This is a genomic window from Thermaurantimonas sp. (assembly GCF_046299575.1).
GTDB lineage: Bacteria > Bacteroidota > Bacteroidia > Flavobacteriales > Schleiferiaceae > Thermaurantimonas.
The window spans coordinates 173,014-230,684 of the sequence record NZ_JBKBHX010000004.1; the positions used below are offsets into that span (position 1 = coordinate 173,014).

A 57,671-nucleotide genomic window follows, 5' to 3' on the forward strand; every position below is an offset into this window, starting at 1 on the left:
GCTCAGCCACTAATACGCCATCCATACCAGGCATATTTATATCGAGCAGTAAAACGTCAGGCTCATGCTTTAGTACACTGCTTAATACCTCATCACCACTATCGCAATAGCCGGCAATTTCAATATCATTTTCTTCTTCCAATACTTTTTGAAGAGCATTGATAAAAAGTCTTTGATCTTCAGCTATGAGGACGCGAATCATGCGACGGAAATTTTCTTTATCGGAATAGTAATCGATATGGCTGTTCCTCTGCCTGGTTTCGAATCTATTTCCATCGAGCCATTGACTTTTGAAATTCGATTCTCTACATTTATAATTCCAATGCCTTTACCTCTTTTATTCCATTCAAAACCGCTTCCATTATCTTCGAAGAGGATGTGAATTTCATCCTTTAAATACGTGATGAATAGCTGAATAAACGTGGCTTTCGCGTGTTTGAGGGTGTTAGAAGTAAACTCTTGAATGATTCGGTAGATATGAGTTTCCAGATCTCTATCCAGACGAGGAAAATCATCAGGCGTAAATTCTACCTCGATTTGAATTATCCCGGATTTCGATATCTGAGCGCAGAATTCTTCAACGGCAGCTTTCAGTCCATATCGCTGTACAATACCTGTTGACAAATTGTGTGAAATTCGACGAATTTCATCTGCCACTTCTCTGACCGATGATGCGATTGACTGAAGTTCCTGGCTTAAACGGTCGTCAAAAGACAACTTTTTAGACAGCATTTGTAATTGAAGTTTGATGTTTCCCATCATACTGCCCATACGATCGTGCAATTCGGTTGCTAAGTGTTCCCGCTCCATGTCTTGACCGCGCAGCAGAGCATTCGCCGTTTCCAATTCGTGGTCTTTCAGAAGCTTATTTATTCTCTCGTCGTAGAGCATCAGTTCTTTTTTGTTGAGTTTTATTTTCTGATACACCACTACTGAACCGCCTATGAGAACGGTAGCTATTAATAAGCTAAGAGCCAGGTATTGCTTTTTTCTCCGCTGTTCGATTGATATCTTATTTTTAGCGTCTTGTAGCTCTAGAGATTTAATTCGTGTTTCGTATTTCGATTCCATTTCAGCGAGAGCCTTCAGCCGGGTTTCGTTCAGCAGCGAGTCTTTGTAATAGGCCGCAAGCTTGTAGGTTCGCAGTGCTTCTGGAAACTGCCCGAGGTGTTCATAAGTTACTGATTGCCTTTCATAAACTTCCGAAAGCATTCCAAAGTGATTGATTGCTTTTGCAATTTCGAGCTTTTTACCTTGATAAAACAAGGCTGATGCATATCTTCCTTCATCAAAACTAATTTTTTCCAAAATGCCATAAATATTGGCAAGGAGTTCTTGAACTTCACTTTTATCTGTCAAGAGAAAATGTGTTTTTAAAAATTTTTCGATTGTTTTTTTGGACTTTTCAAAGTCTTTGAGCTTGTAAAAACTAAAGGCAAGGTTGTACAAATCACTTAAATAGGATGTAGTGTCGCGCTCAGCGAGATAGAAGTCGACATTTTTTTCATAAATATTGATAGCATTTTTATAATCGCCTTTCATGAAATAAATAGCTGCTAAGTTGCTCAGGTAAATTTTGTGAATGGTTGTTTGTTTAACGGTATCTAGGTAAATAATAGCCTGTTGTATTGCCTCAAGGGCTTTGTCGTAGTTCTGTTGGTCTTGATGATAGATTGAAAGCAAATTGTAGTTGGTAGAGAGCAGGGTTTTGTTGTCTTGTTCCCGATTGAGTTCGATGGCTTTGTAGAGATACGTTAGCATCGACTCTGGCTTTTCCACTTGATAATAATAAGCTGCCAAAGCATTGTAATACAATGGCAAGGCTTCTTTTATGTGCTCGTCAGCTGCTAATTGAAGCAGTTTTCCGAGCGTATCTTTTTGACGAGTATCGGAAAAAGTAGGATCAACCGCAATAATGAAGCGCGCAGTCCATGAATCTCTTTGAGCCTCTGAAATTAAAACAAGAGAACTCAGAATTACACAGAGTAGCGCTTTTTTCATGGATCGGGTGATTCAGTCCAAATATAAAGAAATTTTTAATCATATTTTTTTTTCTTTTCTAAAAGTTTAATGGCTTCATTTTTAACAATCTGATGAGCATCTTCATCTAAAGAAAAATGGAACTCTGTTGAATACACTTTCGAAAAATCTTCAATATCGTATAGCTCACCCCTAAAGTAGCCTCTTTGACCCTCAAGAGTCGCTAAGCAAGCTATCGGAGCCGAGCAGCCACCCTCAAGCGTTTTTAGAAATGTTTTCTCGAGCGAAACGCAGAGTCCTGAATCTGAATGGTGCAATATATGAAGGGTTTGAAGGATTTTTTCATCTTCTTCCCGAGCCACTATTGCCAAGGCTCCCTGCCCGGGAGCGGGTAGGAAAGGTAATTCGTAGGTGTAATATCCTGTAATTTCAAGCCTTTGAAGACCCGCAGAGGCAAAGATGGCACCGTCCCAGACGTGTGTTTCCAGCTTCTGAAGTCGAGTCAACACATTTCCTCTCAAAGGCACAACTACATGCTGTGGATATTTATGAAGCCACTGAGCCTTGCGACGTACACTACCGGTTGCTATGGTACAAGTGACTTCAGATAAAGAAATCAGATCTATTGGCTTACGAGATACCAGAGTATCGGTATAGATCCCGCGTTTTGGAACTGCTGCTACTACAAGCCCTTTTGGCAGAGATGTGGGAACGTCCTTGAAGGAGTGGACAGCAATATCGATCTTCTTTTCCAATAAAGCCACATCGAGCGTTTTAGTGAAAATTCCCTGAATTCCCATTTCATAGAGAGGAGTTGTGAGATTTAAATCTCCTTCGCTTTTAACTGGAATAATTTCAGTCAGTATACCAATGTTTTGAAGAGATTTTGCAACAAATTCGGCTTGCCAAAGAGCTAATCGACTGTCGCGAGTACCTATTCGCAAAGTTTTATTCACTGAAAAAAATTTTGGACAAAAATCCGAAAAAGTACATCAATAGGCTGTCATTTTGATTGCTATAGATTTCTCTGAATATTTTCAGTAATGTGAAACTTAAGCATTGATGCAACTGAACATTGTGTTAAATCATTACAAAATATGCAGACTTTGGTTTTAATAGTAATCGACATTACGAGTAGAATTGATAAATGTCATAATGGTACCAAATGTCATCAAACTACCTTTGATTACCTGTAAAAGGAAGCGTAAAATGAGCTCAAGCGAAGACTATTTGTCAGATGAATCTTTCAGAGATCGAGTTGGATTTATCACCGAAGACGGCAAGAGAAAGTTTATTTATCCTAAAAAGCCTTCAGGTAAATTTTATAAATATCGCACCTGGCTCAGCTATGTGCTTTTAACGATTTTGTTCACAGGTCCTTTTTTGCGCATCAACGGCCAGCCGTTTTTGATGCTCAACATCCTTGAGCGCAAGTTTGTGATTTTAGGTCAGGTATTTTGGCCTCAAGACTTTCATTTAGTGGCACTTACATTTGTAACAGGCGTTGTATTTATCATACTATTTACAGTAGCCTATGGTCGACTTTTTTGTGGGTGGGTATGTCCGCAAACGATTTTTATGGAAATGCTTTTCCGAAAAATTGAGTATTGGATTGACGGCGACCGCGGACAGCAGCTTCGCCTCGCCTCCATGCCATGGAATGCAGAAAAAATCCGCAAACGCCTTCTTAAAAATGGAATTTTCTACTTGATATCCTTCATCATTGGCAATGTGTTTTTGATGTACATCATCGGTTCGGAAGCATGGATCAAACTGGTGACCGACGACCCATCGAAGCACATCGGTGGTCTTACGGCTATGATTATTTTCAGCGGTGTATTCTTCTTCGTATTTGCCTGGTTTAGAGAGCAAGCCTGTATCGTGGTTTGTCCGTATGGCCGATTGCAAGGCGTACTGCTTGATCGAAATTCCATCGTGATTGCTTACGACCGGTTAAGAGGTGAACCAAGAGCTAAGTTTCGAAAAAACGAGGATCGCTCATCAGCCGGCAAGGGCGACTGCATCGACTGCGGACAGTGTGTAGATGTGTGTCCAACGGGAATCGACATTCGCAATGGTACGCAGCTCGAATGTGTGAATTGCACCGCCTGCATAGATGCCTGCGATGCCGTAATGGACAAAATCAACAAACCCAGAGGCTTAATAAAATATGCTTCCGAAAATCAGATCGCTAACGGCGAAAAGTGGAGATTCACCGGCCGTCTGGCTTTTTACACCGTCGTACTGACTTTGCTACTTGGCCTGATGGGCTTCCTGATTTTCAACCGCGTAAAAGTTGAAGCCACCATTCTTCGAACTCCTGGACAACTCTACCAGGCTTATGAAGACGGCACCATCAGCAATGTATACAACTACCAGCTGATTAATAAAACCTCCATGCCCATAAAAGCCGAACTGCGCATGATAGAACCGACTGAAGCACGTATCATGCTTCCTGGAAAAGAAGACTTAACCTTTGAGCTTACAGTTCAAGACATTAAGAAAGGAGCCATGTTTGTATACATTCCAAAGGAAAAGCTCTCTTCAGGTAAAAATACCATAAAAATCGGAGTATTTAATGGAGACGAATTGCTTGACGAAGTAAAATTATCCTTTTATGCACCTATAAAAAAGTGATTGAGACATGAGACTTAATTGGGGTTGGTACATAGTGTTTGCTCTGGTAGGATTTGCTGCATTTGTAATATACCATGTGATCGGAATGATGCGTGAAAACACAGACTTAATTACAGAAAATTATTACAATGAAGAGTTGTTGTATCAAGAGCGAATGGAAGAAAAGCAGAGGGTCATCGACGAAAAAAGATTTCTGAATATTCGTTACGATGCCCAAAATGTATATATTCGATTACCTTTTGAAGCTTCTTTTGAAGCTGAAATCAATTTTATACATCCTGAACGAAAGATTTTCGACAGGTCATATACCACTACTGATACCTTAGTTGTACTGCCTCGCTCTGATTTAAAACCAGGAAAGTGGAATCTCAAATGTCTTGTGACTTACGAGGGCAAAAAGTACTTATTTGAAGAGATAATTTTCTTATGATTGGGGCAGGTTTTATATTGGGATTAGCCGGCTCACTGCACTGCGTGGGTATGTGCGGTCCTTTAGCTGTGGCAGTACCAAATATGTATGTCAGAAAGGTGAATAAATGGTTTAGTGCTTTTCTTTATCACTTAGGAAGAGCTTTTACTTATGCCATTTTTGGGTTGATATTTGGAGCTTTGGGCAAATCTTTTTCACTTGCTGGAATGCAGTCCTGGGTTTCTATCGCTGCCGGAGTGGTAATGATAGTCATGGGAATAATCCCATTTTTTCAGTCGGCCTTTGAAAAGTTTTTTACTAAAGTTTTTTATCGACTCAAAATTAATTCGTTACGAAGTAAATTACTGCAAAAGCCCAGAAATCCAATCTTCATCGTGTTGCTCGGAAGCCTTAATGGGCTTTTGCCATGTGGACTCGTTTATGTAGCCCTCGCCGGTGCACTTGGCACAGGAAATCCGATGATGGGAGCTGCTTTCATGTTTGTTTTTGGCTTAGGAACCTTGCCGGCCTTATATCTTCTAAGCGTGGGAGGGAGATATGCTATGTCATTAAAAGGTTTTAATGCCAGTAAGGTTATTTCTTCTATTACCATCATTGTGGGTTTGCTTTTTGTTTTAAGAGGAGCCGATCTGGGAATTCGATTTATCAGCCCTAAATACGAAGCACTTAAAGTCAAAGAGGCTGCCATTAAACCTGATGAAACACCGGGTGGCTGCTGTACAGCACCAAGAGAAAGCGATAGCGATGCTCACAGATGTCATTAAAGTGATAGACTTCGTTTTAAGTGCTATATTTTAAAAGTATTTTTGCCATTAGTTTCAAAATAATGAGGTTATAAATTTTGATGAATCCAGAAATATTGCAAAAAGTCGAGCAAGCATTATCTGAAGTCAGACCGTTTCTACAGACTGATGGAGGGGATGTTTCTTTAGTTGAAATCAGTGACGATTTGACTGTAAAAATTCGTCTTCATGGTACTTGTGTAGGATGTAATGTAAATCAAATTACCCTAAAAGCAGGTGTAGAAACTACCATCAAAAAGTACGTACCTGATGTTAAAGAAGTGATACAAGTGGCATAAATTCTTGGCAGATTTATTCTAAATATAGCGCATATCCACCGTACTTTACCTAGTATTACTGCATAAAATGGGAAATGTAAAAACGATAGAAAAAGCCACAGTTTTATTTGCCGGAGATTCAGGAGATGGCATTCAACTGGCCGGCATGCAATTTTCGATGACGACGGCCATAAAAGGAAATGACCTTAGTACATTTCCCGATTTTCCGGCTGAAATCAGGGCACCAGCAGGCACTGTATCAGGCGTTAGCGGATTCAAGATAAATTTCGGATCTACTGAAATATACACACCGGGCGGCCAGGTAGATACCCTGGTGGTGATGAATGCTGCTGCTTTGAGAAAAAATCTGCCACTACTTAAGCCTGGTGGATTAATCGTAGCAAACACTAATGGCTTCGATAAGCGCAGCCTTGAGCTCGCAAACATTCCACCGGATAAAAACCCTCTTACTGACGGAAGCCTTACCAGTTATAATCTCATTGAGGTAGAGTGCACGCGTCTTACTCGCGAAGCTTTAAAACACCTTGGCCTCAGCACCCGCGACATGGATCGCAGCCGAAACATGTTTATGCTTGGGCTTGTGTATTGGCTTTACACTCGCGACCTCGAGCCCACTATTAAATTTTTTCAACAGAAATTTTCTCAACAGCCTATTATACAAGAGGCTAACATCATTGCTTTAAGGGCGGGATATCACTTCGGCGAGACTATTGAAGCTACAGCCGAACGTTTTGTGGTTGAAAAAGCCCAACTTCCGGCAGGGAGCTATCGAAGCATTACAGGTAATGAAGCCATTGCTATAGGATTGGTAGCTGCTGCTCAAAAGGCTGGTTTAAAGCTCTTTTACGGCTCATACCCCATCACTCCTGCTTCCGACATATTACACCTGTTATCTGGATACAAAGCCTATGATGTGTACACATTACAGGCAGAAGACGAAATTGCAGCTATAGGCTCGGCAATTGGGGCCTCCTATGGTGGAAATCTGGCAGCTACAGGTACCTCAGGACCAGGAATGGCATTAAAAACGGAAGCTATTGGCTTAGCCGTAATGCTTGAAGTACCACTGGTAATTGTAAATGTTCAGCGCGGAGGCCCCTCTACAGGACTACCTACAAAAACAGAACAAGCCGATCTATTTCAAGCTATTCACGGCCGAAACGGCGAGGCACCTCTTCCAGTGTTAGCGGCTTCTACTCCTGCTGATTGTTTTGAAATGACTTTTGAAGCATGTCGCCTTGCTATCGAGCACATGACTCCTGTCATTCTCTTATCAGACGGCTACATAGCCAATGGGGCTGAACCCTGGCTTTATCCTTCAGCTGAGCAACTACCCGAAATCACTGTGAAACACCCCGCCCCGGAAAGCGAAGTTTTCATGCCTTATAAGCGCGATAATGACTTTGTAAGGGGTTGGGCAATACCCGGCACTCCGGGAATGATGCATCGAATCGGTGGACTGGAAAAAGAAGATATTACCGGAGCTGTTTCGTATGATCCTGATAATCACCAAAAAATGGTGAATATCCGCCTTCAAAAGATCTTAAACATCGCCAACTACCTACCCGATGCAAAACTTGATGAAGGTGAAGAGATTGGTGACTTGCTGATTATCGGCTGGGGATCAACCTACGGAGCTATCAAAGTAGCTGTTCAGAATTTGAGAAAGAAAGGGCATAGAGTCTCACAACTGCATTTAAAATATCTCTATCCTCTGCAGAAAAACGTTAGGAACCTTGTTAAAGGATTTTCAAATATTCTTATCCCAGAATTAAATATGGGGCAGTTAGCCTTTTATCTAAAAGCAGAATTAGGAATTAAACCCTTTGAATTACATAAGGTTAAAGGGCAGCCCTTTTTAGCAAAAGAAATAGAAGACGAAGCATTAAAAATTCTAACAAAAAATTTGGTAGAAACAAACTTGTAAACTTATCTTTGCAGCCCAATTTTGATACCGCGGGGTGGAGCAGTTGGTAGCTCGTCGGGCTCATAACCCGAAGGCCGCAGGTTCGAGTCCTGCCCCCGCTACCAGAAGATTGCCGCATCTTATCGCGGCTTTTTTAATTTATGCACTTCGTGTATATCCTCTACTCCCCTTCTGCCGATTCTTTCTACGTGGGGCAAACTGTCGACCTACCCGAGCGCTTTAGAAGACACAATGCCAGAATCGAACCCTCTACCAAAAGATTTGCCCCATGGCTCCTCCTCTGGTCAACACCTAAAAATACTCGTGAAGAAGCTGTCCGGCTTGAACTTAGGCTCAAAAATCTCAGCCGAAAGCGAAAAATCTCTTTTATGCTTCGCCATTCCGAAGGTATTTCGAGCCCAGACGAATTGAAGCTGCTGCTTCAATTGTCTGGGTGCTGACAAGACCTTCGGGCTTCGTCAGCATCCTGCCCCCGCTACCAGAAGATTGCCGCATCTTATCGCGGCTTTTTTAATTTATGCACTTCGTGTATATCCTCTACTCCCCTTCTGCCGATTCTTTCTACATATGGTAGACCGTTGATTTTTTCCGAGTTATTTATTCCTGCAATCACAGCATCGTAGAATTTTTTTCAACTTTTTGGGCGTGCCCTCTGACGAAGGCGCCTTGAGCGCCTTCGTCAGAGGTCGGTGTCCTACAGTGTCCGCTTCGCTTACGTGCTTCGCTGCGCTACGCACCGCGCTGGCGCGCGACTTCCGGCCACCTCACGCGTAAAGGTGCTTCGCACTTTAGAGGTCTAAAATCACTCGGATAAAACAGAACTTTTACGACATTACTTGTTGATAATTAGCCCTTTGCACAGCATAATCTGTACTTTTTTTAACGCTTAAAGCCTAAACTTTTGCGAATATATTCGCAAATTCTTTAAAGATTTTGCGAATACATTCGCAATTTTAGACACTTTTTACATATATACTTGATTTTGTGCGTGTTATGTATATTAAAAAAGTCTGTTTTTTTGATTTGATGTGTTTTTCAGCGGATTTCAGCTTTTTTGGAAATTTTTTATATTACAATGCTGAAATTTTTACTATTTGATTTACAGTCGCTTAGCTCACGATTTTATACATGCATTTCTTACAAAAATTCAAATATTGTGAATTTTGCGAATACATCCGCAAAATCTTTAAAGATTTTGCGGATGTATTCGTAGATTTTAGTGATTTGTAAGAAACGGAAAGAAGTTTTTTTGGTGTATAACTTTCATGATTTCAGGATTATACTGCTCCTGAAAGGCTGTGGGAATGCGCGCTGAAGATTTGCGGGCTGACCATTTGAATTCATAGGCCGAGATGACACCATCTGATTCTTCCACATAATCGACTTCCTGCCTGGCATGGTTGCGCCAGAAGTAAGAATTGGCAAACATGCGATGATTTTTCAGCAGCTTCATGCGTTCACTTACAAGGAAATTTTCCCACAGTGCGCCTACATCATTGCGCATGTCGATGGGTTGGAATTGCTTGATTACTGCGTTTCGGATGCCATTGTCGTAAAAGTAAATTTTCCGGGATTTTTTCAGCTCATTGCGAAGGTTGCGGCTGAATGGGTAAAGCCTGAAGATGATAAAGGCTTTTTCAAGTAAATCGATGTAATGTTCTACGGTTTCGTTGTCGAGACCACAGATTTGTCCTAACTCGTTGTATGAAACAGGACTGCCTATCTGGAAGGCAAGAGCCATGACAAGCCTTTCCATCCGGTCGGGCTTTTGGATGCGCTCCCAGGTGAGGATGTCGCGGTAGAGGTAGCTGTTGGCCAGTTCGAAGAGGATTTCCCGTTCGTTGCCGGGATTTGAAACCACTTCCGGGTAGTAGCCATAGAGCATCCGGTGGGTGAGCAGACGCTTCTCCTCGAGTGCTCCGTGATGGATTACGAGTTCTTCGTAGCTTAGGGGGGTCATCAGGTACTCCCATTTGCGGCCGGTTATGGGTTCATTTACCTGATTTGATAGGTCAAAGGAAGACGAACCTGTGGCTATGACTTTTGCGCCTTTGATGTGATCGACTACCATTTTGATGACCAGACCTATGTCTTTGATGCGCTGAGCTTCGTCGATGAATAGGATTTTTTTGTCACCGAGCAGGGTACGAAGCAAGGTTACGTTGGGTGCAGAGAGCAATTCGCGGGCATCGGCTTCGTCGCCGTTCAGACGGAGTACATCATCGCGGCCGTCGAGCAGGTTTTCGACCAAGGTCGTTTTACCCACCTGACGTGGCCCGAAGAGGATGATGGCTTTATGGTCGTCGAGTTTTTTTTCTATTTGCTCTTTTATAATCCTGTTAATCATATACTTATGAGGTGAAATCACATATACTTTCGCAAATTCTTTAAAGATTTTGCGAATGCATTCGCAAATTTATACTCTTTTTACTCATATTATTGATTTTGTGAGCATTATATCGATAAAAAAAGTCTTTTTTTTGGATTAATAGGTTTTTTGAGTGGATTTTGGCATTTTTTGAAAATTTTTTTATTTCAACGCATAAATTTTTACTATCTGTATTTCTGATTTTTAACTCACATTTTGTTGGATATTTTTCTTACATATTTCAAATTTTTTGACTTTTGCGAATGTATCCGCAAATTCTTTGATGATTTTGCGGATGTAATCGCAGATTTTAAATCAAAATCAGGGAATACAATGTTTATTACGCGGGAATCTGAGAGGGTCGCGTGAGGGATACGGCGGGCGCGCGACAGCGCGGTGCGAAAGCAGCACAACGTGCTGCTGAAGCACGGAAGCGAAGCGTATGCTGACGAAAACTTTTTGTTTTGTCAGCATCTTCGACCCCATTCGAGTAGCCCGACCCAGACAGAGCGCGCCTGAGCGCTCTTGTCTGGGGCACGCCCTGAAAAAAAATTAAAAAAAATTAATTCTGTGAAAGGTGCAAAGGCTCTGAGGGAGGGAAAATCTGTCTAACTATTCTTAATAGTCTGTTTGCCAATGACTTCAGGCTGGCTATGTATTCCTATCTTTGCGCCATCAGACGGCATATGGTAAAAATCGGTAACATAGAGCTTGGCGACTTTCCGATACTGCTGGCACCGATGGAGGATGTGAGTGATCCGCCGTTCAGAAAGGTGTGCAAAATGTATGGGGCCGACCTGATGTACACGGAATTTATCAGTTCGGAGGGCTTGATTCGCAATGCGATCAAGAGCCGGACTAAACTGGATATTTTTGATTACGAGCGGCCTATCGGCATTCAAATATTCGGTGGTGACGAAGAGGCTATGGCTATGGCTACCGAGATCGTCGATGCGACGGGGCCGGATCTGGTGGATATCAATTTCGGATGCCCTGTAAAGAAAGTAGTGTGTAAAGGCGCCGGCGCAGCCGTGCTAAAAGATATACCGCTGATGGAGCGCCTGACCAGAGCAGTGGTGAGAAGTACCTCGCTGCCAGTGACGGTGAAGACGCGGCTGGGCTGGGATGAATCGAGCAAAAACATCGAAGAAGTGGCTGAACGCCTTCAGGATGTGGGCATTAAGGCGCTGACCATCCACGGACGTACGCGCGTACAGATGTACAAGGGCGAGGCCGACTGGACACTCATCGCGCGGGTGAAAGAAAATCCGAGAATTCACATACCGATCTTCGGAAATGGGGACATAGACTCTCCGCAGAAGGCACTGGATTACAAAAACCGCTATGGTGTGGACGGCATCATGATCGGGCGGGCAGCGATTGGATATCCGTTCATTTTCAGAGAAGTAAAGCACTACATCGCCACGGGTGAATTATTGCCTCCACCCACAATCGAAGAGCGCGTAGATGCCTGCCTGCAGCACTTGGAATTCAGCCTTCGATGGAAGGGGCCAAGGCTGGGACTGATAGAGATGCGCAGTCATTATTCGAATTACTTCAAGGGGATACCCAACTTCAAACCCGTGAAAGTGCGCCTGCTCACCAGTGACTCTCAGGATGAAGTGCTGGAAATATTAAACGAAATACGACAACTGGAATTTGCATAATCTCAAATGAAGCAAGCTTTTATAATCGACGGAGTGCGTACGCCGATCGGAAAATTCGGCGGGGCGCTCGCCGATGTGCGCGCTGATGACCTGGCAGCGCATGTGATCGCAGAGGTATTGAAACGACAGCCATCCATACAACCCCATGAAATAGATGACGTGGTCATGGGCTGTGCCAATCAGGCCGGCGAGGACAACCGCAATGTGGCGCGCATGGCGCTGCTGCTGGCCGGATTGCCTGTGACCGTGCCCGGCGAAACCGTAAACAGGCTCTGCGCCAGTGGACTAGCGGCTGCCGTGCACGCCATGCGCGCCATTCGCGCGGGCGATGCCCAAGTGATGATAGCCGGTGGTGTAGAACATATGACCCGAGCACCTTATGTAATCAGCAAGCCATCAAAGGCCTATGGCACCGACAGCCAGATGTACGACAGTTCGTTTGGATGGCGATTCATCAACCCCCGGATGCAGCAGATGTATGGCACAGAGGCTATGGGTGAGACGGCTGAGAATCTGGTGGAGATGTACGGTATCTCGCGTGAAGACCAGGATCTCTTTGCCTACCGAAGCCAGATGAAAGCAGCTGAGGCTCAAAGAAATGGTCGATTGGCCAGGGAAATTGCACCAGTAGAAATCCCTCAGAAAATAGGAAACCCGATACGAGTGGACAAAGATGAATTTCTCAAACCGGATACGACGCCCGAAGTGTTGGCCGGGCTGAGACCTGCATTCCGAAAAAACGGAACGGTAACGGCCGGCAACGCATCAGGCCTGAATGATGGTGCTGCTGCTTTACTCATCGCCTCAGAAGAGTATGTGCGTGATCGCCAATTACATCCGCTGGCCCGAATGGTAAGCATGGGTGTGGCCGGCGTAGAACCACGCATCATGGGCATCGGACCTGTGAAAGCCTCAGAAATAGCCCTGAAGAAATCAGGCCTTACGCTCGATCAAATGGATATCATCGAAATAAATGAAGCTTTTGCTGCTCAGGTGCTTGCGTGTACTAGGCTGATGGGCCTTGCCGACGACGACCCTCGTATCAATCCAAACGGTGGGGCTATAGCACTTGGTCATCCTCTTGGCATGTCAGGTGCGCGAATTCTCTACTCAGCTGCGCTTCAACTTTCGCTCACTGGCAGTCGCTATGCCCTGGTGACCATGTGTATAGGCGTAGGACAGGGCTATGCCGTCATTCTGGAAAAGGCCTGATGCCAAAACCTGACGGCTTACATCCATGACAATACATCGATTACTTAAATTAGCAAAGTTCTTCTTTGTCTGGATGCTTTCGGATTGGGCATACACCCAATCTCTGCCAACGTGTAGTATTCATGCATCGATCGATCACAGGCAAAGTCAGCTGCATGTAAAAGCTGTGTGGAAAAACCTTCCTTCCGTCGATACCCTTTGGTTTTATTACATGCCACAAGCTCTGGCTGACGAAAAGTCTTACTACAGTCGTGAGCAGGACGAATATCAAAATCCAGGACTTTATTTTTTCAGGGAAAAAAGAGCTTTTCAACTACCTGAATTTAAGGAAGATCACAAACTTCTAAGGCATTCGACGTCAACAGAGGTCTTTGGCCTTTTAAGGGCGAATGATTCGGTTTCATTTACCTACACGATACCCCTGATCCGACATCCGTTTCCGGTATCAGCTCTTCTGCCGGGGGGCGATGTGCTGCTGCAGTTTTTTTATCCACAGTGGGCCGACCAAGGGCACATTACCCCTTTTAATGCACATCTATACCTGAATTTGCCACGTGCCCGATATTTTTTGGAGATAGATGCAGATGTGAGCTACACTTTAATAGCACCCGGACGGATAACTTCAGAATATCTCGATACTGCCGTACGCTGGAAGGTAGAAGCTGACAGTCTGCAACATATCAACCTAATATTGACGCATGAACTCATCCGTATGCCTTCGGTGAGAGGAAACGAGCATATCACTGTTTACGCAAGGCCAGAGCATTTATCTAAACTTTCCACAGCTGTGCAGGAAATAACAGGAATGTCAAAATATCTGGAAGATGAGTACCGATACCGCGATCTAACCCCCATTCAGGTCGTAGATGCATCGGGATTTGAAAACCGAATCTTTCCCAATGGATATTGGCTGCCTGTCAGGATGCCGGTAGTACCTGATTATCTGCCGGCTACCCTGGCAGGTGCGTATTTTGAGGGTTTTTGCGCACGCCATATTTATGGCAATCGCTGGAAATATCCGGTTTTTTACAGTTCGATAGCCGATTTTTTTAAATACGAATACATCCGAAAGCATCACCCTGAAATTCGCCTGGCCGGACCTCTGGCCAGCACGTGGTTAGGGTCACTTTTCGGCCTTCAGGACTTGCCTTACCATTATCAGAATCAGTTGATCTACCTCTTCACCGAGCGGCAGGGATTAGCACTACCCTTATCTGATGAGTATTCAAATGCTTCGCGTCTTCACCTCGATGGTGCTGGAGCAGCCAAGTATGTGACCTCACTGTTTCACCTGAAAGGATATCTTGGAGATTACAAATTTCGCAGATGGATTCATGAGGCACTTTCTACCGGTGCGGCAGCTTCACCGGAAACATTTCATCAACTGCTGTCTGACAGTCACCACAGATCACTCGAATGGTTTACAGTGGATATTTATCAGAAAAACAAGGTGTTGGACTATTCGATGTTGCACTCTCAAAGGTGTAACTATACGCAGGTGGTCACCGTTAAAAATCGTGGCTCTGTAGCGGCACCTATTCCTATTTCGGGAATTAAGGACGATAAAATCCTCATTACCCAGTGGTTTGAGGGGCACAGAGGTACAAAGAGAATTCCCATTCACACGGAGGAGTTTGAACGCATCATCATCGATGCACAACTCATAACACCTGAAATCAACCATCACAACAATCAGATCCGCACCAAAGGATTGTTTCGGCGATTCGAACCTGTAAGATTTCAATTTTACACCGGCCTGGAAGAGCCTCTGCGCAATCAGCTCTACTGGTTTCCGATGATCAACTACAATGCCTACGACCAGATATTGCTCGGCCTTTCGCTCTATAACAACGGACTGCTGCTCAAAAAGTATGAATACATGGTCAGTCCGCAGTTTTCGACCGGTACCGGCAAGCTCACAGGTGCAGCGAGTTTTACTGCCAACTATGGGCTACATAGCGGGCCTATTCACATGATTCGCGCCGGGATGTATTACAAATACTTTCATTACGACCGCAACCTGGCCTTCAGCCGCTGGTCACCTACCGTGCGCCTGTGGTGGCGTAAGTCAAATCCGCGCTCTAAGACTTTTCACATAACACGCTTGCGATATGTGGACGTAAAGCGGGAACTGCCGCCTGACTTTCAGGAGCTGCCTGTATCCATCACTAATGCAAGCTATGGTGTAGTAAGCCTGAACCACACATTGGAATACACATCCATACTGCATCCAGCTATTGTAAAGATAAATATCGAGAACGCCTCTGCTTTCACAAAAATATTCGGCGAGTGGGATCAGAGATGGATGCTTCCAAATAGGAAATGGCTGATTGCCCGTGTATTCTATGGTCGTTTTCTGAGGAATGACATCCCGGCAGCCAATGCTTTTTACAACTTTGGCATGTCGGGCACACTGGACTACAATTTTGACTATCTCTTCTATGGTCGAAGTGACAGCACAGGCATCTGGAGCCAGCAGATGTTTGTGACCGACGGAGGGTTTAGAGCAGCCACGGGATTGTTTGCCCAGCGATGGATGGCCACAGCCAATCTTAGCGTACCTGTTTGGAAATTTTTTGGTTTTTATGGAGATGCCGGATTCAGCGATGGAGTATTTGCCCATGGAGCAGGCATTAGATTGGCTTTTATCACCGATTTTTTAGAGCTGTATTTACCACTCTACACATCACACACCCGACCTTCAATGCCTCCAGGCTATGCGCCCACCATTCGTTTTCTCATCAACCCCGATTTCAACGCCATTCAGCAGCGGCTACGCCGGGGGTGGTTTTGAAATAACTTTCTTAAATTATTTCTCTGCAGGAATCACAATTCGCTGACCAGGGGCTATCAAATCTGACTTTAAGTGATTTTCAGCTTTAATTGCTTGTACACTTGTGCCAAATCGACGCGCTATTGATGTAAGTGTATCTCCTTTTCTTACAGTGTAATACATTTTTCGAGGACTTTTCTCCTGTTCAAAAGGAATTTTACTCATGTATGCCGCCCAAGGTTTTGGCTCGTTAAATTCATTAATTTTTGAAGAGATTTTTATAGGATAATTCTTGGGTACTACTTCTGTGCGCAAGGCAGGATTAAGCGATTGCGTTAGCCGAATGTCATTTCTCGACACAATCCATTGGCCAAGAGAAACATCGAAGCCATGCTTTACAACAGTGTAAGAAGAATTAAGTTGAAATTTATCTGCAGGTACAATTGACTGAAAATATAATATTAACAGATTAAAGACTTGCTTCCACATAGCCAAAGGGTTATCAGGGCTATTTTGTTGTAGTTGAGACTGAATATCCCAACGCAACAACCGCATCCAATGCTGAAGACACAATAAACTTTCGTAGAGATTAAAACGCTCGTCGATATAAGAATCTATCCGAAAACCACACATTAAACCCTGAAAAACCGAGAGTTTTGCAGCTCCAGCTTGTTCGATTTTATCCAAATAGTTTTCTTGCAAACCTGTAAGCAGCGCAGCCAATGCTAAAGCAGAATCACTCACTTCAGGGTAAAGAGCTTTGAAGTAGGATATTCCAAAAACCTGTCTTAAAGAGTGTTTACGCAAAAAATTTAAAACATGTTCGTTCTTAATAGCCTTTGCAATAGGTGTTACCTCTTTTACAAGATTGGATACTTCATAATAATTTTCTGGGATCGTTGAAGGCGGCTCAAAAGCGTAACGAAGTTCAATCCATTTATAAATGTCTTGAGAGGTTGATAAAAAACCAAAAGTTATATATAAAAATGAAAAAAAAAGAATTTTATTCTGCCTCCTTTTTCCTCTGAGGTCTTCTGAGTTTTTGCGATTTTTTGTATTGTATTGCATTGTCCAAATGTACCCTGTATTTTATTGCTGTTCCTACTACACTTATTCCTGCATTTATAAAAATAAGAGCTAGGGTACCCACTATAATCCAAAATTTGCTCTGGCCTTGCGATTTCAAGATTATAGCTTCTCCGAGTAGGCTAAGACCAAAACCATTCAACAAGAGACCAATTACAGCATGTATTAGCCATTTTTTGCGAAGCTTTTCTCTTATCATATCACGATTTTTTGTTAGTGAATGTATAAGTAAAACCTAAGCCAAGAATCTGTCTTATTTGTAAGCCTGGCGCATTGACTTTACCGTCGCCATTCGTGTCTTTTACCAAAACATCATCGTCGTAAATCATCTGAAGCTGAAAACTTACTGACAAGTATTTATACAACTTGAAAACAATAATATTGTCCCAGTTTACATCAATATTTTGAGGACGATCAAGATAATTTGAAAATAAATTAATTCTGGAAAAAATATCCACGTTGTTTTGAAGTTTTTTCTTGTAAATTAATTCAACGAATGCACCCATTTCCGTACGCATACCTCCTTTTGAGAATCGCGAAACATTAGGAATTTCTTTTTTAAAAAATTGATCTTTTTCAAAAAGAGAATCGTCGAGCACAACCGTTTGTTTAACTTGTATGGGAGAGATGTATATAGCCAAATCTTTAATACTTGTATTGGTGAGACCTAGTCCGTACGACAAATAGGCCGGAGCCATGAAGGTCGATATACGCACTGTATCTGCTGGATTGCGGAATCCATCGGCAAACTGCGTTCGAATATTGCCAAAAATCGAAGTATTCCACTTTGATTCCCCAATCGCGCGATCGAGTCTGGTAGTGAACTCAAGGCGATCGTCTGTTTTCACGGTGATATCCTGCTGGAAGTTGTACCCCAAATTCGCCTCAAGTAAATTAAACCAACTCCACCCATTAAAGGCCTTTACGGCTCTTTGGCGAAGTACTCCTGAGATGTTAAGGTTATTGTTTCCGCCGGCAGCCCAGTTTGTTAAAGTAGTTTGAGCAACTGCGAGATTGTATATGCCATCAATCGTCCACTGCTCGGTAGCATTTTCAGCTCTGCCTTTCTTTTCTAAACTTTTAAATGTGTCTTCTAAATTTTGAGAAAATGAAGTAACCTCGAGTAGAAGCAAAGCTCCCACCGTGAATACTCTACCCATACGAATTATTTGTTCTTAAATTTTTTAATAAATGACTTTGTGAAGTCACTCAAAACAAGCTTTCCACTAATTTCAGCACGTTGTAGGAGAAGATCGTCCCAATTTTCCGTATTCTGCCAAAATATTTTCTTAAGCTCAAAAAGGGCTTGTGGATTGTACTCGGTGAGCTGCATGGCTAACGCCATCGTTTTTTCTTCTAGCTCGGTTTGATCCTTTGCCAAATACTGATATATGCCTTTTTGATGTGCCCATTCAGCCGACTTCCAAACAGCCGGCTCGAGTGCCATTTCGCTGAATGCAGCCTTACCGGCTTTGCGCTCTATAGCTGGTCCTACCACAAAGGGACCTATACCAACCGCTAATTCTGATAGTTTAATGTGTGAATGTATAGTTCCAAAGGTGTAATCGCACGAACAAGCCAAGCCAATCCCACCGCCCACAGCCTTTCCATGGATACGCCCAATGACAATTTGTGGGGCCTTGCGCATGGCGTTGATCACATTTGCAAAACCAGAAAAGAAAGCTTTTCCTTGTTCTAAATTCTCTATTTGAATAAGTTCATCAAAACTTGCTCCTCCACAGAAGGCCTTGTCGCCACCGCTGCGCAATACAATGACCGATACATCAGCCATGCCAGAAAGCTTTTTAAAAGCATCGGCCACCTCTTTGAGCATGTTTGACGGGAGCGAATTTCCTGCCTGATGAAAAAACTCTACCTCGGCTATCCGCTCTTTAATCGTAGTTCGAACATAAGATTGCATGAGAGTTATTTTCCCTTGTTGGTTTTTTTAATAAAATCTTCAAGAGCCATAGCCATACTGGGGTGCTCTGGTGTAGGAGCAGGGATATCAAGGCGCAAACCTCTGTCTAGAATGGCTTTTTGTGTGGTGCTACCAAAGCCGGCTATTTTTTTGTCGTTTTGCACAAAATCGGGGAAGTTGTCAAAAAGCGACTGAATTCCCTGTGGTGAAAAGAACACAAGTACATCATAGGTTACGTCTCTGAGGTCTGATAGGTCGGCTGAGACTGTTTTGTAGAGTATTGCCCTCTTGTAGTTAATTTTAGCTCCATCGAGAATTGTAGGAATTTCAGGTTTCAAAATATCTGATGAAGGCAACAAAAACTTATCGTCTTTGTGCTTTTTCATCATTGGCAGTAAATCGCCGATTGAGTTTTTGCCGAAGTAAATCTTGCGCTTGCGATATACGACGTATTTCTGCAAGTAGAGTGCAATACTCTCAGTTAAGCAAAAATATTTTAGATCGTCAGGTATGGAATATCTGCACTCTTCAGCAATTCTGAAAAAGTGATCTACTGCATTTTTGCTAGTGAAGATTACCGAAGGATATTCAGCAAGGTTTACTTTAGACTTTCTAAACTCGGTTATATCTACGCCCTTCACCTCAATGAAAGGTCTAAAATCGACCTTAAGTTTATATTTTTCAGCTAAATCTTTAAAAGGTGAAGGTTCATTGCCGGGATCCGGCTGTGAAATGAGTATGCTCTTAATTTTCAAAGCCCTATGAAATTTTATACCTTCTTTACAACTTACCGCTCATCCAACCTGTAATCCAAAACACAGGAAGAATTTCGGCGCTGCAAAGGTACACCAAAATAAACAACGGTGACAAGCTTTCAAATTTGTACATGTACCAGGCTATTTTCCCAAGATTGTAGAGGTAAAGCGCTAAACCAACAAATAGCGTAATCCACAAAAAAACAAGGGATTGTTTTAATGTATAAAAGCTTATAAATAAAAAGGGTATTCCCAAAATCCCAATAAAAGAATTTCCTAGATCAAAATTTCTGTTTAAAAATTCAGAATCAGACCCCTGAATAAAAAAAGAAAGAACAAATTGTTGGATAAAACTTTTTGTGAGTAAAAAAACGCTTAAACCCAGCAATAATTTAAAAAAAACCAAATGGTTAAGGACTAATCCACCAGACTTGATTACAAAATTAAAAAAAAGCAAAATGGCTAAAGTCAGCACAAAAATGTAATTAATATACAGCGGAAAATAGTTAAAAAACTTCACATTCTCAAGTTCATCTTCTACCTTTTTTAGGTTAAATGTCCACAGAATTTTTAAATAAAAATGTACATTTTTTGCCCATATGTTCTTTTGTAAAACGAGCAAAAAAATGCATAATACTATCGTGTAAAAAAACCAATCTCCCTGTGCCTTGTTGACGATCTCCACGCCACAAAGGTACTTTCTTTTCGTCTTTATAGCCGGGTAGATTAACTTCACCGGCCAAAACCAACGGGATGAGAAAAATAGAAAACTACGTAATGGGTCAATGGATAGAGGGTGATGGTGTAGAATTCGTGGCCCGCAATGCCGTAACCGGTGAGGTGATCGGAGAGGTGTCTTCAGCCGGACTCGACTATGCTGAAATACTCGAATACGGTCGCAGAGTAGGTGGCCCCGCATTGAGGTCAATGACCTTTAGAGAGCGCGGTCAGATGCTGAAAAACCTTGCTCTATATCTTACCGAAAGAAAAGAAATCTTCTACGAGCTAAGCTATGCCACCGGTGCTACCAGAGCAGATTCGTGGATAGACATCGAAGGCGGTATCGGCAATCTGTTTTCATACGCCAGTCTTCGCCGTCAGTTCCCTGACAAGCCATACCATGTAGATGGGCAGACAGTCAATCTCTCTAAAGGTGGCACCTTCATTGGCCATCACATTATGGTGCCACGAAGAGGAGTAGCTGTGCACATCAATGCATTTAACTTTCCGGTGTGGGGAATGCTGGAGAAAATAGCTGTGAATCTCTTAGCTGGTGTGCCGGCTGTAGTGAAGCCCAGTGAATACACCAGCTACCTCACCGAATTAGTAGTGAGGCATATAGTGGAATCATCCATCTTGCCGGAAGGTTCACTGCAGTTGGTCACAGGGCTTGGTCGCGGCATTCTCGATCACGTGCACAATCAGGATGTAGTCACCTTCACCGGGTCGGCAGCGACAGGCAAGAAGCTAAAAGCTCTTCCGAACATCATTGAAGAATCCGTGCCTTTCAATCTCGAAGCTGATTCGCTGAATGCATCTGTTTTAGGCATGACTGTACAACCTGAGGATCCTGAATTTGACATTTTCATCAAGGAGATTCACAGGGAAATAACTGTAAAAGCCGGTCAAAAATGTACGGCCGTGCGCCGGATCATCGTGCCGGAACACTTGGTTGAGGCCGTAGAACGTGCCCTGGCCGAAAGACTCCGCAATACGCGCATCGGCAATCCCAGAGCAGAAGGTGTGCGAATGGGAGCCCTGGCTGCACACATTCAAGTCGATCGCCTAAAGAAAAACCTCGAAATCCTCGCCCGCGAGCAAGAAGTGGTCTTCGACGGCTCAAAAGAACTCGAACTCGTGGAAGCCGACCCCAGCCGTGGTGCCTTTGTGCAACCGATTATTTTCCGCAATTCAAATCCCTTCAAAAATACCTCTGTACACGAGGTAGAACCCTTCGGACCGGTATCGACCATCATGCCGTATAAAACGCTGGAAGAAGCTGTAGCCCTGGTGGGATTGGGAAAGGGATCGCTGGTGACCTCCATTATCACAAACGATGACCGGGAAGCAACCCGGTTTACACTGGAGGCAGCTCATCTGAATGGTCGGATTCTGGTGCTGAATCGCAGATGCGCTAAGGAAAGCACCGGACACGGCTCACCCATGCCCATGCTCACACACGGCGGTCCGGGGCGCGCCGGCGGTGGCGAAGAGATGGGCGGTGTGCGAGGTGTGATGCACTATCTGCAGCGCACAGCTATACAAGGCCACCCCGATACCATCACCGAAATTACCCAAATCTACCAGCCCGGTGCCAGCCGTCCTGAAGCTGAGCCGCACCTCTTCCGTCAGTACTTCGAAGACCTCAAAGTAGGAGATACTGTTTATACTCACAAGCATACTGTGACGGAGGCGGATATCGTAAACTTTGCCAACGTGAGTGGCGATAATTTCTACGCCCACATGGATGCCACATCGCTGGAGGGTACGCTCTTCGAACGAAGGGTGGCTCACGGCTACTTCATTCTCTCAAAAGCCGCCGGCCTCTTTGTCGATCCCAAAAAAGGCCCTGTGCTGCTGAACTACGGCATCGAAGAGTGCCGATTCACCAAGCCGGTTTATCCAGGTACCACCATCGGCGTAAAACTCACCGTGAAGGAAAAAATCAGCCAGGAAAAGCGCTCACCTGAAGACATAGCTCGAGGTATTGTGAAGTTTTATGTGGATGTGTATGACGAAACGGGCGAATCGGTAGCTGTAGCCACAATACTTACCATGGTAAAAAAGAGGAATCAGAACTGAATTCTGTGCGGGGAAATATTGCACTGATAAGGTTAAGATAAGCGAGGATTTCAGGACCATCAATCGTGTTATGCAATTCCCGCGTAAGGGATAGGAGCGGATATGAGCTGCAGCGGATGGGGATGTGGCACACAGGGCGAGGAGGCGACTGTAGAAGCCACCGCAGCCCGATGCGCCACCCACATACCGCAAGGCGAATATGAGCGGATAGCCCGACCCCTGACGAAGGCGCCTATGGCGCCTTCGTCAGGGGGTACGCCCAAATAAAACAAAAAATGCAAAATCAAAAAATTCAAAATTCAATAATGGGACATCTCCTTATACGCCATATGCAGTAAAACAGGTTGACGAGCGCCAATGCAAATTCGTGGCATGATAAAATTCATCGTATTCATCCTCCTAATTTTTGGATCAGTAGCAGGCCATGGTCAGCGATTTACCTTCGAATACATCGATGTAGGTCAGTCGGGTGGTATACTTCGAGGTAAAAAGGCCAATGCGCAGCAGGTGGCTATTACGGCTTCTGAAATTATCTACACGAATGAAAAGGGCAAGGAAACCCGATTTATGATTCATCGCCGGGACGAATTGTCATCAGGACATTCAGGTTTTATGGTTTCATGTGCGTGTACAGGCTCATTTTCTGAAATCAGGGAAGCCCACTTACTCTCGCTTGGCCGAAATAAAACACTTTTTATCTTTTTTAAGGAAAACGGTGATTTTATAGCCTTCGGCAATCACAAGTTTTACTACAATCCGCAAGCGGGCGAAGAATGAGCTGTGTCTGACCATCAATTTCTCCGGGCATTCAGCCAGCTGTATTCTCCTGATAATCTGGGTAATCGGGCCGGAGGTGTAGTGAGGCCTGTCGTATCGGTGAGTGCTGACATGAAGGCCACGAGAGCTTTCTTTTCTTTTTCGGTGAGCTTAAGAGGGTCAGGTGGTAGAGTTTGATTGGGCAGTTGGATGCCGATGCCGTGACCTCCGCCGAGATCATAGAAGCGAATCACCTCGTCAAGTGTCTGATATACACCGTTGTGCATGTAGGGGGCGGTCAGTGCGGCATTGCGGACGGTCATGGTTTTGAAGGCAAATTTGTGCGGCTCGGCATGAGCGAGGGTGTAGCGGCCTTCGTCGGGATCAACTGTTGCTTTTTGCCAAACAGCTTCGGACGGCACTCCGAGCACTTCAAACTCCGTCTCGCGAAAGAAGGGAGGCACAGAGCCATTAAATACAGGAGCAAAGTGGCAGGTAGCGCACTTAGCCTTACCCATAAAGACGTTAAAACCTTGAATTACATCTGCTGACACTTGTCCTCGGTCGGTCATATACAGGTCGAAGGGACTGTTAAGGCTTTTGAGGCTCATCATGTAGGCCTCCAACGCTGCAATGACCATGGGAAAGTCGATTACTTCACTGCCTAATGCTTTTTTGAACATCTGGCGGTATTCTTCGCTGCTGTTGAGCTGGCGAGTGAGTTCGAGAGCGTCCTTATTCATTTCATGGCGATTCAGCGTGACTTCGGTAAACTGCTGGCTGAGTGAGGTCAGGTGGCCGTCCCATTGAAAGGCGTTTTGATAGACGACGTTGAGCAGGGTAGGTGTGTTGCGTTTCAGAGGTTTTCCGTCGAGAGACATTGGAGTCTTTAGACCATCCGTAAAACCCTTGCCCGGCTGATGGCAGCTGGCACAGGAGCGGCTGTGATCGTCGCTGAGCACAGGGTCGTAAAAGAGGGTTTTTCCCAGAGCTACGAGGTCAGCATTGGGCTTTTTATTGGTTTTCTGGGGGAAAAATTCGTTGACCTTCAGGAAGTCATCGTAAAAAAGACCTTTGCTGAACGGGTTGACCACCGAGAGGCCAACGATGCGCTCTTCGGGAAAATCCGTTCCCAAGCTCTCTTGCATCCATGTTACTCCTCTGAATATTGGATCCGTACATTCCTTGATGAAGCGAGCCCGGTCGAGTGCATCAAAATTTTTTACTGAGTTAAGAATGATATCCCCGTTATTTACGGCATTTCGTACCATTACGTAACCTTCCCGATCGTCGTAGAGCAGGGTGTTGAAAAGCTCTGTCACTTCCCAGATGCCCCTGAGAGTATGTCTGGCTTCTTCTATGGCGTCGAGCGATACAGGGCAGTCGAAACCCGTAATTCCCAAGGTGGCTAACCTGACGGCAGCCATTCTAAGGCTGTGGAACACCAGCCAGTCGTAAAGGGTCTGAGATTGAATATACTGATGTGATTCTTTCAGATAAAACCGGAGTTTTTGAATCTTTTTCAAGATAAAGTCTTTGTTTTCGAGTACTTCGTCGCCGTACAGTTCTTCTTCAATCACCTGAAAGCCTTCAGGCTCGCTCACGGCGGCCATGGTTTTTTCGTATTCGACTTTCGGGAGATTGGGGCCGTTGATCCATTTAGCGTTGTAAGAATCGACTGTGGCGGAGATTACTTCCAGTTTTTTGTAGGTGTATCTTGATTTTTTGAATTGACGTATCAGAGCGGGGATTGCTTTGTTGTTTTTCATGCGAGCCACACCGGCTTCCAGGTCGGCAAGCTGACGATCGAGCAGAGTGAAGTGGTCATCGAGCCATTCTTTCAGAGGCTTGTCCACATTGGCATCCCAGGAATTAGTGGTGGTTGTGAAGGAATATAATACGATTATTAAAGATGCTATCACAAAGGAAAGTTGAATTTTTCTTTTCATAGATCATCTATCATTTTTTATATGAAAAAACAGGCCTTCGGCAAACCAAAGGCCTGTTTGATTGATGTTTATACAAATTACTGAATGAGTTGAATTTTGTGTACAGAGCCATCCTTCAGGCGGAGGAAATACATACCTGGTTTCAGACCATAGAGGTTGATGTGTGACATGTTTTCACGTACCATAATTACACGACCTGTGGCATCGAGTAGTTCGAAATCAACGATTTTATTGAAGTGAACGGCATTGAAGGTCGGATTGGGATGCATGCGGAAGGGTGCATCTGCACTTTCGATTTCCGGTATGTTGATGGTACCTTGATTTTTAAATCCTGTCACAGCGATGGTAGTAGCTCTCTGGAATGGATACACATTGCCCATAGAAGAAGTAGCCTGATCGTTGGCCAGCGAACCGCCTGTACCATCCGGGTGCTGGTTGTTGATAAAGAGCGTTGATCCATCAGGTGTGAAAACACCACCAGTAAATTCAGCATCACGGGTACCGGTCATCAGAAAGAGGAGGTTAGCCGGTGTAGGATTGGGGATATCGAGGTCAAGCAGGAAGGCCTTTGGAATTTCATAGGGGAATGAACCGAAGAAGTTGGGCACGATACGGCCAAGGCTTGTACCGATGTTGTCTTCCTGGAGGAGCAGATAACGCTTGTTGCCAAATTGTACGAATTCAATACCGTCCACAGAGTTGAATACAAAGCGGCTCTCTGCAGGTTTACCAGGTACCTCAGGGCCTCCAAGTAGATATGGCTTCACTGAGGGTTCATTGGTAAGGGCATCTTCGAGTACGAGTACTGCACCGAAAGGATGACGGCACACAGAGTCTGTGAAAGAAAAGAAATTGTTGTCAATCCAATGGCGAGGAATAGTAACACCGGCTCTGATGGAAGGACCCATAGGCTGGTTGTCGCGGCCGGTTTCGGCGAGATAGACCTTTCCGGTAGTAGGATCTACTTCCGTCCACTCAATGCGCTGGAAGGCCGTAGCACCCAGGCGTGTAGCGATGGCAGGTGCATTGATCAATGAGTCGATGTGGCGGGGAATTTGAATCCATTGACCTTTGTATGAGCCGGGATTTTGTTTGAAAACATAGAGGTTACCTTTTGTGTAATCTCCGGTAGAGTCAGCCACATATTTCCAGATGAAGGCACCGTGAGGAAGGTTAGAGGCCGGTACAAAGTCGTTACCATGAATCAGTGTGCGATTGTCAGGCATAGCAATCGTACCTTCAAACGACATGCGTCCGGCGTGGTAGAGTTTGCGAACAGCCTTCTTAGTGTTAGGATCGATCATGGTAAGCCAGCCGAAGTTTTGCCAAGCCTTAATCTTTTGACCTCCGAACTCTGGTACGTTAGTAGGAATAGTGTAGTTTCCTTGTCCATCATAACCATTAGTAGTAGCAGCCGTATCGTGCCAGTTTCGGATTTGGAAGTTTGAAGTGTAGTTGGCAAAAATCTCTTCACCAGTCAGTACCATGCCGTTTGGCAACAGGGCACCACCGCAGTTGGTCGTTGTCCATCCCACTGTAGAGAAGTCCACAGCCCAACATGTGTCGCCACCGGCAGTACGGGTTTGGTCAATGATCCAACCTTGCTGTGGATCCTTGATCACGGGTACCACCGACATAGCACCACCCCATCCGAGTTGTGGACGCTCATTTAAAATGGTACGTCTCTCGTGATTGATGACCAGCGTGCCTTTTGTGTTGGGATTTTGGGCATCAGGAATGTAGGCCATAAAATCGTGCTCACGTGGTGCAGGTACTGTAGCAGTGACTCCGTCAGCGCGGTTTACACGTACGAAATTTGACCCTTCGCGGAATACTACCTTCATCTGAAGAGATGAACCAACGCGTACCTGCACTGAACCAGCAGTATCCACATTGTTGAGGGGCGTAAAAGGTTGATAGCCTTGGGCTTTCATTTGAAAAAATGAAGCCATGATGCATGCACTAAGTACAACTTTTTTCATTTGGGTTTGAGGTTTTTATGCAATGCAAACCACCCCCACATCTGTTATGTAATTATGTAGGCTAATTGAAGTATTTGCGAAATAATTGTTACGAAGTTTAAGCTATTTTGAACTATGTTTTCAAATTTTACTACTTAAAATATCAAACGATCGGAGTATTTGATTTCATACCGGCCGTCATCTGTCTTAAACAGACATTTTTTAAAGTTCATTCCCAGAAGTGTTACTTCTTTGGTATCATTTACATCGACGCGATTTAGCACGCGCTTATTTTCAATTTTTACATATTCTGTCAGTGATACCATCTTGTAAGTATCGAATACATTCATTCCATATAAGAGCGTTGTTATTCGTACATTTTTATCGGAAGTGATGTTAGCAGCATTAGAACTTACCCTTCGTCCAATGACTCTTTTAATTGTGTAGCCGTATTCATCTGAATTTATAAATTTATTTAAAGATAAATCTTCTTGTTCACTTTGACTAAAGCCGTGGATTTTCTCAAATATTTTTTTGTTGGTATGATTGACAATGTAAAAACGCTGAAGAGGTAAGAAACCTCTATCAAAAACGGCGAATGCTATCTACTGAAAACTGGTTTACAAGAGATGGATAGTGATAAATATCGGCCGAAATCGTCACTTCCTTGCGAAGCCAGAATAAAAACCAGGTGTAACGAACATCCTGAGAGATGTTTTCGATCACATCGCCAGACTCGAGAAGCAGCGAATTATGCAATTCCTTCTTGGCCGGAGTAGTGAAGAAAAGTGTATTTCTTTCAGCAATTCCGAAGTAATAATTGATTTTGTTGTAGGTTAAAAATGATGATTTGTATTCCCGCTTTTCAGCAAATGCAGGTCTTTGATCAAGCACAAGTCCACGGTGATAACTACAAGAAGCCGAAAGAAGAAATAAAAATAAATACAGATTTTTCGCTATTTATTAAATTGAATTATACTGTCAAAAATAGCTAACAGTAAGCCCACTTAGAATTAAATTAACATTAAGAAACTTCTGTACTTTTTCAGAAAATTCCCTGGAGGCCTACAAATGTGACCAGGACTGTGGAATTTCGCTTTGTCTGACTTAGTGCTTTTTACTTAATTTCAATGAAAAATAAAAACTCATCAGCATCAGCCCAAAACTGGCCACGTATGGCATGGTGTAATGCACATCGTAAAGTGAACCACCGATGACCGGCCCGATCAGCCGTGCCAATGAACCCGAAGATTGCAGAATGCCAAGGTAAAAGCCCTGCTGCAGTGCACTCACTTCGGTGCTGAGCAGAGAGCTGAGCATAGGATTGATAAATGCATTTCCGAATCCTATAAGTGCGAGAGCTAGTAGTTCGAGCGGCACGAACCATTCGACGGGTATATACGGCATAGCCAAAAGACCGACAGCCATAAGCAGGTTACCAGTGGCAAGGAGAGACTTTTCACTGAAACGCGCAGTAAACTTGCCCAGGAGCGATCCCTGAATCACCACAGCTAAAGCTCCAATAAAGGCAAAAGTGTAGCCAACTTCAGCATCCGATAGCCTAAACTTCTCATGCCAGAGGATGGCCGCGGTAATCTGCATCATTGAAAAAGCTGTAATAAAAATAATGTTAATGATGAAAAACTGGTTGACCGCCGACTGCCGAAGCACTTTCACCATATTGCCAAATGGGTTCTGCCAAAGTGAAGAGGTGCTGTTTTTTGTAAGTAAACTTTCGGGCAGAATGAAATACGCCAGAAGAAAATTTGCGACTGAAAATATCGCTGCCGTGTAACCAACCCATTCGATGCCGAAGGAGTCTTTGAGCCATCCGCCCAAAGGCGGCCCGACAATAAATCCAAGACCAAAAGCAGCGCCGATCAGTCCAAAATTCTTAGCTTTTTTATCCGGAGTAGATACATCGCTGATAAAGGCCTGAGCAGCCGAGAGATTAGCTGCACCCAGCCCTGACAACAGTCTTGAAATCAATAAAACAGCGATTGAACCTGCATTGGCAAAGACAATGTATGCAACTACCATGATTACGATGCTAATCAGTATGACCGGCCGACGCCCGATTCGGTCGCTGAGCGAACCCCAGAAACCCGAAAACATAAATTGCATAAAGGAGTAGCTACTGGCAACTACACCAATCACTAACCCATTGGCCCCCAATTCTTTCGCGAAAATCGGCAAAATCGGGATGATAAGCCCGAAACCCATTAAATCGAGAAATACCGTGATAAACAATACAGTTAGAGCCCCTTTGGGATTGGCTCTGGAATCAACTCTGGGCATGTACCGTCTCTTTGGGGTCTTCTATTAAGAGATTCATCAGCTTCCGGTCGAGTATAAACCGACTGTTCTGCCGGGCAAAGTACGTATTCGGAAAGATTTGTCTTGCCTCGTTCACCAGCTGTGAAGAATCTTTATACCGAACAGATAAATGGCCAATAAGCAGGTATTTCGCACCAATCTGAAGAGCCGCTTTTGCTGCCTCCACAGCCGTGGAATGTCCGGTAAGTGGAGCAATCGCTGACTCCGATGAGCTGTAGGTAGCTTCGTGATAGAGTATATCTGCACTCCCTGCAAGCTCCGATAGGTTTTCCAAATATATGGTATCGGTACAATAGGCATATCGCAAAGCTCTTGGCAGGGGCAAGGTCAATTCTTCATTAGGTATCGTATGACCCTCATCGGAAGACCAGTCAAATCCTTTTTTGATGTTGGGGATATCACAAGCAGGAATCCGATATTCTTTGATTTTTATAGGATTTACATTTTTTAACGGAAACACCTCTTCAAACACAAACCCTTGGCAGTCAATCGTGTGCTTAAGTGGAAAGGTGTAAACATTTGCAAAGGCAGTGGAATGAAGCAGATATTTTTCCCCCATTTTAACCGGAATCCTGTGCAGCAGATAAGAAAAAGGCTGCTCACTGTGGCGATAGAAAAAGAAATCGACCAGCTCGACAATCTGCGGTGGGGCAAACAAAAAGAGCTCCTTCTGGCGCTTCATCAGGTCGAGACTGCTCAGAAGCCCTAACAAACCAAAACAATGATCGCCATGAGCATGGGAAATGAAGATGGCATCAAGCCTGGCAAATGAAAGTTTGTTTTTCCGGATTTGCATCTGAGTACCTTCCCCACAATCGATCAGAAAGCGTTTGTTGCCAATTTCCAACCATTGAGCCGTGGGGAAGAGATTTGACGTAGGAGTAGCACTCGAACTGCCGAGGATAATGATTTTGAGCGACATTAAGTGTTATTTCTTATCCATAAACATTCTTCGGAGCTTGAAGCTGCGATAACATTCCATCATTGAAACGATGAGGTCGTAATCGCTGGAGGAATAAATTTTTTCTTCGCTCATCTGACAGTAAAAGATGAGCATACGCAGCCCCTCTTGGTCTAATCCGGTGAGTTCGAGCAGGATTTCTCGATTTTTTTTAATGTCAAGGCGATCGATAAATTCATCTCGTTCCGCGAGACGATCGAGCTCTTCGAGTTGGCGATGGCGGGAACTGAACATTTGGTATAAATAATCAATCGGACTGGCCAGAGTAGCCCGGCTACGGCCCGGTGTGCGAATGTCTTTATCAGCAGGAAGCAGCGGTTGTTTTATTTCCATAGCCCTCGGATTATTGGTGGTAAGGCGATAGCCGGTCACATCTACCTGAGCAAGTTCAGTAGCTTTTTCAGTGAGCATTACTTTTACAATTTCAGCCCGATAGGTGTCGTCAATACAGAGGTAATGGTTTTTATAGCCCAGTCCCGTAATCCTGAGCGTGTCTCCCACTTGTGCATTTATCTGAAAATAACCATTAGATAGCGAAATGGTTCCTTTGCCGGAACGGGTGTTTAGAATGTGCAAGTTCTCAAGAGGCAGCGGTGTGCGGCTATCGTTGTAAATAAATCCGCGCACAGCAAATGTCTGGGCAAAACCCATCACACCAGTAAGAAGTGAAAAAATAAACAGCCACATTAGCCGGCATTTCAGATATTCGCATCTGAAATCGCCTTGAGCTCTGTAGTCGATTTTTCGATGGAGTTCCAAGAATTATCAATAATTACCTTTAATACAAACGAAAATTTCAACCATGTCAGACGATAAGAAGGTCATTTTTTCCATGAGTGGCGTCACTAAGACCTACTCATCTACCAACAAAACAGTGCTCAAAGATATTTATCTCAGTTTTTTTTACGGGGCTAAAATCGGTATTCTCGGTCTCAATGGCTCTGGAAAGAGTACTTTACTGAAAATCATAGCTGGCGTAGAGAAGAACTATCAGGGCAATGTGGTATGGTCTCCAGGTTATACGGTAGGCTATCTAGAACAAGAACCGCAGTTAGATCCCAACAAGACAGTTATCGAAGTCGTACGCGAGGGCGTGGCCGAAACCATGGCGCTGCTCGACGAATTCAACCGCATTAACGACCAGTTTGGCCTGCCAGAGGTATATGAAGACCCTGAAAAAATGGAGAAGCTTATGGCCCGCCAAGCCGAGCTACAAGATAAAATCGATGCGCTAAACGCCTGGGAAATTGACACTAAACTCGAACGCGCCATGGATGCCCTTCAGTGTCCGGAGCCTGATAAGCCTATTTCTGTGCTCTCTGGTGGTGAAAAACGCCGAGTAGCTCTCTGCCGTCTTTTACTCAAGCAGCCCGATGTGCTGCTGCTCGACGAGCCCACTAACCACCTCGATGCCGAGAGCGTGTTATGGCTCGAACACCACCTTCAACAATATCCGGGCACAGTTATCGCCGTAACGCACGACCGCTACTTTCTAGACAATGTAGCCGGCTGGATCCTGGAACTCGACCGTGGCGAAGGCATTCCCTGGAAGGGCAACTACTCCAGCTGGCTAGAGCAAAAGACCAAACGCCTTGAGCAGGAAGAAAAACAAGCCTCAAAGCGTCGCAAAACGCTGGAACGCGAGCTCGAATGGGTGCGAATGAACCCCAAAGGCCGCCAAGCTAAGGCAAAGGCTCGTCTAGCCAACTATGAAAAAATGCTGAACGAAGAGCAAAAAGAGAAAGAAGAAAAACTCGAAATCTATATACCGCCGGGGCCACGCTTAGGCACACAGGTGATCGAAGCCCGACACGTATCGAAAGCCTATGGCGATAAAATACTGTATGAAGATTTGAATTTTGCACTTCCGCCGGCAGGAATCGTTGGAATCATCGGGCCAAATGGTGCTGGTAAAACCACCATTTTCCGTATGATCATGGGACAGGAAAAACCCGATTCCGGTGAATTTATTATCGGCGACACAGTTAAGATCGCTTATGTGGACCAGTCGCACGAAAAAATGCACCCAGACAAGACCATTTTTGAAATCATGGCCGACGGCCAGGATGAATTTGACCTCGGAGGTCGACGGGTCAATACACGAGCTTATCTCGGCCGATTTAACTTTTCAGGTCAGGACCAAAATAAAAAGGTCGGCATGCTCTCAGGCGGAGAGCGAAACCGACTGCACCTGGCTATGGCACTAAAAGAAGGCGGCAATGTGCTGCTGCTCGACGAGCCCACCAACGATCTGGATGTCAATACCCTTCGAGCCCTTGAAGAAGCGCTTGAAAACTTTGCCGGTTGTGCCGTTATCATCTCGCACGACCGCTGGTTTCTCGATCGAGTGTGTACACATATCTTGGCTTTTGAGGGCGATGCCAAAGTGTATTACTTCGAAGGTTCCTTCTCAGAATACGAAGAAAACAAGCGCAAGCGACTGGGCGATACTACTCCAAAGCGATTCCGGTACAAAAAGTTGGTAAAAGAAGCATAATCCTGACTGGTAATGCATTTTAAAAAACCGCAACCTACAGATGTCCCGGCTTTTTACCAGGGATACATCGCCTCATTGCCCGACGGACACGTACTCAATCTGATGGAGCTCGGCAAAAAGCGCATGACTGACATGCTGAGCTCTATGGATCCAGAGGACTTTGAAACAACCTACCAAGCAGGAAAGTGGACACTGGCCCAAGTGATCCGACACGTAATTGATGCTGAAACGGTTTTCTTGTATCGTGCCCTTACCATGAGCCGCAGAGATAGCACAGAATTACCTTCCTTCGACGAAAATCACTGGGCTGACAGCACCGCCCTCAATGCTCAACTCTTATCGCCAAATGCCTTACTGAGAGATTACTTATTGATTCGCAACTTGAGCATCAACATCTTTAGCCGGATGACAAAAGAGGAACTCTTCTTCCGTGGCCGTGCCAATAACTTTGATACCTGTGCTAATGATATTGCTTTCATCATCACAGGTCATGAATATCACCACCTTAACATAATCGGCGAACGCTACTTAAAATTCTGAATATCATGGAAATCCGTAAACCCTTTAACCTGAATGCCTGGATTGCAGAAAACAAACATCTGCTCAAACCACCGGTGGCCAACAAAAACCTCTACCCCGAGGGAACGGACTACATCGTGATGGTGGTCGGAGGCCCCAATGCGCGCAAAGACTTCCACTACAACGAAACCGAAGAACTCTTTTACCAGCTTGAGGGAAACATCACCGTTCGCATCCAGCAAGACGGAAAACCGGTCGATATTCACCTGGGCCCCGGCGATATGTTTCTTCTGCCAGCGGGCGTACCACACTCACCCATGCGCACAGAGGGGTCAGTGGGTCTGGTCATTGAGCGCGTCAGAGTAGGTAAAGGCTACCAGGACGGTTTACTGTGGTTTTGCGAAAAATGCAACCACAAACTCCACGAAGTTTATTTTGAACTTCAGGACATTGAAAAAGACTTTCTGCCTCACTTCAGGGAATTTTATGGCTCTGAAGCTCTCCGCACCTGCGATGCCTGTGGTCATACGATGGAGGCTGATCCGAGATTTGTCTGAACATCAATCGTTTTTCTTCAGGAAGAAGGCCTTTGAGATACTTTAATGATTGACAAAGCGGGAGTCGTTAGCTTTTTTTACTTTTCATCCCATTCAAATTTATACGGGCTCTTAGAGGGTTTTGAAGGCTGGACGGTGTCCGTGGATTCTTCTTTTTGTTTATTAAAAAGCTGATTTCGAGAGCGAATGAGTTCGGCTTTAATGGGTGTGATTTTCGGCTGATCAGTAGTGCCCGATATGCGAATCCAGATGCGGGCACCGTTTTCGTCTTCTTCAAAGACCACATCGTTAAGCGAACGGCTGTGTTTTCGCTTCTGGTAGAGCACATCGCTCAAACTCAGGCCAACCTTGTAGTCGATCGCGTTTTCAAAACTATGTGTGCCTTCTAAAATCAAATTCAACGCATTTGAACGGATTTCAAACTGCGGGATTTGAATGAGCTGATTTTCAATCTTAAGTCTGTTGGTGAGTTCGTCAAACCGAATGTCTTTCAACTCATCCACATCGGCAAAGCGGCCGAGAGCTTCCATAGGTTCAAAATCGATCAGCCGGCCATTTTGCACCTTCAGTTCCATTTCTGCCGAAATCCGTCTTACATCAGGGTCGAGGTCAGCTGCGAGAGGAAGGCTAAACTGCACCGTGCCCGAGAGCTTTCCTTGTAAATTTTTATGAGTAAGTGTCTGCTGCTCGAAATTGTTAAATCCGATCATTAGCTGACTTAGGTCTATTCGGCGTAGTTGGGTTTTACCATTTATCGCATAGCCAACTGCCGTGCTATTTAAATTTCCTTCAAACTCCAAAGTGCCCCCGAAAAGATTCATGGTAAGAGGGCGAAATTCCAAGTTTTTATCTGGCTTTAGAACTTTAGCTTTAATATCCGTGCACTTTAACTGTTTTACAGTGTAGGTGCCGATTTCGATTTGCACATCTAATCGCGTGCGATCGAGGGCTGACAAGGGTGAAATGGAAGATGTGGTAGATGATTTCCAAAAATTTTCATCATATGCATCAATATCGAAAACACCTCTGATCTCAACAAAAGCTGTAGAGTCAACCAACCACTCGGCTAAACCTTTTATTTGCAGATCAGCATTTACATTTCGATCGTTTACCGCTAACCTCTGCTGAAAGTTAAATCCTTGTTTGTCGATCGAAAGATTTAACGCCGGTATTGATACGCTGTTGTTTTCTATTTTAAGGTTAAGGTGCTCCGAACGCAACAAACATTCAAATTTTTCGGGAAGAACAATGTTTTTTTTCTTTCCGGGAGTATCGTCCATGCGGTATCTGAACTGCACCTGGGCTGTTACAGCGCCTTGCCCGCTTACAGATTGACCAAAACCCGTCAATTTAGCTAAACCGTCTGGCTCACCCTTAACTGCCAAGTTTCCCTCAATGAGTGCAGATTTTTGTTTTTGAATGGCAAGTGTTCCTGACACTTCAGTGCTTGCGCTGCGACCAGCGAGTTCGCTAATATTAATTTCAAAAACATTATTTTCGTAATGAGCCGATCCTTTTGCTTTTAATTCGTCAATCTGTATATCGCTTTTTGCCCATAAGACTTTTTGAAAACTGCCATTGAAAGTAGAAGCAATTGACCATTTTTCCGCTGATCTTTTTGCATGAATAATTGCTGAAATATTATCTTTTTTTATTCTAAAGTCAGAAAGGTATTTATACAGTATTTTTTGTATTGATGGGTTGGAAAAAATCTTTTGATTTTTACACTCTATAAAAAATTCATCTTTCGAATTTTCTCTTGTGAAAATCAAGTCAAATTTTGACCTGTCAATTTCAGCATTCTCAAGTTTGAGTAAAATGAACTTTTGACCATTTATTATATCACAAGCAGCTGAGTGTGAAATTTTTTCTTCAAACGAAATGTCTGGTGTACGCACATAAATGTTTCGCGCATTCCAATGTCCTTTTATGCGCACGCTGTCTCTATAGCTCGTTGAAAGCTCTGATGAAAAAATTTGCTGCGAGGTAAATATTTTATCTCTGAAATTGCTAAAAGTAACTTGAAGATTGGTAAGATGTAATTTTTCAATATCAATAGGTGAAGAATTAGATGCTGTATCTGCTTTGAAAATGGTGAAATTATTTCTTCCATCTTCAAAAAATTTAATATGCGTGTAACCATTTTCGAGGCCGATTTCATTGATGTAATATCGACCATACACCACATCGAGCAATGAAAATTTTATGTACAAATTATCGACTTTTAATAGCAATTCAGGGTTTTCGACGGTCGATTCGGTACAGCGCACCTGCCTGAAGACCACAGCTAAGCGAGGGAAGTGTTTAAAACTTACATCTACTTTGTAAACTTCGATGGGTACAGCAAGGTGATCATTCAATTGGCGAATAACTTCTTGAATTACCTTGTCTTTTTGGTAATAAAAGTACAAGGACACTACACCTGTAAGCAGTATGAAGGCAATACCAATCCAAAAAACAGCTTTGAAAGCTTTTTTAATCCAATTCATTTCGCACAAAAGAAATGAATTGCGAAGGATTATAGCATTTTTAGATAAGCTATTTCTTTATCGGTCAAAAACCTGTAATGCCCTCTTGGTAAGTTTTTTTTGGTGAGGCCAGCAAACATGGTGCGATCAAGCGCTACGACTTGATAGCCAAGATGTTCGAAGATTCGGCGAACGATGCGATTGCGACCAATGTGCAACTTGATACCCACTTGATTGCGATCCTTGCCTTCGACGTATTCGATTTCATCCACGGGTGCTGGGCCATCGTCGAGCACCACGCCACGGCGAATTTTTTCCATATCGCCGGTTGAAACATTTTTGTCAAGTACTACGTGATAAAGCTTAGGTGCTCCGTGCGAAGGGTGTGTAAGTTTTTTGGCCAATTCGCCGTCATTCGTCAGTAATAGCAAGCCGGTAGTTTGGCGGTCGAGTCTGCCTACGGGGTAGATGCGCTCTTTACAAGCCCCAGCTACGAGTTCCATTACGTTTTTGCGTGCTTTTTCGTCTTTGGTCGTCGTGATATAACCCTTAGGTTTATTTAGCAAGATGTACACTTTTTTTTCGCCCTTTATGGTGCTTCCGCCATATTTCACCACATCTTTCTCAGGGTCAACGCGGACGCCCATTTCGGTTACTATTTTGCCATTGACCTCTACTAATCCCTGACGGATGAGTTCATCGGCTTCACGGCGTGAACAGATACCTGCGTTAGCAAGAAACTTATTGAGTCTTAGGCGATTATCTTTTGGCTCTGTAGTGTGCTGTTGTATTTCCTGCGGATTTTTATAGAATCTTTTGAACCCGCCCTTGAAGTTCGATGAGTGCTCGAAATTCTTTCCCCGACTTTTAAAATCTGAAGTGAATTCCTTTTTGCGGTAGTCTTGTTTCTTCTCCTGATAAGAACCTTTTCTTTGTAAGTTCGACATGGAGGAGGATTTTTTGTTGTTGTCTCTGTTGTTGGGTTTACCCTCCCGGGCCAAAGGCTTTCCAGAGCGTTCGCCTTTGTTTTTATCCCATGTATTCATAGTTAGTGATAATGAGCTGCAAAGGTAGAGAATTAAAAAGGCAATGAATGTAAGTAAAGTTTAATTCTAACGAAAATCATGAATGCTTTTCAGCATCCACACTCTTTTTGCACCATTAATGCGATGGAAAATTGAGAAGAGTTAAAAACTTCATTAGCAAGCGTGTAGATGCGAATTCCATAGTATGGCCAATGGCGCGGGTAGCCTCTACTGCCTTATTTCAGTACCGATACTTACGCTTTCAAAAATTTGGTAACCCACTAAACAACTTTCGTGAACTCTACATTGAGCCGGTAAGCTATTGCAATCTACGCTGTCGATTCTGTGCACTTGACCATTCGAAACCAAAGCGTCGCTTTGATCTTGTTGTATTTGAAGAGCTTTTAAATGAAATTTTAACAGATCGAAGGCTTACCGCACTGCAATGGATTCACTTACACAACGGAGGAGAGAGCACTTTGCATCCGCAATTAGATGAAATACTATATTTAATCGACGAGGCTAAGAAGAAAGCGGCAGAACTTAATAAACCTTTTCCTAAGGTAAGTCTGCTGTCTAACGGCACAGTGTACAGGCCCAAGCTGGCCGATGCACTTAAAAATACCCGGGCCTTGGACTTATTGCGCTTTAGCATGGATGGTGGTTCACCTGAGATGTATGAGTACATTCGAAATAGATCTCATTGGAAGACCTTTCGCGAAACGGTGCTTTCGTATATGCTGGCTGCGCGTTTGTCACAGCGGCCACCACAAGTAGAGTTTATTACTTTACTTGCCAATAACCAACTTCCTAAAACAGTTCATCATAACAAAGAATTCGCAGAGCTGCTGCAACTGGCTGATGACTATGAGGTGCGTTTTGCCCACGACTGGGGTGGCCAGCTCGGGCAAGAATTCGCTTCATTGCCCAATCCGCTGCCCCTGCACAAGCGCGGCTGTAGATTGCTACTTCACAGCTTAGTGCTTCTGGCAGATGGACATGCCACAGTGTGTTGTACCGACTTGAATGGCAAAGGAATCATTGGAAAATTTCCTGATGTATCACTGGCGGGACTATATCTAAGTGTCAAACGCATGTGGATGCTCGATAAAATTGCTAAAGGTCGAAATGCCGAAGTACCTCTTTGTGCTAAATGTGAAGGATTTTAAACCATTCAAAAATCAGAAAGGGCACCCGAAAAGGCGCCCTTTCCTCTTATTGCAGATTACCTCAAATAACCCAACCTGAACTTAAAACGATATGCCGACTTTAAAACCGTTGAAATTGATTGTCGTTCCCCGATTTATAAAAAAGCCGCCGTGCAGAAACCTCCATCGCGCTTGTACGCCAAGGCTTGTGAATCTAGAAGTACCAATTTCATCGAATGTGTAACCATTTAAATTAATAGTATACTCTGGAGCTATTACAAAATTTTCATTGAAAGCGAGATTGTAACGAAGGCCAACCGGAAAGCTAATAAATCCTTGATGTGATTTATCTTCTGAAAGTGGTGCAACGTCGGCAAGATTAAAATAGTCTAATCTGTAGCCAGCCATAGCCTGTAGCGGTAGCCGAACAATTTTACCAATATTTATTTTAAACAACTGCGAAAGATTGGCTCCCCAGTCTACATTGCCACCGCCTAAATAATACGTCAGATGTGTTTCAAGGAAAGAACCAGCTGACAAGTTGAGCTGTACTCCTGTAAAATTACCTATTTGAAGTAAACTATTTGGCATTATTTCCATGTTCATGTATGACAAATTAAGTGTCTTGTATATGTAATGTCCGTCAGGGATTATATCTCCTCTCGACCTTCTTGAGCTTTTATCAGATGTGCCACCTTGCACATTTCCCCCTGATCCATTTCCATCAATGATGACGACATCTCCACCTCTTCTGCGCTTTTTCTTTTTTCGAGGTTTTGCATCAGTGATGATGATGGTGTCGTCGGTATCTATTGGTTTGACTTTGCGTTCTTTTTGCTTGCGTTCGCGCACCTTTTTCTCTTTCGGGACTTTTGTGGTTTTTGTTTTCACTTTAGAAGTTTCGTTGGCACATGGGCTGCCTTTCGGTAAACCAGCAAGGTTGGCAGCAGCTTTCAGCGTCGAATAATAATCTGTGATTTCAAAGGTGGCTAAAGGAGTCTGTTCTGCAGGCTTTTCTTCTATCAGATCGTCTGTGCCCGAGAGTGCTGCTCTGCGATCGATGATGGTTACTTCCACCCTGCGGTTTTTGCGTCGACCCTCTTCGGTGCGGTTATCAGCTACCGGACGAGTTTCCCCATATCCGACAGCTTTGATCCGTTGTGGATTGATGCCCTTATTTACCAGATAGTCTTTTACGGCATTTACGCGTTCCTGAGAAAGGCGAAGGTTTTTTTCGTCGCTGCCAATGGAGTCGGTATGCCCTCCCAGCTCAATGTAAATGTCGTTTTTGGCCAGGATTTCGTACAAGGCATCGAGCGAGGTGCGCGATTGAGGTGTAAGGGTAGCTTTGCCGAGGTCGAAGTAGATGTCCTTCAGTTCAAAGCTTGCACCTACGGTGCTGCGCTGCACCTTGTAATTGCGTACGATATCGGGGATTACCACATCTTCGAGCAGCCAGCGGTCGCGGGAGTTTTCTACTTCAGCGGCCATAGCGCGCAGGTGCAATTCGCTTTGTGCAAGGGCTTTGAGCAGGGCTTCGTATTCTTCTTTTATGCGGTCACTTTCTGAAGCCATACGGGTATCGATTTCTTTCAGGCGCTCTTCGAGCAAAGCCCTTTGACGGCGAATGGCTTCAAGTTCATCACGAAGACGTTTTTTGAAGCTGTCGCGCGGGATAAGTCTGCGAATGTCTGATAAGTCAAGAGTGTCGGATAGGTAGAGAAATCCGCGGGTATTGATTTCTGCCAGATACTTTCTACCCAGAGTAAGTTGTGTAAAATACGCTCCACTGGCAGCATTGGTTGCTACGCGGGCTACTTCCCGACCGGTGCTTAGATCTGTGTACTTGATGTTCAGTAGAGCAGCTGAATCCCTTTCATGAAGCACAGCGCCCGTGATGTTTACGGTTTTTTCCGGTCTGAGCAGAATAGGTATGATCGTTCGGTAAATGTCGGTGTTTGTTTTTTTTGTGCTACTTCTTCGGAAGAAATAAGCCAGATTGCCTTCGGTAGTGATAGAGAAGTCGTATTCATCTAAAATTGTGTTGATGTAGGGACCCATATTGACGGGTGAGCTCCACTGAGTATAGCTGTCGTCGAGTCTCCGGGCCATGAAGATGTCATATCCGCCAAAACCACGGTGTCCGTTGGATGTGAAATAAAGTGTTTTGCCATCGGCACTGAGTTTGGGATACATTTCGTTGCCGGCAGTGTTGATGGTACTACCCAGATTTACAGGTACGCTCCAGCCAGCGGGAGTGAGTCGGCTCATATAAATATCCATCTTACCGGACCCGCCAGGGCGGTTGCTTACAAAAAGGATAGTCTGCCCGTCAGCTGCCATACAAGCCTGACCTTCGTAGGCTTTAGTATTGATAGCGGCCCCCAAATTGCACGGCTGGCTCCAGTCTCGGCCTTCGGCATTGCGCACGGAATAGTAAATGTCATCCTTGCCAAAACGGCCAGCGTGTTTGCCGCCCAGCAAGGCGACCTGAGCATCAGGCGATAAGCTCCACAGCACTTCGTCTTTTTGTGTGCTGAGAGCCTCTATCAGCTTCGGAGTGCTCCAGGTGCCATCTTCACGGCGGTCGCTATACCAGATGTCGTACCCACCGCTGCCCCCTGTGCGTTTGCGAGCCGCGAAATACATTCGCTTGCCATCGCGTGAGATTAGAGGCATTAGCTCAGCAACTGAAGTGTTAATGCTGTCGCCCAGGTTTACGGACTTTACTGGTTCATCGGCCCTTCGCAGCATGCTTAGCCACCAATCTGCCGTTTCCATGTTGGCTTTTGGGTCCTTTTGTTTGTAATTTTCTAAAGCGATAATGGCCTTATCAAAGTCGCGCATCATAAAGTAAGCTTTGGCCATATCAAAATATTTTGATGGCTTGAGCAATACTTCGTTTTCGTAAGCGTAAGCAGCTGAGCGGTAATCGCCCTTTTTCATGAATTTGTCTCCCGACTGGCTGTAAAGGGTGAAGCTAAAGCCAATTGCAAGAGCTAGAAATTGGGTTTTCATCTTTCTTTCAGATTGGGTTTGCTCTGCAAAAGGGCTAACTTTCAATAGATTTTGAACTACATCATTTGTGGTAATTTATAAGTCAATGTATGTAAGATGTGATTTTTGAGGGAGCAAAAGATTTTATTTTTTCTTTTCTCGCAAGGCAACTTTTAAATGCTCTATTCGAGAAGCACTTTGTTCCTCGCGTTCATTATTGCCAGGCGTATAAAATTTTTTTCCGATGAGCTGATCAGGTAAACATTCCTGGTCGGCTATATTGCCCTCATAATTGTGTGAATATTTGTATTCTTTGCCGTAGCCTAAGTCTTTCATCAATTGTGTAGGTGCATTTCTCAGATGAAATGGCACAGGAAGCTGACCCGACTGCGCCACTTCAGCCAGAGCAGCATCTATGGCTGCGTAGGCAGAATTGCTCTTGGGCGACTGCGCCAGATAAATGGTACACATTGACAGCGGAATTCGGGCCTCCGGCATCCCTATTTTTTCAACTGCTTCAAACGTAGAATTGGCCATTACCAAACCAGTAGGATTAGCAAGCCCGATATCTTCAGCAGCAAGGATGATCAACCTACGGGCGATGTACAGAGGGTCTTCACCTGCATCGAGCATTCGGGCCAAGTAATACACTGCTGCATTGGCATCACTGTTTCGCACGCTTTTAATGAAGGCTGATATCAAGTTGTAATGATCTTCACCCGCCTTGTCGTGATAGGGGGTTTTGCGCTGTAAGATTTCAAGGCAGCGCTCCGTTGTTAGCGTTTCGCCGGGCAATGCATTCATCGCCAGAATCTCGATTAAGCTCAGGAGCTTTCTTCCATCGCCGTCGGCCATGCGCACCAGCATCTCCGGATCAGATATTTTCAAACCAAGCGATGCAATTTTTTCGTCTTGCCCAAGTGCCCGGGCGAGCAATTTTTTCATGTGATCAGGCCCAAGTGCATGGAGCACATACACGTGCATGCGAGAGAGCAATGCTTTATTGATTTCAAACGATGGATTTTCTGTTGTAGCTCCAATGAGTACAATATGGCCGCGCTCCACAGCATGGAGCAATCCGTCTTGCTGAGTTTTGTTGAAGCGGTGAATTTCGTCAATGAAAAGGATAGGAGCACCTTTTGATAGTAAACCACTTTCTCGGGTTGCTCGATCCAGAATTTCGCGCACATCGCGAAGGCCGGCTGAAACAGCTGAGATGGAGAAAAAAGTGCGTTGACATGCTCGGGCAAGTATCTCTGCCAATGTCGTCTTGCCTGAACCTGGTGGCCCCCATAAAAGCATCGAAACCGGCTGACCGGTGCGAACCATGTATTCGATGGGCTTTCCTGGTGCAGTAAGATGCTCCTGACCCACAAATTCCTGAAGCGATTTCGGGCGCAGGCGTTCAGCCAATGGAGGGTTGTTCATTATTCTGGAATCGTATGGTCAAAGGTAAGAGTGAACGTAGTGCCCTTACCGAGCTCAGATGTAATGCTGATGCTACCCTTCATTGCATCGACGAGCTCTTTTATTAAAATTCGACCTATACCAGTTCCTTTTTCACCCATAGTTCCTACCGTGGTCGAATCACCATTTTTTTGAAAAAAAGTCCGGACGCGTTCTTCGCTCATGCCTACACCATTGTCGCTTACTGTAATTTGACTTTTGTTATCGGGAAGTTCTTTTACTTTAATAGTTAGGCTGCCGCCTATTGGCGTAAATTTCACTGCATTGACCAGAAGATTTCGGAGTACAACTTCCAAATAAAATTCATCGGCCAGAATAGTCTCGCCAGGTGAACAGTCTACAGTTATGTGTATTTTTTTGCTGGTTGCCTGAGGCTTAATCTGAGTTAAAACCCTCTCAATAAGTGCGTAAATATTAAAAAAAGACTTTCGAGGTCGGAGGTCTGAATTTTTTATTTGTGCAAATACAAGTAAATTCTGAAGGATTGAAAATGTATTGACAGCTGAGTTGTAGATTAAATCGATCGTTGAATTGTCAATATTTTCACCTTTTTCTTTATTAATTTCTAACAGGCCGATAACATTTGAAAGGCTGCCTTTTAAATCATGACCTATTATTGTGAGCAATTTGTTTTGATACTCGTTTTTTGCTTTAAGCTCTGAAGCGGCTTTTTCAAGTGCAGCATTGGCTTTTTTCAGATCGCTTGTCTGCCGATCTACCGCGTCTCTGAGCATCAGATTCTGCTGGCGGATGATGTTTTCTTTTTCTATTGCCTCTTTTAAAAGTTGGTTTTTTAGTTTTTTGCGCTCCTTCAGACCTTCATTGACTCGATCGGCCACCGCCAGAGATAGCAGCACCATATCGAAGCCCGAACCTATCTGTGAAGCATGCACGAAAAGCGGAATGTTGGGCAATACATTCATCCGTGCCATGATCGATACAATCACTCCAATCAGCAAAAACGAAAAGGCTATAACATAGAACACTGCAGGTCTGTAGCCCCTGAGCATCAGCACAATACCAGCCACAAGCATCAAAAAACATCCAATTGATCCGACCAACTGAACAAGAACATTCGCCAGAAGTTTCTCTCCAATAAAGGGCAAGAAAAAAACCGGAACATTTACCCAAAAAATTCCCCAAAGCACCCCGTTCCAGAACCGTGAAAAGGACTCAGGATGCAAAAATTTAATTGAAAACAACATAGTGAAAATACCCAGGCCGTAGATGATTGGCTCATTTTGATTGATGACAGGAAACCTGGGCCATAAATACCAGAACGTGTAACCGTTGAGATGTAGTGTAATAAGAGCCGTAGCTAATACATGCAAAATGTACCAAACGTAGATTCCGTCGCGGATGCTCAAATAAAAGAAAAGGTTGTAAAGCACAATTAGGACTACAAAACCAATGTAAATGCCTTGCAAAATAGCCTCTTTTGTGTTTTCATAGTTAAGTGACTTCCAGGTATATAGTGTAGCAGGGAACTGAACATTGTAAAAACTACGGACTCTAAAAAACATCTGGTATTGCCCTGGCGGAATGATAAATTTGAAATAATTTCCAAGAATTTCACGCTTTTCAAATTCAAAATTTGAGCCGGTAGTAAATTCTTTTACAACTACTCCATTGCGAACAAGGTAAAAACTTATGGTATCTAAAATCGGATATCCGATATGCAAAATGACATCCTCATTTGACTGGTTGTTGATATCAGCGTGAAACCAAACTGGATTTTGGTTAGTACCCAGATGAATATTATCCTTATTCCAGCGCTCAAATCGATCTATGTACAAGGGAAGGCTTTCTATCGTTAATGATTGGCTGCTATCGATGTATACATTCAAATATTTAGATATGGATTTTTCGAATAGACGATCAATTCCAGGCGATATATTTACTACTCTACTAGCAAAGGCCGATGCTATATAGAAAATGGAAAAAAAACATATGTAATAAACGCGCCTTCTATTCATAGCAGCGCTCAAAAAATATGGTATCGCGGTAAAAATAAAAATATATTTGTATTATGCTATGAATTTTTGAACAAAATGAAGGAATTATCTTTTCATCTTTTAGTGCTTCTTGTGTCTTTGAATGTTCAATGTCAAACCCAAAAAACGCAAAAAGTGACTTCAAACAACAATGAAAACTTCGAAATAAAACTGAGCGAGGAGGAGTGGAAAAAACGCCTTACACCCGAAGAATTTTACATTCTACGGCAGAAGGGAACGGAAAGACCCTTTACTGGTAAGTTTTACAAACACTTCGAGCCTGGCATTTATGTGTGTAAAGGTTGTGGAAATGAGCTTTTTTCGTCAGAGAGCAAATTCGACAGTCACTGTGGCTGGCCGAGCTACGACCGTACAATCAGCAGCCGAAGCATCGTAGAAAAGCCCGATTACTCCTATGGCATGATACGCACAGAGGTGCTGTGTGCAAAATGTGGAGGTCATCTCGGACATGTATTCGACGACGGGCCGACCGAAACAGGGCTACGCTATTGCATCAACTCAGTGGCTATTGACTTTAAAAAGAAATAGAAACTCAGCTGAATTGAAATACAATACTACATCACAGGCCCTACTGATTCCAAAATTTACGGCTGGAGAGCATCCTTCAGAACCAGCATTTAAAGAGCGATTCTGGAAGTTACCCCTCCTTATTGCCATAGCCATCGTATTTGTCTTTTGGCTCGACGATTATTTCTATCTCGATCTCTACAGATTCGGGTTGTTGCCCCGAACGTTTGAAGGTTTGATTGGTATTTTCATTACACCCTTCGTACACAGCAGTTTATCGCATCTGCTCAACAATCTTTTGCCTCTGTTTTTGCTATTACTTTCGATCAACTATTTTTATTCATCTATTTCGCGCAAAATCATTCTCTCCGGATACATCATTACTGGAATTCTGGTGTGGATAATCGCTCGCGACCATTACCACATAGGGGCAAGTGGACAAGTGTATGCTTTTGCTTCTTTTGTCTTTTTCAGTGGGTTAATTAAAGGCAAAGTCCATCTGCTGGCCATATCCTTGCTTGTGGCCTTCTTATACGGTGGATTGTTTTGGGGCATTTTTCCTATTCATCCGCACATTTCCTGGGAATCCCATTTAGCAGGTGGTTTTACAGGTTTTATCTTAGCTTTGTATTTTCGCCATCATGAACCCTACTATTCCTCACCTATTGAGGGCTTTTCCAAAAAAAAACCTACTTTCATCAAGCTGTTCCCAGAGGCTCCAGCTGAGTACGAAACCAGCATATCCGACATCAGATTCCGCCATATTACTTACTATTACACCAAACCGCTCAAGTAAATACATCTTTACGGCAGTTGCTTTACTAATTGTAAAACTTCTGGCCGGTCAGGGTGTTCTCTACGTAATGCACCCTCAGAAAGCTCCTCAACTGCGCATCAAACCTGGAATGGAGATTTCTGTCATTCAATATCGCGACAGCACCACAATCAGAGGTTTAGTCGGTCAGATCGATAGCCAGTACATAGATGTGAGTCAGTTTCACATTCCTTTGCGACTGGTCGATGAAATTCACTATCAAAATCAACTTCATCGCCTGTTTGGAGATGCTGTAATGGCTGCCGGGGTATTTGCACTGGTCATTCCACCGATTAACAATACGATAAATAACCTTCCGGCGTGGGATCGCGATTATCTGATAGCTGCTTTTATCGGTATTCCAGCCGGTATAGCCATTAAAAAATTGACCATTAAAAAGTTTAGGAAGAAAAAAGGTTTTTACTGGCAATACTATCACTTAGAGTGAGAGGCATAAAGCAGAGCACATACAGATTTTTCCATTTATTGATTTTTACAGCGGCCATAAGTAGCTGGAGCTGTTCCACCACGCGATATGTGCCTGAAGGACAAGCCCTTTTAAAGAAAAACACCATACTGATCAAGGATAAAGGAATAGAAGCCGCCGAACTGGAACCCATCCTAAAACAACAACCGAATACTCGCTTGCTCCTGCTTCCGCTTTCTTTGTATATATACAATTGGGGTGGTTTTTTCAAAAAAATAGGAGAGGCCCCTGTACTTTACAATGAATCCGAAGCCTATCGCTCAAGCCAACAGATGCAACTTTACCTTTTTAATAAAGGCTATTTTTCAGCTCAAGTCGTTCATGAAAAGAAATTTAAAAACAAGCGACAAAATAAAGTGGAAGTCTACTACCGTGTGACGCTCAACGAACCTTTTACCGTGTACGATTTCTCAATCAACAATGCGTCTGTGGCGATCGACTCCATGTTTGCAAATGTTGTGGGATATCCCACCATTAAGCCTGGCACTTTACTCGATTTCAACTATTTAGACCAGTTGAGGGAAAAAATTGCCAGAGACTTTCGAAACAATGGGTTTTACGACTTTACAAAAGAATTTATCACATTTGATATCGACACCATCACTACACCACCTCGGCAGGCATCGCTCAGGATGAACATTTTGCCCAAGCCGGTAAAAGATGGCGATTCGGTGCGCTATGTATCGCTGTATCCTTACAAAATCCAAAGCGTACAAATACATCTTACACCACGGCGTGCAGAGCTGCGTACTGCACCTATGGAGATCAAACATCGCGGGTACGATTTGTTTATTTATCAAGAAAATATCTTCCATCCAAGGGTTTTTACGGATGCCATTGAATTTCAACCCGGGCAGTACTATTCCGAAAACCGCGTGCGCGAAACCTTTAGACATTTAAACAACCTGAAGCTGTTTACAGGAACAGAAATCAATTTCAGACCTAAAGACCCTTTGAGCGACTTACTTACAGCAGAAGTAAGACTATCGCCCGAAAGCCGACAAGGAATCAGTCTTAGTGCCGAGGGCAGCATATCATCAGGACAGCGCGGTGTAAGTGGCAGTGTAAGCTGGCTCAACAGAAACACTTTTGGCAAAGGCGAAATCTTCTCTCTATCGCTTACCGGACTACTCGAAGTGCAACTGTCTCAAGGACAAACAGGTGGATTTAACACGTTGGAAATCGGTGCAGAGGCTGCCGTTACTTTTCCGAGATTTCTCTTGCCTTTTAACACCGAAGGTCTGCTGCCCAAAAGATTGGAACCTCGCAGTAAACTTTCCACAGGTATCATTCGCCAGCAGCGTTTTCAATTCGACCGCGTGGTGTACCGAGCTGGTCTAAATTACCAATGGAGAGAAACTTCTCAAAAAACACATCAAATCGATCTGTTGGAGCTGAACTACATCCGCCTATTTAAAATAGACCCCGATTTTGCCCAAAGTGCCTTTTTGCTGTTTGGCTTTCGCGACAATTTCATCGCTGCCTCACGATATGCCTACACATACAACAGCCAGAAACCCACCTATCAACCTAAAGCACTGTTTTTTAGAGGATTGATAGAATTGGCTGGGACCGGAATTCTCCCTCTGATCGATGCGCTCTTCGACCTTCCGACAGATGCCAACAACGTGAGCAAACTCTTTGGCGTAGCTTACGCTCAGTACGTAAAGTTTGAAGCTGACATTCGACGGTATTATTACTTCAACAAAAACAACAGCCTGGCTATTCGCCTCTTTGCCGGCTATACGCGCCCATATGGAAATTCGTTTGACACAACTTATGCATTTCAAGCTCCTTTTGAAAAGAGGTACTTCATCGGTGGAGCCAACGATCTGAGGGCATTTCGGGCTTTTTCGATCGGCCCAGGCACCTCGCCTGCTTCTCTACCCATCAATACGGCTCCCATCAAGCTCTTATCGTCCATCGAATACCGCTTTACCGTGTACAAAGCTTTTAAATCTGCTCTTTTCCTTGATGTGGGAAATATTTTCTACGAAAACCTGCCTATCAGAGGTACTGATAAAATGGTCAAAGACTTTCATCCGGACCAAATACTCACTACCCGAAATTTTTTAAGCGCACTTGCACTTGGTACTGGCCTTGGCTTGCGTTACGACTTCGACTTTTTCATTATTCGGGTAGATATAGGAATTCCTCTTTACAATCCGGCTTTTCAGTCCGGCAACCGCTGGATTTCGCCTACAGAAGTAAAATACTGGGTGTTTCAACCCGGTTTGGGATTTCCTTTTTAAAACTCTCAGGATGAAACAAATTTTTCGACTATTACTTAAATACATTCCCAGGCCTTGGCTTATCAGAGGCAGTTATTTAGCCAAGGATGTTTTGGCGCTTTTTATGTACGGCACCCGATACGAAGACCCCATCGATGGGCGCACATACCGCAGCTTGCTGCCATATGGCTATGGCGATCGGCAGCGGCCAAATGTGCTTGCTCCGGCATCGCTCAGCTTAGAGCGCCATCGCCTCATGTGGATCTACCTGAAGAAACAAACCGACTTTTTCACCGCTCGACTCAAGGTGCTTCACATTGCACCAGAACAATGCTTCTATGGGCGCTTTAAAAAAATGAAAAACCTCGACTACACTACAGCCGATCTCGAATCGCCTTTAGCAGATATGCATTTCGACCTGCACGACATTCCCCTGCCTGACAATACCTACGACGTGGTCTTTTGCAACCATGTGCTGGAACACGTAAACGACGACATTCGCTGCATGCAAGAAATCAGGCGCATCATGAAGCCAGGCAGCTGGGCCATCATGCAAGTGCCCCTCGATGTAAACCGTTCCGAAACTTTCAGCGACCCTACCATCACCGATCGCGCTGAGCGCGAACGCATCTTTGGTCAATACGACCACGTACGCGTGTATGGCACAGACTATCCCCACCGATTAGAACAAGCAGGTTTTAAGGTCGAAGTTTTTGATGTAAAAAAACACTTAACCCCCGACCAAATCGATCGATTTAGAATTCAGCCCAACGAACTGCTCTATATTGCACGAAAAATTTAACAATTGCAATTTGAAACATTTCTCATTTGTATAATTTTGCGCAAAATTTTTTATAATCGCTTGAAACTCTGTCATGAAGCTTGAGGATGAAATAAAACAAAAAACCTTTCCAAACGAATTTTCTAAGGCATCTATCAACATTCTGTTTACTTACAGCTATGTCTATGTAAACATTCAAAGGTTTTTGAAAAAATACGGACTAACTCCAGAGCAATACAACGTGCTGAGAATACTGCGAGGCCACTATCCTGAGCCGTGTACCATCAATACCATCCAAGACCGAATGCTCAACAAAACATCTAATGCATCGCGTTTGGTGGATAAACTGGTGGCTAAAAAGCTCGTTGATCGCCAGCAAAATGCCGCTGACCGCCGTCATGTGGATGTAGTTATTAACAAATCCGGAATTCAACTATTAGCAGAGCTCGATAAACCCGTGAGTGAACTGCACAAACAGATCGTCCACCTTACAGAATCCGAAGCTCGCTTCCTCAATCAACTGCTTGACAAACTCAGAGGGTAATTCATCGTATTTTTAACCCTCACATTGCGCAAGGAAACTACGAATGAAACAACTTGTCCTGGCCTTCGCTTTCTTTTGCTATGGTAACACCTTGGGTCAAATCGTCAGAATATCAGGTACCATTCATGGTCTCAATCCAAGATATGTAGTATTAATGGGCTATTACGGTGTGGAAGAATTTCCAATAGATTCGGCCTACGTTCAAATGCCAAATGGATCTTTTCAGCTCAGTACAGCTATACCATACATTGGCCTTTATAAGTTGCTGATTGAAAAAGGCCAAAATCGATCGCCAGATAAGTACATTGATTTAATCCTTAAGCCGAGTGATGATATTTATATAGAGACACATTATCCCTACATTACTGATTCTCTGTCGATTATAAAAGGTGAAGAGCAACAATATTTTGCGCGATTTACTAAACAGTACAATCAGGTCCAGTACAAAATTTTCTTGCTCGAAGATGTATTTAAAAAATATCCATCGAATGACCCTTTTGTGTCGGAAATAACCAAAAACTTGTCTAGGCTTCAATCAGAGAAAAAAAACGTCTTTCAGCGATATCGCGATGCGCGATTTCCAATAGCAAATCGTTACATATCCATGTTGCGGCAATGGGATGCCCGAGGAAGCGACTTTTCAAAAGGCTTTTATCAGGGCATTGACATCAGCGATACGCTTTGGGTGCGCAATCTGCTCCTCCACCAAAAAATTGGGCAGTATTACAACTACCTAATAAGTGAAAATTCAGCTCAAGATTTTAAAAATCTTAACAAAACCTTCATCGACCAGGTACTTGACCCTTTGAAATCGAACGAATTGCTTTGGAAAAACATCTTTCAGTATCTGGTCAATGCCTATAAAACAATGAATTATCCTGACGCACTTGAATATCTGAAGGAGAAGTATTTGACCGACGGCGTATGCGCCAATCCGTCTCAGTCACTTGATATTGACCAAATTTTACAAAGTATAAACGCTCTTAAAGAAGGTAGCAACTTGCCGGATGCCGCATTGAAAGCTCCCGATGGTTCTGATCAGATATTTCCCAAGGATATTGCGTCGAGTAAAGCTAACTTGCTCATTCTCTGGAGCAGCGGATGCAGTCATTGCCGTGAAAGCAAGCCTTTTTGGATAGATCTCTACAATCGCTACAAGTACAACGGTTTGACCATTACAGCTCTCCACCTCGAATCAGATGTGGGTCTCTGGAAAGAAAACATTAAAACATTGCCCTCCGGTTGGATACACCTACACGACTCAAATGGTTGGAACGGCTACGCGAGTGTATTAAAAATCTTCGGTACACCTGCCTATGTGCTCTACGATATAGATAAGAGACTCATTTTGAAAACGTACGATTTTAAAGAAGTAGAAGAAAAACTAAAAAGATTCTTTTGAATGGAAACTCTTTTAAACTACATCAATGGACAATGGGCATCCCCCATCAGTGGAAATTATATCGAAAACATTGAGCCTGCAACGGGGGCCGTGTACAGTCTGATACCTGACGGTGACCAGCGCGATATAGAAGCCGCTGTAAAGGCTGCCAAAGAGGCTTTTGCACAATGGTCAGCCACACCGGCAGTAGAGCGCAGTCGGATATTGATGAAAATCTCCAATCTCATAGCTGATCAGCTCGACGAGCTCGCCCTGGCCGAAAGCCGCGACAACGGCAAGCCTCTGAAATTGGCCAGAACAGTAGACATACCCAGAGCTCGCGACAACTTCGCTTTTTTTGCGACAGCCATTCTGCACACCTCTACCGATACGCACGACATGGGCGAAACGGGATTCAACTACACCCTTCGGCAACCTGTTGGAGTAGTTGGTTGCATCAGCCCATGGAATTTACCACTATACCTCTTCACCTGGAAGGTAGCACCTGCCTTAGCATCCGGATGTACCGTAGTGGCCAAGCCCAGTGAAGTAACCCCATACACTGCCTACCTATTGAGCAAAATCTGCCATGAAGCAGGTTTGCCCCCTGGAGTGCTCAACATAGTGCATGGCTATGGATACAAGGCTGGTCAGGCCATAGCAGAACATCCGGAAATAAAAGCTATATCCTTTACGGGAGGCACTGCCACAGGCAAGAAAATCGCTCAAGCAGCCGCTCCACATTTAAAAAAGCTATCCCTCGAGCTGGGAGGTAAAAATGCTACCATCATCATGGCCGACTGCGACTATCAGAAAGCTCTGAGCGCTGCAGTGAGAGCCTCCTTTAGCAATCAAGGACAAATATGCCTCTGTGGCTCTCGAATATTAATTCAACGACCTCTGTACGAAAAATTTAAAAATGACTTTTTAGACAAAGTGGTCTCTCTGCGCGTGGGCAATCCCTACGATGAAAATACACAAGTAGGAGCAGTAGTCTCAGAGCAACACATGCAAAAGGTATTATCTTACATTCAACTCGCCAAAGAAGAAGGCGGCAACATCTTGACAGGTGGCCATCAGGTTACGTTAGATGTACCTTATCAAAACGGCTACTACATTCAACCTACGGTAATTGACGGACTTTCACCTGCATGCCGCACTAATACCGAAGAAATTTTTGGCCCGGTGGTTACGCTTATGCCCTTCGACACAGAAGAAGAAGCCATTCAAATAGCGAATATTACTGAATATGGACTGGCCTGCAGCATTTTTACAACGAATCTCAACACAGCCCATCGCATGGCTCGCTCCATCGATGCCGGTGTGATCTGGATCAATACATGGCTGCTGCGCGATCTGCGCACACCCTTCGGCGGAATGAAAACAAGTGGACTGGGCCGCGAAGGCGGACGTTACGCCCTCGAATTCTTTACAGAACCTAAAAATGTATGCATCGCATACTGAATATCATTCTTTCACTCTCATAGTGTTCAATAATTTTGCTTAATCAATTTGATACACCGTGGACAAGCTCAATCTGAAACCTGTAGAAGTAGTATATGACATAAGCCTGGAAGAGTTTCACGAAAAGTACCTCTTGCCCGGGAAGCCAGTGATCCTCAAAAATTACACAAAAAACTGGAAAGCCGTTGATCGCTGGACCTACTCCTACTTGCGCGAAAAAGCAGGCCACATAAAAGTAAAACTCTACGGCAAATGGCTGGAAAACAATCCAACAGCCATCGAAATGCCGCCGGTAAAGGAAGTGCCCTTCGGAGAATACTTAGACATGCTCGAGCAAGGGGTACAGAGCGATTTGAGAATTTTTCTTTTCAACATCTTTAAACACGTGCCCGAGCTGCTCGAAGATTTTGAGTTTACCCCGATTACCACTAATTATCTCAAAGACTTCCCTTACATGTTCTTCGGTTGCGCCGGCTCCGATGTGCGCCTGCACTACGACATCGACCTCTCCAATGTCTTCATCACTCAATTCTGCGGCACAAAACGCATTGTACTTTTTGAACAGAGTCAAACCAAATTCCTGTACAAACTGCCCTTTACCACACACAGTGCGGCTGACCTAATGAATGTGGACTTCAGCAAGTATCCGGCACTGAAATACGCTGAAGGTTACGAATGCGAAATAAATCACGGCGACACCTTATTTATGCCAAGCGGCATCTGGCACTACATCCAGTACCTCGACGGTAGTTTTTCGTTGAGCCTCCGATCACTCTCGCCCACAATTCCAGGAAAAATTCAGGGCGCTTACAACGTTTTTGTAATTAGAAAATTAGACGAGCTTTTAAACAAGTATTACAAAAACTCATGGAGCGATTTCAAGCTCAGACGCGCAATACAAAAAGCCAACGAAATCGTGCGAGAAACTGAGCGCGAACGCAAACAGGTGTAAAAAACTCCCTGTAAATAGGACTTAAAACAGTTTTGAAAATTCACATGCATCTGGTTCACAAAACATTAGTTTCACTTTCTGTAAGTGAACCAGATTCCTTATGCATGCATAGAAAAATTGCGTACTTTTGGTTTCATAATAAAAATGATTTTTGGGATAAATGTCGGGTAATTTTACATCGATCGTCCAACGCATGAGAGAGCTATATGAAACCGGAAGAAACAATTGACTTTCAAATCAAATTTGCTTGGCAATATATAAGCCGATTTTACAACGATATTGCAGCCAAGTACAATACTACCTGGGCAAGTGGAAACGTACTATTGAATATCGATTTGCAAAATGGCACACCAGCCACTGCTCTTGGCCCTAAAATGGGCATGGAAGCTACCAGCCTCAGCCGAATCCTTAAAAATTTAGAAGCCAAAGGACTCATTACCAGAGAACCTCACCCTACTGATCGCAGGGTAGTAATCATAAAACTAACTCCTGAAGGCGTGGAAAAGCGAGAGGAGGCCCGTCAGGCCGTAAAAGCCTTCAACACACACATAATGAGCAAATTAACCCCTGAACAGCTCACCGCTTTCTTCCAGGTAATACAGACAATAGTACGCGAAATCGAAAGCCAAAACATTAAAATATATGCCCAGAAGGTCAAACTTTGACTCCCTGATTTTAAAAGGCGATGAGGGCTATGCTTACCTGAGTGAAAAATTGACCTCTGGCGAATACAGCGAGCTCTTTTTATTGATGGACACCAATACGTTGGACTATTGTCGCGACGATTTCTTTTACAAATTGAATGTTGATCTTCCCTTTCACGAAATCGAAGTCGAACCTGGCGAGCAGTGTAAAACCATCGAAATCGCTACACATCTCTGGAGTGAACTGGCTGAAAATCAGGCTGACCGTAAATCCCTGCTCATCAATCTCGGAGGGGGTTCCGTATCAGACCTTGGTGGATTTGTTGCATCTACCTACAAACGCGGTATTCCTTACATCAACGTTCCCACTACCCTGCTCTCGATGGTAGATGCAGCCTATGGCGGTAAAACCGGCATTGACTTCGGTGGAATAAAAAATTTGATTGGTACCTTCTACCCTCCTCAATTCATTCTAATCGACCCTGAATATACCGCCACGCTCGACGAACGCCAGTTTACCAGTGCTTTTGGCGAAATTTTTAAATACGGATTAGCCTTAGATGCTCAGCTATGGGAAGAAGTTAAAAGCAATTTTCCCCATGAACTTGATACACACCTCGAAGATTGGGTGGAAAGATGCCTAAAACTCAAGCAATCAATCGTTGTGAACGACCCATTAGACCAGGGTGAACGGCAAATTCTCAACGCTGGTCACACCATTGGCCACGCCATGGAAGCATTCCACCTAGACAAGCAAGACGAAATCTACCACGGCGAGGCTATAGCCTGGGGGCTCATTGCCGAACTATTCATTTCCTACAGGCTTAAAAATTTTGATTTAAACGAGCTCGAAAATTTTAAGAAGCTCGTACTCAAATACATTCAACGTCCCTCACTCAATACAGGAGACGTTGAAATCTTACTTGACTATATCTACATGGACAAGAAGACCTTGAACTCCATTATATACATGCCTCTGATTACAGCTCCCGGGCGCTATGAAATACAGCAACAGATCGACCCGGAGTTGATTTCGGAAGGATTAATCTACATGCTCTCCTGAGGCAGTTTGCTTTAGCACAGTATCGAGTACAACATCAGCTACCAAATTAGGCACTGTAACCACTAAGTCGGGCGTGCGTTCCATTTCGCGCTGTATGGCAAAGAGAGCATTGGGGTTTCGCGCCCAGCTTCTTCGAGCGATGCCATTGTTTACATCAAAGAACAGCATATTCTCCAAATTGCGGGCCGCTTGCTCCGAGCCATCGAGCAACATTCCGAATCCGCCGTTGATCACTTCTCCCCAACCGACGCCTCCGCCGTTGTGAATGCTCACCCATGTAGCACCGCGAAAGCTATCGCCTATCACATTGTGAATGGCCATATCAGCAGTAAAGGCTGAGCCGTCGTAGATGTTCGATGTCTCTCGATAAGGTGAGTCGGTGCCACTTACGTCGTGGTGGTCGCGACCGAGCACCACCGGCCCAATCTTGCCACAGCGAATGGCGTCGTTAAACGCTTTTGCTATCTCAATACGCCCTTCACTGTCGGCATACAGAATGCGTGCCTTGGAGCCCACGACCAGTTTGTTGTCCCAGGCTTGCTCTATCCAGCGTATGTTGTCGCGCAGCTGCATGCGAATTTCCTCTGGCGCTTTTTGATACAACTTTTTCAAAATAGATGAAGCAAGCACATCCGTATAGCGCAAGTCCTCGTCTTTGGCCGATGTGCACACCCATCGGAACGGACCGAAGCCGAAGTCGAAACACATTGGCCCCATGATGTCTTGCACATAGCTTGGGTACCGAAAGTGGATGCCATCAGGCGCCATAATATCGGCTCCCACTCTTGAGGCCATCAGCAGAAAGGCATTGCCATAGTCAAAGAAATATGTGCCTCTTGCTGTGTGTTGATTCACAAGGTCCACATGTCTGCGCAGCGACTCATTTACTACCTCGCGGAAGCGATCCGGATCGTCGGCCATCATTTGGTTTGCTTCCTCAAAGGTGAGTCCATAGGGATAGTAGCCTCCAGCGTAAGGATTGTGAAGCGAAGTCTGATCGCTGCCTATGTCCACGTAGATGCCTTCGTTCAAAAAAGCATCCCACACTTCTATTACATTTCCAAGGTATGCGAAGGAGGTATTCGACTTCCTGGCCAGCTCCTCCTTCACGCGCTTACAAAGCTGGTGAATATCTGTTACTACCTCATCCACCCAACCTTGCTGATAGCGGGTATAAAGCGGCTTGGGGTTCACTTCTGCAGTTACCGATACACAGCCGGCAATTTTAGCCGCTTTAGGCTGGGCCCCACTCATGCCGCCGAGACCTGCGGTCACAAACAAGCGGCCTGCCGCCGGATTTTCATCCTTTGGATACACTTTGCGCAAGGCATTGAGCACCGTAATGTATGTGCCGTGCACGATACCTTGTGAACCAATGTACATATACGAGCCTGCCGTCATTTGCCCATACTGTGTCACTCCCAGCGCATTGTATCGGTCATAATCGTCAGGTGTCGAATAGTTCGGTATCATCATCCCGTTGGTCACTACAACTCTTGGTGCGTCA

At 44.2% G+C, this 57,671-nt stretch carries 51 protein-coding genes and 1 tRNA gene (2 of these 52 only partly in view); 27 read left to right on the forward strand and 25 right to left on the reverse strand.

All coding sequences use genetic code 11. The features are described 5' to 3' along the window. The 3 genes in view from ACK4EX_RS07240 to hemC are tightly spaced (at most 35 nt apart) and all read right to left on the reverse strand, a layout consistent with a single transcriptional unit that may run on beyond the window. Positions 1-202, reverse strand: the 5' portion of a protein-coding gene (locus ACK4EX_RS07240) for a response regulator (RefSeq protein WP_409771248.1). Its footprint begins 416 nt before the window's first position; only the first 202 of its 618 coding nucleotides appear in the window; its start codon is at positions 200-202; its stop codon lies beyond the left edge, outside the window. Next, the gene (locus ACK4EX_RS07245; RefSeq protein WP_409771250.1) at positions 199-2,001 is read right to left on the reverse strand and encodes an ATP-binding protein; all 1,803 of its coding nucleotides are present in this window, start codon (positions 1,999-2,001) and stop codon (positions 199-201) included. Before ACK4EX_RS07245 ends, ACK4EX_RS07240 begins: the two co-directional genes overlap by 4 nt. 35 nt (positions 2,002-2,036) lie before the next feature. Continuing rightward, on the reverse strand, positions 2,037-2,936 hold the full coding sequence (gene hemC / locus ACK4EX_RS07250) for a hydroxymethylbilane synthase (protein WP_409771252.1): 900 nt from the start codon (positions 2,934-2,936) through the stop codon (positions 2,037-2,039). Between the two features lie 253 nt (positions 2,937-3,189). On the opposite strand from hemC, the gene ccoG reads away from it, so the two are divergent. From ccoG to ACK4EX_RS07285, 7 genes are all read left to right on the forward strand, one after another. Further along, a complete protein-coding gene (gene ccoG / locus ACK4EX_RS07255; protein ID WP_409771255.1) occupies positions 3,190-4,617 on the forward strand; it encodes a cytochrome c oxidase accessory protein CcoG in 1,428 nt (475 codons plus the stop codon). A gap of 7 nt (positions 4,618-4,624) precedes the next feature. Next, positions 4,625-5,047, forward strand: coding sequence for a FixH family protein (locus ACK4EX_RS07260; protein ID WP_409771258.1), 423 nt, complete (start codon positions 4,625-4,627; stop codon positions 5,045-5,047). After that, positions 5,044-5,811: a sulfite exporter TauE/SafE family protein gene (locus ACK4EX_RS07265; protein ID WP_409771259.1), complete on the forward strand. Its 768-nt coding sequence runs from the start codon at positions 5,044-5,046 to the stop codon at positions 5,809-5,811. The genes ACK4EX_RS07260 and ACK4EX_RS07265 overlap by 4 nt, the downstream gene beginning before the upstream one ends. A gap of 77 nt (positions 5,812-5,888) precedes the next feature. Further along, the gene (locus ACK4EX_RS07270) at positions 5,889-6,128 is read left to right on the forward strand and encodes a NifU family protein (RefSeq protein ID WP_371851060.1); all 240 of its coding nucleotides are present in this window, start codon (positions 5,889-5,891) and stop codon (positions 6,126-6,128) included. A gap of 67 nt (positions 6,129-6,195) precedes the next feature. Further along, positions 6,196-8,055 (forward strand): 2-oxoacid:acceptor oxidoreductase subunit alpha, encoded by a 1,860-nt coding sequence (locus ACK4EX_RS07275; RefSeq protein ID WP_409771262.1) that lies wholly within the window; start codon positions 6,196-6,198, stop codon positions 8,053-8,055. Between the two features lie 28 nt (positions 8,056-8,083). Further along, a tRNA-Met gene (locus tag ACK4EX_RS07280) sits at positions 8,084-8,159 on the forward strand. A gap of 36 nt (positions 8,160-8,195) precedes the next feature. Further along, positions 8,196-8,495 (forward strand): GIY-YIG nuclease family protein, encoded by a 300-nt coding sequence (locus ACK4EX_RS07285; protein WP_409771263.1) that lies wholly within the window; start codon positions 8,196-8,198, stop codon positions 8,493-8,495. Between the two features lie 776 nt (positions 8,496-9,271). Here ACK4EX_RS07285 and ACK4EX_RS07290 read toward each other — a convergent pair. Then, positions 9,272-10,402 carry an ATP-binding protein gene (locus ACK4EX_RS07290; RefSeq protein WP_409771265.1) on the reverse strand — a complete coding sequence of 377 codons (1,131 nt, stop codon included), beginning with the start codon at positions 10,400-10,402 and terminating at the stop codon, positions 9,272-9,274. 707 nt (positions 10,403-11,109) lie between these two features. On the opposite strand from ACK4EX_RS07290, the gene dusB reads away from it, so the two are divergent. From dusB to ACK4EX_RS07305, 3 genes are read left to right on the forward strand one after another with little or no spacing between them, the layout of a single operon-like run. After that, positions 11,110-12,090, forward strand: a complete 981-nt coding sequence (dusB, locus tag ACK4EX_RS07295) for a tRNA dihydrouridine synthase DusB (RefSeq protein ID WP_409771267.1) — start codon at positions 11,110-11,112, stop codon at positions 12,088-12,090. Positions 12,091-12,096: 6 nt separating this feature from the next. Beyond that, complete coding sequence (gene pcaF / locus ACK4EX_RS07300; protein WP_409771270.1) at positions 12,097-13,302, forward strand: 3-oxoadipyl-CoA thiolase; 1,206 nt, start codon at positions 12,097-12,099, stop codon at positions 13,300-13,302. A gap of 25 nt (positions 13,303-13,327) precedes the next feature. Continuing rightward, positions 13,328-16,096 carry a hypothetical protein gene (locus tag ACK4EX_RS07305; protein ID WP_409771272.1) on the forward strand — a complete coding sequence of 923 codons (2,769 nt, stop codon included), beginning with the start codon at positions 13,328-13,330 and terminating at the stop codon, positions 16,094-16,096. Positions 16,097-16,111: 15 nt separating this feature from the next. On the opposite strand, the gene ACK4EX_RS07310 is transcribed toward ACK4EX_RS07305, so the two are convergent. The 7 genes from ACK4EX_RS07310 to ACK4EX_RS07340 all read right to left on the reverse strand — a co-directional run bounded on the left by ACK4EX_RS07310 (position 16,112) and on the right by ACK4EX_RS07340 (position 20,580). Continuing rightward, complete coding sequence (locus ACK4EX_RS07310; RefSeq protein WP_409771273.1) at positions 16,112-16,819, reverse strand: LysM peptidoglycan-binding domain-containing protein; 708 nt, start codon at positions 16,817-16,819, stop codon at positions 16,112-16,114. Between the two features lie 259 nt (positions 16,820-17,078). After that, complete coding sequence (locus ACK4EX_RS07315) at positions 17,079-17,360, reverse strand: hypothetical protein (protein WP_409771275.1); 282 nt, start codon at positions 17,358-17,360, stop codon at positions 17,079-17,081. 1 nt (position 17,361) lies between these two features. Continuing rightward, positions 17,362-18,321 (reverse strand): DUF3078 domain-containing protein, encoded by a 960-nt coding sequence (locus ACK4EX_RS07320; protein ID WP_409771276.1) that lies wholly within the window; start codon positions 18,319-18,321, stop codon positions 17,362-17,364. Between the two features lie 5 nt (positions 18,322-18,326). Then, the gene (locus ACK4EX_RS07325) at positions 18,327-19,082 is read right to left on the reverse strand and encodes an enoyl-CoA hydratase/isomerase family protein (RefSeq protein WP_409771278.1); all 756 of its coding nucleotides are present in this window, start codon (positions 19,080-19,082) and stop codon (positions 18,327-18,329) included. 5 nt (positions 19,083-19,087) lie between these two features. Beyond that, the gene (locus ACK4EX_RS07330) at positions 19,088-19,837 is read right to left on the reverse strand and encodes a uroporphyrinogen-III synthase (protein WP_409771280.1); all 750 of its coding nucleotides are present in this window, start codon (positions 19,835-19,837) and stop codon (positions 19,088-19,090) included. Between the two features lie 25 nt (positions 19,838-19,862). Then, positions 19,863-20,459, reverse strand: coding sequence for a DUF4271 domain-containing protein (locus tag ACK4EX_RS07335; protein ID WP_409771382.1), 597 nt, complete (start codon positions 20,457-20,459; stop codon positions 19,863-19,865). After that, positions 20,389-20,580 carry a hypothetical protein gene (locus tag ACK4EX_RS07340; protein ID WP_409771384.1) on the reverse strand — a complete coding sequence of 64 codons (192 nt, stop codon included), beginning with the start codon at positions 20,578-20,580 and terminating at the stop codon, positions 20,389-20,391. Before ACK4EX_RS07340 ends, ACK4EX_RS07335 begins: the two co-directional genes overlap by 71 nt. A 10-nt stretch (positions 20,581-20,590) precedes the next feature. On the opposite strand from ACK4EX_RS07340, the gene paaZ reads away from it, so the two are divergent. Beyond that, positions 20,591-22,639 carry a phenylacetic acid degradation bifunctional protein PaaZ gene (paaZ, locus tag ACK4EX_RS07345; RefSeq protein WP_409771281.1) on the forward strand — a complete coding sequence of 683 codons (2,049 nt, stop codon included), beginning with the start codon at positions 20,591-20,593 and terminating at the stop codon, positions 22,637-22,639. A 68-nt stretch (positions 22,640-22,707) separates the two neighbouring features. On the opposite strand, the gene ACK4EX_RS07350 is transcribed toward paaZ, so the two are convergent. Then, complete coding sequence (locus ACK4EX_RS07350; RefSeq protein WP_409771283.1) at positions 22,708-22,902, reverse strand: hypothetical protein; 195 nt, start codon at positions 22,900-22,902, stop codon at positions 22,708-22,710. 109 nt (positions 22,903-23,011) lie between these two features. Here ACK4EX_RS07350 and ACK4EX_RS07355 point away from each other — a divergent pair, with 109 nt between their 5' ends. After that, positions 23,012-23,416 carry a hypothetical protein gene (locus ACK4EX_RS07355; RefSeq protein ID WP_409771286.1) on the forward strand — a complete coding sequence of 135 codons (405 nt, stop codon included), beginning with the start codon at positions 23,012-23,014 and terminating at the stop codon, positions 23,414-23,416. Between the two features lie 14 nt (positions 23,417-23,430). On the opposite strand, the gene ACK4EX_RS07360 is transcribed toward ACK4EX_RS07355, so the two are convergent. From ACK4EX_RS07360 to ACK4EX_RS07390, 7 genes are all read right to left on the reverse strand, one after another. Continuing rightward, positions 23,431-25,344: a cytochrome-c peroxidase gene (locus ACK4EX_RS07360; RefSeq protein ID WP_409771288.1), complete on the reverse strand. Its 1,914-nt coding sequence runs from the start codon at positions 25,342-25,344 to the stop codon at positions 23,431-23,433. A gap of 77 nt (positions 25,345-25,421) precedes the next feature. Beyond that, a complete protein-coding gene (locus tag ACK4EX_RS07365; RefSeq protein WP_409771289.1) occupies positions 25,422-27,326 on the reverse strand; it encodes an alkaline phosphatase PhoX in 1,905 nt (634 codons plus the stop codon). Between the two features lie 134 nt (positions 27,327-27,460). Beyond that, positions 27,461-27,655 (reverse strand): hypothetical protein, encoded by a 195-nt coding sequence (locus tag ACK4EX_RS07370; RefSeq protein WP_409771291.1) that lies wholly within the window; start codon positions 27,653-27,655, stop codon positions 27,461-27,463. Positions 27,656-27,890: 235 nt separating this feature from the next. Further along, positions 27,891-28,199, reverse strand: a complete 309-nt coding sequence (locus ACK4EX_RS07375) for a hypothetical protein (RefSeq protein WP_409771293.1) — start codon at positions 28,197-28,199, stop codon at positions 27,891-27,893. 213 nt (positions 28,200-28,412) lie between these two features. Next, entirely contained in the window at positions 28,413-29,603 is a 1,191-nt protein-coding gene (locus tag ACK4EX_RS07380) for an MFS transporter (protein WP_409771295.1), read from the reverse strand. Further along, positions 29,590-30,564, reverse strand: a complete 975-nt coding sequence (locus ACK4EX_RS07385; RefSeq protein WP_409771298.1) for a ribonuclease Z — start codon at positions 30,562-30,564, stop codon at positions 29,590-29,592. The genes ACK4EX_RS07380 and ACK4EX_RS07385 overlap by 14 nt, the downstream gene beginning before the upstream one ends. A 6-nt stretch (positions 30,565-30,570) precedes the next feature. Next, positions 30,571-31,362 (reverse strand): hypothetical protein, encoded by a 792-nt coding sequence (locus ACK4EX_RS07390; protein ID WP_409771300.1) that lies wholly within the window; start codon positions 31,360-31,362, stop codon positions 30,571-30,573. Positions 31,363-31,405: 43 nt separating this feature from the next. Here ACK4EX_RS07390 and ettA point away from each other — a divergent pair, with 43 nt between their 5' ends. From ettA to ACK4EX_RS07405, 3 genes are read left to right on the forward strand one after another with little or no spacing between them, the layout of a single operon-like run. Further along, positions 31,406-33,100: an energy-dependent translational throttle protein EttA gene (gene ettA, locus ACK4EX_RS07395; protein ID WP_409771303.1), complete on the forward strand. Its 1,695-nt coding sequence runs from the start codon at positions 31,406-31,408 to the stop codon at positions 33,098-33,100. Positions 33,101-33,112: 12 nt separating this feature from the next. Beyond that, entirely contained in the window at positions 33,113-33,640 is a 528-nt protein-coding gene (locus tag ACK4EX_RS07400; protein ID WP_409771305.1) for a DinB family protein, read from the forward strand. Positions 33,641-33,645: 5 nt separating this feature from the next. Then, positions 33,646-34,176, forward strand: coding sequence for a 3-hydroxyanthranilate 3,4-dioxygenase (locus ACK4EX_RS07405; RefSeq protein ID WP_409771307.1), 531 nt, complete (start codon positions 33,646-33,648; stop codon positions 34,174-34,176). Positions 34,177-34,253: 77 nt separating this feature from the next. Here the strand turns inward: ACK4EX_RS07405 and ACK4EX_RS07410 are convergent, their stop codons facing one another. Continuing rightward, entirely contained in the window at positions 34,254-36,665 is a 2,412-nt protein-coding gene (locus ACK4EX_RS07410; RefSeq protein ID WP_409771310.1) for an AsmA-like C-terminal region-containing protein, read from the reverse strand. A 29-nt stretch (positions 36,666-36,694) separates the two neighbouring features. Next, entirely contained in the window at positions 36,695-37,690 is a 996-nt protein-coding gene (locus ACK4EX_RS07415; RefSeq protein WP_409771312.1) for a pseudouridine synthase, read from the reverse strand. A 131-nt stretch (positions 37,691-37,821) separates the two neighbouring features. On the opposite strand from ACK4EX_RS07415, the gene ACK4EX_RS07420 reads away from it, so the two are divergent. After that, the gene (locus ACK4EX_RS07420; RefSeq protein ID WP_409771314.1) at positions 37,822-38,838 is read left to right on the forward strand and encodes a radical SAM protein; all 1,017 of its coding nucleotides are present in this window, start codon (positions 37,822-37,824) and stop codon (positions 38,836-38,838) included. 81 nt (positions 38,839-38,919) lie between these two features. Here the strand turns inward: ACK4EX_RS07420 and ACK4EX_RS07425 are convergent, their stop codons facing one another. The 3 genes from ACK4EX_RS07425 to ACK4EX_RS07435 all read right to left on the reverse strand — a co-directional run bounded on the left by ACK4EX_RS07425 (position 38,920) and on the right by ACK4EX_RS07435 (position 45,128). Next, complete coding sequence (locus ACK4EX_RS07425) at positions 38,920-41,835, reverse strand: OmpA family protein (protein ID WP_409771317.1); 2,916 nt, start codon at positions 41,833-41,835, stop codon at positions 38,920-38,922. Positions 41,836-41,958: 123 nt separating this feature from the next. Further along, complete coding sequence (locus ACK4EX_RS07430) at positions 41,959-43,242, reverse strand: replication-associated recombination protein A (RefSeq protein WP_409771320.1); 1,284 nt, start codon at positions 43,240-43,242, stop codon at positions 41,959-41,961. Then, positions 43,242-45,128 carry a 7TM diverse intracellular signaling domain-containing protein gene (locus ACK4EX_RS07435; RefSeq protein ID WP_409771322.1) on the reverse strand — a complete coding sequence of 629 codons (1,887 nt, stop codon included), beginning with the start codon at positions 45,126-45,128 and terminating at the stop codon, positions 43,242-43,244. Before ACK4EX_RS07435 ends, ACK4EX_RS07430 begins: the two co-directional genes overlap by 1 nt. Before the next feature lie 282 nt (positions 45,129-45,410). On the opposite strand from ACK4EX_RS07435, the gene msrB reads away from it, so the two are divergent. The 11 genes from msrB (at position 45,411) to aroB (ending at position 56,164) form a co-directional block, all read left to right on the forward strand. Continuing rightward, positions 45,411-45,824, forward strand: a complete 414-nt coding sequence (gene msrB, locus ACK4EX_RS07440; RefSeq protein WP_409771323.1) for a peptide-methionine (R)-S-oxide reductase MsrB — start codon at positions 45,411-45,413, stop codon at positions 45,822-45,824. Next, positions 45,805-46,599 carry a rhomboid family intramembrane serine protease gene (locus ACK4EX_RS07445; protein WP_409771326.1) on the forward strand — a complete coding sequence of 265 codons (795 nt, stop codon included), beginning with the start codon at positions 45,805-45,807 and terminating at the stop codon, positions 46,597-46,599. The genes msrB and ACK4EX_RS07445 overlap by 20 nt, the downstream gene beginning before the upstream one ends. A 67-nt stretch (positions 46,600-46,666) precedes the next feature. Then, positions 46,667-47,065: a hypothetical protein gene (locus ACK4EX_RS07450; RefSeq protein ID WP_409771328.1), complete on the forward strand. Its 399-nt coding sequence runs from the start codon at positions 46,667-46,669 to the stop codon at positions 47,063-47,065. Next, complete coding sequence (locus ACK4EX_RS07455) at positions 47,062-49,356, forward strand: BamA/TamA family outer membrane protein (protein WP_409771330.1); 2,295 nt, start codon at positions 47,062-47,064, stop codon at positions 49,354-49,356. Before ACK4EX_RS07450 ends, ACK4EX_RS07455 begins: the two co-directional genes overlap by 4 nt. 10 nt (positions 49,357-49,366) lie before the next feature. Beyond that, complete coding sequence (locus ACK4EX_RS07460; RefSeq protein ID WP_409771333.1) at positions 49,367-50,137, forward strand: class I SAM-dependent methyltransferase; 771 nt, start codon at positions 49,367-49,369, stop codon at positions 50,135-50,137. Between the two features lie 73 nt (positions 50,138-50,210). Next, positions 50,211-50,660: a MarR family winged helix-turn-helix transcriptional regulator gene (locus ACK4EX_RS07465; RefSeq protein ID WP_409771335.1), complete on the forward strand. Its 450-nt coding sequence runs from the start codon at positions 50,211-50,213 to the stop codon at positions 50,658-50,660. 43 nt (positions 50,661-50,703) lie between these two features. After that, positions 50,704-52,062 (forward strand): DUF4369 domain-containing protein, encoded by a 1,359-nt coding sequence (locus ACK4EX_RS07470; protein ID WP_409771337.1) that lies wholly within the window; start codon positions 50,704-50,706, stop codon positions 52,060-52,062. Further along, positions 52,063-53,505 (forward strand): aldehyde dehydrogenase, encoded by a 1,443-nt coding sequence (locus tag ACK4EX_RS07475; RefSeq protein ID WP_409771339.1) that lies wholly within the window; start codon positions 52,063-52,065, stop codon positions 53,503-53,505. It begins immediately after the preceding gene. Between the two features lie 58 nt (positions 53,506-53,563). Next, positions 53,564-54,457, forward strand: a complete 894-nt coding sequence (locus ACK4EX_RS07480; protein ID WP_409771341.1) for a cupin-like domain-containing protein — start codon at positions 53,564-53,566, stop codon at positions 54,455-54,457. A gap of 206 nt (positions 54,458-54,663) precedes the next feature. After that, positions 54,664-55,122, forward strand: a complete 459-nt coding sequence (locus tag ACK4EX_RS07485; protein WP_409771342.1) for a MarR family winged helix-turn-helix transcriptional regulator — start codon at positions 54,664-54,666, stop codon at positions 55,120-55,122. Further along, positions 55,100-56,164, forward strand: a complete 1,065-nt coding sequence (gene aroB, locus ACK4EX_RS07490; protein WP_409771344.1) for a 3-dehydroquinate synthase — start codon at positions 55,100-55,102, stop codon at positions 56,162-56,164. Before ACK4EX_RS07485 ends, aroB begins: the two co-directional genes overlap by 23 nt. On the opposite strand, the gene ACK4EX_RS07495 is transcribed toward aroB, so the two are convergent. After that, on the reverse strand, positions 56,144-57,671 hold the 3' portion of the coding sequence (locus tag ACK4EX_RS07495) for a urocanate hydratase (protein WP_409771345.1). It continues 515 nt past the right edge of the window; the window shows 1,528 of its 2,043 coding nt (coding positions 516-2,043); the start codon falls outside the window, past its right edge; its stop codon occupies positions 56,144-56,146. The genes aroB and ACK4EX_RS07495 overlap by 21 nt on opposite strands.

What these genes read in the sequence shown, in the direction of transcription:
- ACK4EX_RS07460 (WP_409771333.1), top strand. Translation starts at nt 49,367, where the DNA reads ATGAAACAAATTTTTCGACTATTACTTAAATACATTCCCAGGCCTTGG.
- ACK4EX_RS07425 (WP_409771317.1), bottom strand. Translation starts at nt 41,835, where the DNA reads ATGAAAACCCAATTTCTAGCTCTTGCAATTGGCTTTAGCTTCACCCTT.
- ACK4EX_RS07315 (WP_409771275.1), bottom strand. Translation starts at nt 17,360, where the DNA reads ATGATAAGAGAAAAGCTTCGCAAAAAATGGCTAATACATGCTGTAATT.
- ACK4EX_RS07380 (WP_409771295.1), bottom strand. Translation starts at nt 29,603, where the DNA reads ATGCCCAGAGTTGATTCCAGAGCCAATCCCAAAGGGGCTCTAACTGTA.
- ACK4EX_RS07410 (WP_409771310.1), bottom strand. Translation starts at nt 36,665, where the DNA reads ATGAATTGGATTAAAAAAGCTTTCAAAGCTGTTTTTTGGATTGGTATT.
- ACK4EX_RS07265 (WP_409771259.1), top strand. Translation starts at nt 5,044, where the DNA reads ATGATTGGGGCAGGTTTTATATTGGGATTAGCCGGCTCACTGCACTGC.
- ACK4EX_RS07370 (WP_409771291.1), bottom strand. Translation starts at nt 27,655, where the DNA reads ATGAATGTATTCGATACTTACAAGATGGTATCACTGACAGAATATGTA.
- ACK4EX_RS07325 (WP_409771278.1), bottom strand. Translation starts at nt 19,082, where the DNA reads ATGCAATCTTATGTTCGAACTACGATTAAAGAGCGGATAGCCGAGGTA.
- ACK4EX_RS07385 (WP_409771298.1), bottom strand. Translation starts at nt 30,564, where the DNA reads ATGTCGCTCAAAATCATTATCCTCGGCAGTTCGAGTGCTACTCCTACG.
- ACK4EX_RS07355 (WP_409771286.1), top strand. Translation starts at nt 23,012, where the DNA reads ATGATAAAATTCATCGTATTCATCCTCCTAATTTTTGGATCAGTAGCA.
- ACK4EX_RS07260 (WP_409771258.1), top strand. Translation starts at nt 4,625, where the DNA reads ATGAGACTTAATTGGGGTTGGTACATAGTGTTTGCTCTGGTAGGATTT.
- pcaF (WP_409771270.1), top strand. Translation starts at nt 12,097, where the DNA reads ATGAAGCAAGCTTTTATAATCGACGGAGTGCGTACGCCGATCGGAAAA.
- dusB (WP_409771267.1), top strand. Translation starts at nt 11,110, where the DNA reads ATGGTAAAAATCGGTAACATAGAGCTTGGCGACTTTCCGATACTGCTG.
- ccoG (WP_409771255.1), top strand. Translation starts at nt 3,190, where the DNA reads ATGAGCTCAAGCGAAGACTATTTGTCAGATGAATCTTTCAGAGATCGA.
- ACK4EX_RS07275 (WP_409771262.1), top strand. Translation starts at nt 6,196, where the DNA reads ATGGGAAATGTAAAAACGATAGAAAAAGCCACAGTTTTATTTGCCGGA.
- ettA (WP_409771303.1), top strand. Translation starts at nt 31,406, where the DNA reads ATGTCAGACGATAAGAAGGTCATTTTTTCCATGAGTGGCGTCACTAAG.
- ACK4EX_RS07360 (WP_409771288.1), bottom strand. Translation starts at nt 25,344, where the DNA reads ATGAAAAGAAAAATTCAACTTTCCTTTGTGATAGCATCTTTAATAATC.
- ACK4EX_RS07305 (WP_409771272.1), top strand. Translation starts at nt 13,328, where the DNA reads ATGACAATACATCGATTACTTAAATTAGCAAAGTTCTTCTTTGTCTGG.
- ACK4EX_RS07485 (WP_409771342.1), top strand. Translation starts at nt 54,664, where the DNA reads ATGAAACCGGAAGAAACAATTGACTTTCAAATCAAATTTGCTTGGCAA.
- ACK4EX_RS07320 (WP_409771276.1), bottom strand. Translation starts at nt 18,321, where the DNA reads ATGGGTAGAGTATTCACGGTGGGAGCTTTGCTTCTACTCGAGGTTACT.
- ACK4EX_RS07430 (WP_409771320.1), bottom strand. Translation starts at nt 43,242, where the DNA reads ATGAACAACCCTCCATTGGCTGAACGCCTGCGCCCGAAATCGCTTCAG.
- ACK4EX_RS07415 (WP_409771312.1), bottom strand. Translation starts at nt 37,690, where the DNA reads ATGAATACATGGGATAAAAACAAAGGCGAACGCTCTGGAAAGCCTTTG.
- ACK4EX_RS07245 (WP_409771250.1), bottom strand. Translation starts at nt 2,001, where the DNA reads ATGAAAAAAGCGCTACTCTGTGTAATTCTGAGTTCTCTTGTTTTAATT.
- ACK4EX_RS07470 (WP_409771337.1), top strand. Translation starts at nt 50,704, where the DNA reads ATGAAACAACTTGTCCTGGCCTTCGCTTTCTTTTGCTATGGTAACACC.
- aroB (WP_409771344.1), top strand. Translation starts at nt 55,100, where the DNA reads ATGCCCAGAAGGTCAAACTTTGACTCCCTGATTTTAAAAGGCGATGAG.
- ACK4EX_RS07285 (WP_409771263.1), top strand. Translation starts at nt 8,196, where the DNA reads ATGCACTTCGTGTATATCCTCTACTCCCCTTCTGCCGATTCTTTCTAC.
- ACK4EX_RS07450 (WP_409771328.1), top strand. Translation starts at nt 46,667, where the DNA reads ATGCACCCTCAGAAAGCTCCTCAACTGCGCATCAAACCTGGAATGGAG.
- ACK4EX_RS07400 (WP_409771305.1), top strand. Translation starts at nt 33,113, where the DNA reads ATGCATTTTAAAAAACCGCAACCTACAGATGTCCCGGCTTTTTACCAG.
- paaZ (WP_409771281.1), top strand. Translation starts at nt 20,591, where the DNA reads ATGAGAAAAATAGAAAACTACGTAATGGGTCAATGGATAGAGGGTGAT.
- ACK4EX_RS07290 (WP_409771265.1), bottom strand. Translation starts at nt 10,402, where the DNA reads ATGATTAACAGGATTATAAAAGAGCAAATAGAAAAAAAACTCGACGAC.
- ACK4EX_RS07405 (WP_409771307.1), top strand. Translation starts at nt 33,646, where the DNA reads ATGGAAATCCGTAAACCCTTTAACCTGAATGCCTGGATTGCAGAAAAC.
- ACK4EX_RS07365 (WP_409771289.1), bottom strand. Translation starts at nt 27,326, where the DNA reads ATGAAAAAAGTTGTACTTAGTGCATGCATCATGGCTTCATTTTTTCAA.
- ACK4EX_RS07465 (WP_409771335.1), top strand. Translation starts at nt 50,211, where the DNA reads ATGAAGCTTGAGGATGAAATAAAACAAAAAACCTTTCCAAACGAATTT.
- ACK4EX_RS07475 (WP_409771339.1), top strand. Translation starts at nt 52,063, where the DNA reads ATGGAAACTCTTTTAAACTACATCAATGGACAATGGGCATCCCCCATC.